Annotated in this window: 22 protein-coding genes (2 of these 22 cut by a window edge); 10 read left to right on the top strand and 12 right to left on the bottom strand. The window is 44.1% G+C overall.

Going from position 1 to position 57671, the window contains the following annotated elements; translation table 11 throughout:
• Positions 1–1461 carry the 3' portion of a beta-N-acetylhexosaminidase gene (locus tag AAC855_RS08605; RefSeq protein WP_340609176.1) on the top strand. It extends 1233 nt beyond the left edge of the window, so the window shows 1461 of its 2694 coding nt (coding positions 1234–2694); its start codon lies off the left edge, out of view; the stop codon is at positions 1459–1461.
• Positions 1462–1566: 105 nt separating this feature from the next.
• On the opposite strand, the gene fur is transcribed toward AAC855_RS08605, so the two are convergent.
• The 6 genes from fur to AAC855_RS08575 form a co-directional block, all read right to left on the bottom strand.
• Positions 1567–2019, bottom strand: a complete 453-nt coding sequence (fur, locus tag AAC855_RS08600; RefSeq protein ID WP_340609175.1) for a ferric iron uptake transcriptional regulator — start codon at positions 2017–2019, stop codon at positions 1567–1569.
• 352 nt (positions 2020–2371) lie between these two features.
• Complete coding sequence (fldA, locus tag AAC855_RS08595; RefSeq protein ID WP_340609174.1) at positions 2372–2905, bottom strand: flavodoxin FldA; 534 nt, start codon at positions 2903–2905, stop codon at positions 2372–2374.
• Between the two features lie 174 nt (positions 2906–3079).
• The gene (ybfE, locus tag AAC855_RS08590; protein ID WP_099111133.1) at positions 3080–3370 is read right to left on the bottom strand and encodes a LexA regulated protein; all 291 of its coding nucleotides are present in this window, start codon (positions 3368–3370) and stop codon (positions 3080–3082) included.
• A gap of 207 nt (positions 3371–3577) precedes the next feature.
• Complete coding sequence (locus tag AAC855_RS08585; RefSeq protein WP_340609173.1) at positions 3578–4168, bottom strand: TetR/AcrR family transcriptional regulator; 591 nt, start codon at positions 4166–4168, stop codon at positions 3578–3580.
• 45 nt (positions 4169–4213) lie between these two features.
• Complete coding sequence (locus AAC855_RS08580; protein WP_340609172.1) at positions 4214–7327, bottom strand: efflux RND transporter permease subunit; 3114 nt, start codon at positions 7325–7327, stop codon at positions 4214–4216.
• Between the two features lies 1 nt (position 7328).
• A complete protein-coding gene (locus AAC855_RS08575; RefSeq protein WP_340609171.1) occupies positions 7329–8435 on the bottom strand; it encodes an efflux RND transporter periplasmic adaptor subunit in 1107 nt (368 codons plus the stop codon).
• A gap of 609 nt (positions 8436–9044) precedes the next feature.
• Between AAC855_RS08575 and AAC855_RS08570 the strand changes: the two genes are divergently transcribed.
• Positions 9045–12761 (top strand): hypothetical protein, encoded by a 3717-nt coding sequence (locus AAC855_RS08570; RefSeq protein WP_340609170.1) that lies wholly within the window; start codon positions 9045–9047, stop codon positions 12759–12761.
• Between the two features lie 160 nt (positions 12762–12921).
• On the opposite strand, the gene AAC855_RS08565 is transcribed toward AAC855_RS08570, so the two are convergent.
• The 4 genes from AAC855_RS08565 to AAC855_RS08550 form a co-directional block, all read right to left on the bottom strand.
• A complete protein-coding gene (locus tag AAC855_RS08565) occupies positions 12922–13899 on the bottom strand; it encodes a GlxA family transcriptional regulator (protein WP_340609169.1) in 978 nt (325 codons plus the stop codon).
• A 110-nt stretch (positions 13900–14009) separates the two neighbouring features.
• Positions 14010–16154, bottom strand: coding sequence for a type I secretion system permease/ATPase (locus AAC855_RS08560; RefSeq protein ID WP_340609168.1), 2145 nt, complete (start codon positions 16152–16154; stop codon positions 14010–14012).
• 2 nt (positions 16155–16156) lie between these two features.
• Positions 16157–17512 (bottom strand): HlyD family type I secretion periplasmic adaptor subunit, encoded by a 1356-nt coding sequence (locus AAC855_RS08555; RefSeq protein WP_340609167.1) that lies wholly within the window; start codon positions 17510–17512, stop codon positions 16157–16159.
• Positions 17505–19631 carry a peptidase domain-containing ABC transporter gene (locus AAC855_RS08550; protein WP_340609166.1) on the bottom strand — a complete coding sequence of 709 codons (2127 nt, stop codon included), beginning with the start codon at positions 19629–19631 and terminating at the stop codon, positions 17505–17507. Before AAC855_RS08550 ends, AAC855_RS08555 begins: the two co-directional genes overlap by 8 nt.
• Before the next feature lie 507 nt (positions 19632–20138).
• On the opposite strand from AAC855_RS08550, the gene rtxH (AAC855_RS08545) reads away from it, so the two are divergent.
• Genes rtxH (AAC855_RS08545) through rtxA (AAC855_RS08535) form a run of 3 tightly spaced genes read left to right on the top strand, consistent with a single transcriptional unit; the run spans position 20139 to position 33868 of the window.
• Positions 20139–20504: a protein RtxH gene (gene rtxH, locus AAC855_RS08545; RefSeq protein WP_340609165.1), complete on the top strand. Its 366-nt coding sequence runs from the start codon at positions 20139–20141 to the stop codon at positions 20502–20504.
• A 24-nt stretch (positions 20505–20528) separates the two neighbouring features.
• Positions 20529–20990 (top strand): RTX toxin-activating lysine-acyltransferase RtxC, encoded by a 462-nt coding sequence (rtxC, locus tag AAC855_RS08540; protein WP_099109068.1) that lies wholly within the window; start codon positions 20529–20531, stop codon positions 20988–20990.
• Positions 20991–21016: 26 nt separating this feature from the next.
• Positions 21017–33868: an MARTX multifunctional-autoprocessing repeats-in-toxin holotoxin RtxA gene (rtxA, locus tag AAC855_RS08535; RefSeq protein ID WP_340609164.1), complete on the top strand. Its 12852-nt coding sequence runs from the start codon at positions 21017–21019 to the stop codon at positions 33866–33868.
• Between the two features lie 414 nt (positions 33869–34282).
• Here the strand turns inward: rtxA (AAC855_RS08535) and AAC855_RS08530 are convergent, their stop codons facing one another.
• Together AAC855_RS08530 and AAC855_RS08525 are read right to left on the bottom strand one after the other, a co-directional pair.
• On the bottom strand, positions 34283–35161 hold the full coding sequence (locus tag AAC855_RS08530) for a hypothetical protein (RefSeq protein ID WP_340609163.1): 879 nt from the start codon (positions 35159–35161) through the stop codon (positions 34283–34285).
• Positions 35162–35435: 274 nt separating this feature from the next.
• On the bottom strand, positions 35436–36875 hold the full coding sequence (locus AAC855_RS08525) for a surface lipoprotein assembly modifier (RefSeq protein ID WP_340609162.1): 1440 nt from the start codon (positions 36873–36875) through the stop codon (positions 35436–35438).
• 697 nt (positions 36876–37572) lie between these two features.
• Between AAC855_RS08525 and AAC855_RS08520 the strand changes: the two genes are divergently transcribed.
• The 5 genes from AAC855_RS08520 to rtxA (AAC855_RS08500) form a co-directional block, all read left to right on the top strand.
• The gene (locus tag AAC855_RS08520) at positions 37573–38595 is read left to right on the top strand and encodes a hypothetical protein (protein ID WP_340609161.1); all 1023 of its coding nucleotides are present in this window, start codon (positions 37573–37575) and stop codon (positions 38593–38595) included.
• Between the two features lie 49 nt (positions 38596–38644).
• The gene (locus AAC855_RS08515; RefSeq protein ID WP_340609160.1) at positions 38645–39670 is read left to right on the top strand and encodes a hypothetical protein; all 1026 of its coding nucleotides are present in this window, start codon (positions 38645–38647) and stop codon (positions 39668–39670) included.
• Between the two features lie 475 nt (positions 39671–40145).
• The gene (gene rtxH, locus AAC855_RS08510; protein WP_340609159.1) at positions 40146–40466 is read left to right on the top strand and encodes a protein RtxH; all 321 of its coding nucleotides are present in this window, start codon (positions 40146–40148) and stop codon (positions 40464–40466) included.
• Positions 40467–40601: 135 nt separating this feature from the next.
• A complete protein-coding gene (gene rtxA / locus AAC855_RS08505) occupies positions 40602–53999 on the top strand; it encodes an MARTX multifunctional-autoprocessing repeats-in-toxin holotoxin RtxA (RefSeq protein ID WP_340609158.1) in 13398 nt (4465 codons plus the stop codon).
• Between the two features lie 627 nt (positions 54000–54626).
• Positions 54627–57671 carry the beginning of an MARTX multifunctional-autoprocessing repeats-in-toxin holotoxin RtxA gene (gene rtxA / locus AAC855_RS08500; protein WP_340609157.1) on the top strand. Its footprint extends 10398 nt past the window's final position, so 3045 of the gene's 13443 nt are visible here — the first part of the coding sequence; its start codon is at positions 54627–54629; its stop codon lies off the right edge, out of view.

Genomic DNA, 57671 nt, shown 5'->3' with positions numbered 1-57671 from the left:
AAATGTTTACTACCACAGTTAGGCTCAGGGCCGGACAGTAATAATATGGGAAGCGGTTACTTCAGCCGTCAGGATTACATTGATATTCTCGAATATGCCAAAGCCCGTCAGATAGAGGTGATCCCCGAAATTGATATTCCGGCTCATGCCCGTGCAGCGGTGGTATCAATGGAGGCCCGCTACAAGAAACTGATGGCACAAGGACAAGAACAAGCAGCTAATGAGTATCGTTTGCTCGATCCGACAGATACCTCAAATACAACATCTGTACAGTTTTATGATCGCCATAGTTATCTGAATCCATGTATGGACTCTTCCAAACGTTTTATTGACAAAGTGCTCAGTGAAATTGTCGCCATGCATAAAGAAGCCGGCTCACCGCTGACAACATGGCACTATGGCGGGGATGAGGCGAAAAATATTCGACTGGGTGCGGGATATCAGGATAAAGATGGCCCGATTGAACCGGGTAAAGGGATCATCAATAAGAAAATTGAAGATAAGCCGTGGGCAAAATCTCAGATTTGCCAAAAAATGGTTGCAAAGGGGATTATCAAAGATGTTGATGAACTGGCCAGTTATTTTGCGGTTGAAGTCAGCAAAATCGTCAATAAGCATGGCATTGATACGATGCAGTCATGGCAGGATGGTCTGAAATATGCGAAATCAGCTAAAGACTTTGCTACACGACATGTTGCGGTGAATTTCTGGGATACGCTTTATTGGGGCGGTGCAGATTCTGTTAATGATTGGGCCAATAAAGGCTATCGGGTCATTATTTCCAATCCTGATTATGTTTATCTGGATATGCCCTATGAGGTTAATCCGAAAGAGCGGGGTTACTATTGGGCTTCCCGTTTTAATGATGAAGCGAAAATATTCAGTTTTGCACCCAATAATATGCCCCAAAATGCTGAAACTTCGGTGGATATCAACGGAGACTATTTTAATGCAAACAGCGGTAAACGCTGGCCGGGGGCATATGGGCTGTCAGGGCAGTCATGGAGTGAGACTGTACGTACTGATGAGCAGATGGAATATATGATTTATCCGCGATTATTACCGTTGGCGGAACGGGCATGGCATCAGGCTGAGTGGGAACAGAATTACCAGCAGGGAAGGGAATATAAAGGCGGGATTACACGGTATGTAGATACCGATAAGCTCAATAACGACTGGCTGCATTTTGCCAATCTGATGGGGCAGCGCGAAATGGCTAAACTGGATGAAGCTCATATTGCGTACCGTCTGCCGATACCCGGTGCAAGAATTGTAGCCGGAACACTAGAAGCGAATATCGCCTTGCCGGGCATGACCATTCAGTATTCATTGGACGATGGAAAAACATGGGAAAGTTATGATGATAGACAGCGGCCGCATGTTAATGGGCATGTAAAAATTCGCTCTGTCAGTACTGATGAAAAGCGTTTCAGTCGGGTGGAAGAGGTACCTTCTGAGTAATCCTAAAATAGGACATTAAAAGCAATCTGCCGATTAGTGTCAGCTAATCGGCAGCAGCTTCTCTGACAGGGTCAGACACGAGAAGTAGCAGTAAATGCTGACTCCTTATCGTGCTTTTACATCATGTAACGAACCGTCTTTGCGACAATCGCCTGTAGTGCAGTGACCATACAGGTATAGACTATGATTTGACAGCTTGATTCCATAACGTGTTGCGATATCTTTCTGACGTTCTTCAATGGATTCATCGCTGAATTCAATCACTTTACCGCAGTCGAGACAAATTAGATGGTCATGGTGATGTTGTTGAGTAAGTTCGAAAACCGATTTACCGCCTTCAAAATTGTGGCGTGTAACAATGCCGGCATCATCGAACTGGTTCAACACGCGATAGACAGTGGCGAGGCCAATCTCTTCACCGATATCAATCAGTTTTTTGTAGAGATCCTCCGCACTGACATGATGGCATTCTGGGTCCTGTAGCACTTCCAGAATTTTCAGGCGAGGAAGTGTTACTTTAAGTCCAGCATTTTTCAATGCTTTATTGTTGTCGGTCATGCGGATTCAGTCCTGTAGCTTGAGTTTAGTGAACTTAACAATACATACCCATCGTTTTTCAAATCGCCTTTTTGTTGGCTATTATACCCCTTCATTTCTGTCACATAGTGAGCTATGTTCCAGAGGATGAGTATCCTTGCCATCGTGATGCGACTCAAAATCCATAAGTTATGGGTGTATCGTGAGAGAATCATGATTTAGTTTCACGTTGTAGATTATAGGCATGGATATTGAAAATGAAAACCATGCCTATCGCGCTATCATGACACATTATTCGGGAATTATCCTGTGCAAAAGACGTTTCTTGTGTCTATCAGACGCCAGAAAGTATCTATAAAACGCCAGAACAATTTTATGCGCCAAGGATTTCTGACAGGCTCATTTCAGCCGTGATCTGTTTTACCCAAGTTTCAACACGTTCATCAGTCAGTTCTGGCTGGCGATCTTCATCAATGGTGAGACCAATGAAGTGCTTATCGTCTGCCATTCCTTTTGATTCTTCATGATGATACCCTTCGATTGGCCAGTGACCAACGATAATTGCACCACGAGGTTCGATGACATCGCGAATGGTGCCCATGGCATCACAGAAATACTCTGCATAATCTTCCTGATCACCGCAGCCGAACAAGGCAACTAATTTTCCATCAAAATTGATTTCTTCCAGTGTCGGGAGAAAGTCATCCCAGTCACATTGAGTTTCGCCGTAATACCAGGTTGGAATGCCTAGCAGCAGGATATCGAAAGCTTCAAGATCTTCTTTGCTGCTTTTGGCAATATCGTGGACTTCCGCAACATCAGCACCGCCCAGTTTTTCTTGGATCATTTTGGCAATGTTCTCTGTGTTGCCAGTGTCGCTGCCGAAGAATATACCTATTATTGCCATAAAGTGGATTAACCTCTTGTTTTATGTGTAGTTAAGTTATACACGTCACGCTGAAATCAGCAGGAGAAAAATATCAGTTTTAATAAACGAAAAAACTTTATTTTGACCAAACATCAATGACAAGTCTGTCAGATTTGTGTGGTAGCGCCGTATCACGCTGTTGAATTAAAGCCGTTAATTGGTAAGGTTATTTTCTGTTGCTAACTGAGCCAGCAACATCTGTTCAATCAATTCACTGCGGCTGATATTACGCTGTTTTGCCAGATGATTCAGTGCATCGACAGCATCTTCATTAAGTTTTAGCTCCACCCGGCGAAGTCCTTTGACTTTATCCCGGCGTAGCTGATTACGTTTATTGATCCTAAGCTGTTCATCTCTGGACAGCGGACTTGTTTTAGGTCGCCCAGGCCTGCGTTCATCTGCGAACAAATCCAGTGTGGTGCGATCAGTTTGTTCTTTTGCCATAAATTCAATTGATAAAGGGCGTGTACCAATAATATAGCCGGCAATGATACCTTAGCTGGGCGCGTGTCGCTACTGGTTGATAGGAGAGATTATCAGGATTGGGTATAACAATAGTGGTTAATAAAGTATCGTGAAACAGATAATGTGGAAAAGGAACCATTCGTACTGATTAAGGTCATTCCCTTAATCAGTACATGGATACGTGCGTTATCGCATAAAAACCTTTCTTATCATATAGGTAAGAGAATCAAGACGTTGCTGCCATGCAAAATCAGGTTCCATGATTTGCCTGCCGATGGAACCATCAACAGTGATCATCAGCCAGGAAGCGGCCTGTTCAGCATTAATCTGCGTATCAATTTCCCCATTTTCAATGCCTGTGCTGATTAGCTGGGTTAAATGTTCGCGGACTTTTTTCTCATTTTCGATAAATATCTTATTAATAGCCGGGTTCCGGCTTGCTTCAGCAATAATTTCGATACTGAGCCGGGCATAACCGGGTTCGTTATAGAGTTCTACCAGCTTTGCTAACAACTTTTCGATAGTCACGATCACTGAATTTTCATCATAACAGGCAGCCAGAATTTCATCGTAGTCATGGCTATCTTCTTCTGCAATAGCCTCAATAATGGCATTTTTGGTCGGGTAATAATGAAACAGGTTTCCGGGACTCATGCCAGCCGCTTTGCAAATTTCTGCTGTTGATGTTGCATGAAATCCTTTTTCGATAAAACAGGAGATAGCTGCATCAATAATATGCTTACGTTTTTCCCGCTGTTTTTCGGTCTGTTTTTTCACCTTATATTCCTCCAAAGGCTGGGTACAGAATCAGAACGATTCATATCAGTGATAATTAAGATCGTCTTTTGTTACCGATGACAATTTCCTGAGACGTGGAATGATATAATTTTTAAAATCATCCATATAGCTATAAATAACGGGCACAAACAGTAAACTGAGTAAAGTTGAGCTGAGTAACCCGCCAATAACGGCGATAGCCATGGGAGCACGGAAATTGGTATCCGCACCACTGGTCAGAACCAAAGGGATCATGCCGGCAATCATGGCAATTGTCGTCATGATGATCGGCCTGACACGTTCTTTCCCTGCCTGAATGATGGCATCATTGCGTGACATGCCAGAGCGGGATTTTTCGAGAATAAACTCAACCAGTAAGATGGAGTTTTTACTGACAATGCCCATCAACATTAAAATACCGATGATAACGGGCATATCAATCGTGGCATTATAAAGAAGCAGAGCGATAATGGCACCACCGATAGCAAACGGCAGAGCAACCAGAATAGTGACAGGCTGTAAGAAATCTTTGAACAGAATAATCAGGATAGCCAAGACCATCAGGATACTGAGCATTATGGTGGTGAAAAAACGGTCGAACATCTCATTCATGTATTCCACATCGCCATACTCAATTCTTTTGACTTGTGGTGGTAATTTGTCCAGCGTGGGTAACTGATTAATCTGTTCTAATGCCGTGCCGATAGCTATGCCGTCAAGATCTGCTTCAATCACGGCTTTACGTTGTCTGGAGATGCGTTCTATGGCATCAGGCCCTGAGCTGAAGGTAATATCTGCAACAGATTTAATCGGAACATTAATTCCTGATGTACTACTGACATACATATTACGTAACACGTCCAGATTATCCCTGTCTTCTTTGGCTAATAAAACGCGGAGCGGCACCTGCCTGTCAGGTAAATTAAATTTAGCGGTATTGGCGCTGATTTCACCAATGGTGGCGGTTTTAATAGCAGCACCAATCGCATCGGTCGTTACTCCTGCTCTGGCGGCTTCCGCAATATTGGGGGTGATAATTATTTCTCGTCTGGGTAAAGGCTGTAGGATCTGAATATTCTTTAAGCCGTTTAATTGCATCATTTCCTGACGTAACTGCTGTATTGTCTGAGAAAGAACCTCCGGGTAGTCGCTGGCTAAAACAATGGAAACATCTCTATTACCGTTACCGCTGCCAAAGTTATATCGAATATCTGGCGTTGCACTCAAAATAGGTGCTAATGATTCTTCAAATTCCTTTTGTGATAATTTCCGATCATTAATCGGCACTAAATTAATAATAATAGTGCTTTTACTTTGACTGATATCCCCGGCGGTTCCTTCAACCCCTGCAATAGAAAAGATATCTACAATTTCTGGCCGGTCTTTAAACTGCTTAATAATCTTCTGTAAAATTTCATCACTTTTGGCTACCTGTGTGCCGGGAGGCGATTCAATATCTACTTTAGCGATACTGATATCCGATTTGGGTAAAAAACCGGAGGGTAGTAGCTCAATCAGGCTTAATGAGCCCAAAAGGAAAACAAGGGCTAAGGCCAAAGCTGTTTTACGAAATCTGAGTGTTTTATCGAGAATAGCCACATATTTGTTGATCCATTCCGGCGTCCTGACTTTATCTGCTTCGCTATGTTTTTCCGATAAGGCTTTTTTAGCCGACGCCTTTTTCGGTAATAACAGGTAAGCAGACATCAGGGGAGTGACCAATCTGGCCACTAACAGAGATGATAAAACAGCGGCTGAAACAGTAACGCCGAAAGGCACAAAATACTGGCCGACAAAACCGCCAACAAAACTGACCGGCAGAAAAACGGCAACAATCGTAATCGTAATCGCGATGATGGCAAACCCGATAGCATTGGAGGCTTTGATCGCGGCAATATAGGGTCTTTCACCTCTTTCGATATATTTTTCTATATTTTCGATTTCGACTATCGCATCATCCACTAAAATTCCGATTACCAGTGTTAATGCTAATAGTGTGATGCTGTTTAATGTGTAGCCAAATAAATGCAGAATAACAAAAGTGGGCAGGATAGATAACGGCAGGGCAATTGCAGCAATTAAGGTTGCCCGCCAGCTTTTAAGGAAGAAAAATACAACAATGACCGTTAATATGGCACCTTCGATCAGTGTTTGCATCGTGGCATTATAACTGGCTACAGTGTATTTCACATTTGATGAAACGAGTTTGATATTAATATCAGGGTACTCTTTTTGAATTTTTTTTAGTGCTTGTGTGACCCCTTTTTCGACGATGGTATCACTTGAACCTTTGATACGGTAGATTGCAAAACCAATAACAGGTTCACCATTCAGACGTGCAATAGTATTTGTTTCTGAATGCGAATCTTTAATTGTGGCAATGTCACCCAGTGTGACCCAGTTATTATTTTCTAATGGAAATTTTAATTTGCGTAAATAATCAATTTGATTTTTGGCACCTAAAATACGGATAGCATGCCCCTGCCCGGCGATAACCATTTTCCCGCCAGGAATATTGACATTACTCTGGAGTAATAAGCGGTTAATATCGGCAACACTGATTTTTAATGCAGCTAATTTTACCGGATCAGGCTCAACTAATATTTCTCTGTTTGTGCCTCCTGAGCGGCTGACTTTTTGTACGCCGGGAACAGTTAATAAATGCTTACTTAATTTATCATCCACAAACCAGGATAATTCAGTCAGGCTTTTATCCTTTGACTGAACAGCATAATTCAGAATAGAACCACCTTCTACATCAATACGGTTTATCAGAGGCTCATCTATAGTTTGTGGTAATTCTGCCCGTATTTGGGTGATTTGTTCCCGAATATCATTAACGGCGACATTGGGATCAACGGTCAGATTAAATTCAATAATAGTAATAGAAACACCATCAGTAATGGTTGAATTAATATGCCGGATCCCGGGTAAACCAGAAACTGCCCGTTCGATAGGCTGGGTTACTGCATTTTCCATTTCGGAAGGAGACGCGCCATTTTGTGCGGCAGTGACCGTGACTATCGGGAAATTAATCACGGGGTTGGCATTAATGGGTAACTCGGAAAAAGAGAATAACCCGGCAATTGTCAGAGCCAGGAAAATAACAATAGTAGGAATTGGCTTTCTGATGGCCCATTCTGATAATTGAAACTTCATTTTATTTTCCCTGTGGCTTAATAGAAACAGTATCCATCTCCTGTAAGAATGGAGATGCAGAAATAACAACTTTATCGTTTGCTGATAACCCCGATTTTATTTCTATCCAATCACCAAAAATACGTCCTATATTAAGCTGTTTCTTTTCGACCACATTTTTTTTACCAACAATAAAGACACTGGCTTTATTACCGTTGGTAATATTAACCGCACTATAAGGGATGGCATTAATATTTTCAGGTTTAAACTGAAAGAAAGCATAACCGAAATCACCGGGTCTGATATCTGCGGAAACATTCTCAAGAGCGATCCTGATAGTTCCTATCTGAGTAACAGGATTAATTTTTGGCGAAATATACCTGACTTTGCCCGTTATTTTTTCACCTTCGGTGAGCGTTATCGTTGTGGGGAAACCGACCCGGATCTTTTTTAATTCAGTTATATAAGCTTCAGCAGAAAATTCGTACTGATTATCAGTGATAAGTTTAAATAGATAATTAGTATCGGTGGTCATACCCACTGTTGCTACTCGTTCGCTGATAACTCCATTATTAGGGGCAAGGATCGTCGTTTTAGCCCGCTGGCTTTTTTCTTCCTGCAATAGAGCCTGTAACTGACGATATTCAGCTTTTGCTGCATTCAGGGCGGCTAGTGCGGAGTTTGCTTCCATTCTATATCTTTCAAATTCACTGGCTGAAATGACGCCTGAACTGATTAGCGGTTTTACACGCTTTAGTTCAGATTGTGCCTGACTGTTTACAGCTTCGTTCTGTTTTATCAGGGACAGGGATTGTTCGAGTTTGGCGCTGGCCTGCCTGACTTTTTCATCCTGAATGGGTGTTTCCAGCATAGCCAGCACATCCCCTTGTTTGACATGATCACCTTCTTCGACCAAAACATGCGTAATGATAAGTTGAGTTAGCGTAGGGCTAATGACAACCTCATTTTTGGCGACAATAGACCCTAATATATTAACGGTAGGAACAAAGGGAACAGACTGGATTGTCGTGGTTGAAACATACATCTGTTCCGTGGATGTCTGGGCGTTTGTATTGAAAATGAGAATAGAAAAACAAAAGCCAAGAAGGGGTAACAAATTTCTTGCCATTTATCGTCCTTACTAATGAGCAGAATGCTTAAATTAGCGCCTATATTTTTAGATAGATTAGTCTATCTAAAAAATGAGTGCAAACATTTTAACCGCATTCTAATCTGAATTGCTTTGTACGAAATTAACTATAATTTGTGTATGGGATTGACATTTTTGTTCTCTTACCAGCGCCAAAAACAGATAAGAGAACAAAAGAGAAGCAGGGTTATTGTAAGGACAGAAGTTCTTCGCGGCTGAGACCAGTACTTTTCATAACCCGTTCAATATTGGCACTGTTTTTTAAGAGGTTTCGGGTAATGTTAACTGAAGCTCTATTGGGTTTTCATTGAATACAGCACATCAGACATGTTTAAACGTCACTGGCGATCAATAAGTGAAGAGTTAGTCAGCTCTAACGTATTAAACTTATAAAGTTTATTAATTTTTTTATTTTTTAATAAAAAATAATTATTAAAACACCAAAGTTATAATTTGACAAAATTAAAGTTAATACCTATGACTTATATATGGGTGGAAATTTTAATCTGGTACTAATCTTGTAATTATTTATTAAAAAATAACAAGTTGGTTTTTTTAAAACAAAAAATTATATGTAAGGTAATTATTATGACTACGAAAAAAAAATCAAAATGCAATTTTACATCCGTCACTAAGTTTATGAAAAACTATGACATGAAAAGTAATAATGAACATAATATAAATAATAATTTTGAAACTATAGAGAATAGGGATGCAGGAATTGAGGTTTTTTATCAGGAAGTTGGAAATAATGTCAATGTCATTAATATGTATCCCAATACTAATGGAAGTGGATACAGTCGTGAAAAGCTCCCTATTGAAATCAGTAATTATTATAATATAAAAAATATATATTTAACTACATTTGATAATGGTAGAATAATCGTATTTTATATAAATGGAAATTACATGAAATATATTTATGAGAATGAGAAAATAGACGGTGAACGCTGGATTTTTAGTAATGAAAAATATGATTTATCAAAATATTGTGATAATGGTGATGTTAAACATACTCTTAATGAAATTAATATAAAAACCATTGTAAAGGGTGGTAAAGAGATGATAGAAATCAGTCCAGTCTATTTGGTTAAAGATAAGCGGTCTGATAATATAGTAGATTCAAATAATAGAAACAATATTATAAATCGGTTAAAAATAAATAAAGTAGAAGATGATTGTAAAAAATCATTAAATTTTACCAATAAAAAAAGAAGTGATCCTGTTATAAAATTTGAGCCAGATTTCATCAATGTACTTGGAGGATCCGAAATAACTAATTCTATACTTATAGGAAATGATTATAAGGAGCTTGTTAGGTTTTATATAATATATAAACCTAATGATCCCTATCATACTTTTCTATGTTATAGTTGTTCAATGAAAAATAAAGCCTATTCATACGCACGTTATTCTAGTAAGGATTCCATATTAGACGGAAAAATAAAAAAAATAGAGAAGTTAAAACAAATTGAATATGTTGATAATGGGGAGAAAAAAAGTAAAATTTACTGTAAGATTTATACGGAATATCTGCATCAGTATATTATTTCATTACGTATTGATGGTGATAGAGTATTAATTGATAAAGTCATCTCTGAAAAAGATTTAAATATAACACCAAAAGGTAGAGATATCTTTGATTTTAAATTATCACTTGACATTAAAAATAGAACGCATTTATTTCTAGATTATAATGAAGATAAAAGCCGTATACATGAATCTATCCTATATCATATGATGGAGGATAATAAATCGCCTACAGGATGGAGTGATCCGACCCGAATTAATACACAGGTAATGTCATATGATAATACAGTATATAACACACTCTCGATCATATCAGGTGGGGTTAATGTCTTTTTTGTTGATAAAAATAACACCTTTATTCGTTCAATGTGGTCACGTGAAAATGATCAATGGATTATTAGTGATATAACACCAGGCATAGGTAGAACCATAAAGGAAATTATTTCTTATAGCACAGAATTATATATGAAAGATAAAGCAGGATTTCCATTAGTTAATGAACCTGTAGAAATATCATCATCTGCGCAAACTAAGCTGATGGTTAATGGTGATACATATTTCCTTGATAAGGATCAGAAAATAGAAATTAGGACGAATGCCCGTGGGAGTTTTACCATTATACAACCCGCTGAACAGTTAGGTGTAGCAGCATTATCATTTACTTTGCCTCAATGTGATCTTTCTCCTGTTGCTATTCGTCAATATGCTGATATCAAAAAACGTCTGTCTACGTTAACGGGTGATGAATTAGTCAATGCTAAGGATAGTGAAGGCAATCCGTTATTACCTAATAAAATTACGAAAAAAGTTGCAGATTCGGTAGCGGATAGTGTGAGGAGGTGTATGGAGCTTGTTGATACAGCCCCTAAATTACGCAGCACATTTAAAAAAGAGCCTCATGTTGGAACATATCTTACTGAAACATTACTTCAGTTAGAGACATTGAATGTACCTGAACAGTACCAACCATGGATGCTTGATTTAAGTACAGGCATACCCATTTACTGTGAATTAAGCGAGAAAGATATTCAAGATAAACTAACTAATCTATCTGGTCTTTCTGAGTGGTTTGGTAGCATAGGAAATTTTATTTTAAATATAAAAAATGAAATTTTTGAGATTTTGGATTTTTCAATTTATAGAGCCGGTGAATTCGTATTCACATTTATTGAAGATGGCGTCAGGAAAGTTTTTAATGGAGTGGTGAAATTTGCTAATGATGCTTTAAATATAGCATCGGAGATTTTTAATTTTATAAAATTAAAAACGGAATTAGTTATTGAATTTATTGGTTTTGTTTTTAATTGGAAGGATATTATGAGAACTAAAAAGGCTATTTCTCATTTATTATCTATGCAAAAAGGAGCGCTGACAGGAATGATTGAAAAAGAGGGGAGGGAATTTAAAAAAATTTTAAAAAAAACCAATGAAATTGACAACAATAATTTAGATAAGGTGATTAAATGCATTGAGGGTAAAAATGTTAGTTATTACAATGCTAAGATGAAAGTGTATGAGGATAAAAATCCTAAGCTTCATAAAGATCTAGACCAAGCTTTTTTTAATAATTTTTTACTGGAAAAATTTCTTAATAATAATTATAACAATCATTTTGGAATATCATCCAATGAAAATCAAGTTGGACTCTTGGTTGATTCTAGTAATAGGGCAATAGATAATTTCATAAAAGAGACCAAAAAGTACAGTGATAAATTTTTACAATCTGAAGAATACGGATCGTTTTCTGATAAATTAATTAAACATCAAAATATAGATTCTATTTTATCAATGTCAATAATAGAGGTATTTAATTCTTTAAAATCATTAATGGATAAAGGAATAAGAGATGCTGTTGGGTTATTTGAATCAATTATGGAAATAATTAAATCTATAGCTGATGATTTTTGTCATTTTATGGACACACCTTTAGACATTCCTTTTGTGTCAAGTTTTTTTAAATTTATTACAAATACTGAAAATAATCCAAGCTTAAATGATTTTTTATCATTGCTTATTGCTATACCAACAACCATTTTGTCAAAATTAGTATTAGGTATTCAATTGTTTCCTAATGAAGAAAGTATCTCAAAGTTTAAAAAAGAAATTAGTTTGAATAAATTCTTGGATATCATAAACCCAAAAGATAATCATTTAATTGTTCTCACTAAATGTATTTCAAAAATACAGAATGAAAAAAATACTAGGGATTCTGAGATTGTAAAAATACTAAAAATTATTAGCACAGCTTTTTCGTTTTTTTCATCATTATTTGGAATGTTACGTGTAGTGGGATTTACTTTTTCAAAAGGTTCCAGTGGCGCTATTCAGAAAGAGATCGTGGCAATGATAAATGTATGTGATGCTTCGCTCTCTATTGTAAATTTATTTATTCTTGCAATCTATTCTTTCAATGATGAATTTTCGATAATTATTTGGTTAGCATCTTTAGTATTAACCTTAACTTATCTAATATGTGGGTTAATAATTATTTTTAATCCAAACTTACCAGATTTAAAAGTAACTAGTGTAAATATTGTAATTTTTACAGTGAATATCTTAATCGGATTAGTTATATTTATTAATTCTATCGTATTTCTTGTTGCAAAAGGCTTATTTTGGATGGATGGTTTGTCAGGTATTTTACTTGGACTAGGAAAGATTTTTAGTTTAGGTGCTCTTCTGGGTACTCAGGCTGCTATCTTTACTTTAGCTTTTCAATGTACTGCAGGAATCATTGGTGCTTGTCTTAAATTAGCACCCTTACTTAATGAATAAACTTTCTAAGAAAGGTGGCCAGTTGTTTATAGTAGGTTTGCTAAAATAACAATGTACGATGGTATATATACAACTGGCCGAAATAAAAAGATATTAGGTTTTTAGTTTGAAAGACGCTGATGTTTCACAACGAGTGATTTTAATATCACCCAATAGGGAATTAATCAGTATAGCGGTGATACTTCTGTCGATACTCTTTGGGTGTCAGACCATTACAGCGTTTAAACAACTCCCTGAAATAACGGGTATCTTCATAACCCACTTCATGGCTGATCTCTTCAATGGTTTTTTGTGACTTTTCCAGCCAGTGTTTGGCCTGTGACAACCGTATTTTCTGAATATACTGGATGGGGGTTTGTCCTGTAGCAATTTTGAATCTGCGTTTCATCTGCCGTTCACAAAGATGAATTTTACTGGCTAAATCAGCGACGGATAAAATCTCAGATGGGAAAGCGTGCATCCAATCCTGTAACTTGTGAATAAGCAGATCAGAATGCTGTCGGTAAGGGACAAAACTGACCGAATCATACGAACTTTGTTTTTCGCTCTCCCCGAACAGAAAGTGTGCGCAATGCTCTCTGGCACATTTACCATAGAACAGTTCGACAATATTCATCATGGCGCTGGCTGTACCATAAGCGCTGGAAATACAAAAACGGTTATTGTCACAAGTGATTTTTTTATCCGTATACAGGGGAATATGGGGAAATAATGACTTAAATTCAGCAGAGAAATGGGGGTGAATGGTTGCACTTGTTTTCAGTAGCCCGGCTTTTGCCAGCATAAACGTGCCAGAACATACTGAAACAATAGGAATATGTTTTTCATCCATCGCTTTAAGCCAGTCTATTATTTCCGGTGAGCAGTGTTGTGGCTGCCATTTTGGAAAACCCAGTGAGCCTATCAGGATGAGATCAGGGTACTCGACCTGATAAAGGTTGCTGTGAGAAACCGGGGTAGATTCAATCAGCAGATCATGGATTTCGTCCATTTTCTGAGCGGAAGGAGAAATAACATGAACGTGCGGAGTGGGGCCGCCAATAGCATTGGCGGCGATGGTCAGTATTTCAATCGGCATAGTCACCGATGTGACTGATGAATGTGAAAAAACCAGAGCCGTAATAGAGATTTGTTTCATAGTCGTATTCTCTTCCTTAAGAACATCTTACAATGCTGTGTTAATTTCGTTATGAAATTAATTTTAAGATGAAACAATCCCCATCTTCAATGAATTTCCTGCCGTAATAATCACTCAGTTTGTTGATGCCAGAGCTGAGCATAAAGCCCATTTTGTTGTAACAGGTCGGCATGTGAGCCGGATTCAATGATTTTTCCCTGATCTAAGACGAATATTTTATCTGCGTGACGAAGCGTATTCAGCCGGTGGGCAATGCTGATAATCGTTCTGTTCTGACGGATTTCATCCATATTACTCATAATGGCGGCTTCGGATTCATAATCCAGTGCAGAGGTTGCCTCATCCAGAATCAGGATTTTGGGCTCATTCAGTAATGCCCTTGCCAGAGCGATACGCTGTCGCTGGCCGCCGGACAGATTACCGCCTTTTTCCCCGACCTGATGGGCGAATTTATGGGGAAACTGATTGATGAAATCGATGGCTCCCGCCAGAGACGCAGCGCGATAAAGTTCTTCATCGGTGGCATTGGGTTTACACAGGCGGATATTGTCAGCAATGCTGCCGGAAAACAGAATACTTTCCTGCAAAACTACGCTCATGTTACGTCGCAGCGATACCGGATCTGCAATAGCTAAATCCATGCCATCCACCAGAACCTGACCATGTTGTGGAATATAGAGGCGCTGTAATAAACGGGTCAGCGTACTTTTTCCTGAGCCGGATGGCCCGGTAATCCCGATAAACTCCCCCGCACGGATTGATAGTGACAGATTCGCCAGTACTTCAGGGGTATCTTCATGATAGCGGAAACGAATATTCTTAAATTCAATCTGTCCGGCCAGTTCAGGGGAGGAAACCAATCCCTGTTTGCTGTTTTCCATTGGTTCATCAAGAATATCGCCGACACGTCTCAGAGCAATCAGGGTATGCTGAAAATCCTGCCATACCTGTGCCAGACGCAGGATCGGCTGAGTAACATGCCCGGCCAGCATATTAAAGGCAATCAGTTCTCCGGGAGAGAGTTCTCCTGCCAGTACACTTTTGACACCCCACCACAATAATAATGCGGCGACAATTTTCTGGATAAGTGCGATCCCTTGCCCAGCGGCAAGCCCGCTTTTCTGGGCGGAAAAACGCTGGATTAACTGCCGGCTGAGTACGGACTGCCATTGATGCAGAAAGCGCTTTTCTGTTGCTGTGGTTTTGATGGTCTCAATACCGGTAACGGCTTCAGTCAGGAAACTGGTTGCCTGAGCATCTGCTTCATATTCTGCTTCCACTTTATGCCGGATAATCGGGCCGACGGTGATCCAGAGCAGAAAATAGAGAACCAGCGAACCGGTAACAATCCACGTCAACAGGCTGGAGTAATGGAACATGACGCCAAGGAACAGCACAATGAAGATCAGGTCGAGCAATAACATCAGAGTAGAACCGGTCAGAAACTGGCGGATCTGAGCCATTTCTCTGACGCGGGCGATAATTTGCCCTGTCTGACGTTGTTTGAAATAGGGCAGTGGCAGCCCTACCAGATGACGGTAAAGCCGACCGGAAAGTTCCGCGTTGATTTGGCTAGCCATATGCCCGAATACGGTATTACGCATAAACCCGTACAGAGGCTCCGCAATAGCGAGCGCCAGCATCGCCAGACCGAGAACATGCAGGCTGGAAAGGCTACGTCCGACTAATACCTTATCAATGATATTTTCAAACAGTAAAGGTGCTGCCAGTGCAAAAAGCTGCAATACAATAGCCAGCAGGAAAATATCCTTTAACTGTTTTTTCTGCCTGAAAATGGAAGGGTAAAACCAGCTCAGGCCAAATTTGACGTGTTTTTTAGTCAGGTTTTTTTCAGCCACCAACAGGATCTTATATTGAGCACACAGACCCTGTACTTTTTGTTCTCCTGTAATGGGATTGAGTACGGTGAAGTGGTCTGCATTAATACTCAACAATACCCACCAGCACTGCTCCAGCTCAATCAATGCAGGCAGTGGCAGAGTAGACGCAGTTTCTGCTGAGAGAGAATCAAACTTACTGTGTAGCCCGATGGCATCCACTGCTTCCCGTAGCTGCCAGTCTGTCAGTTCCAGCGAATCCAGCCCCAGTGCATGATGCAATTGCCCGGCATCGGCAACTTTATGAAATTGTTTTCCCAGCCAGACGGTACACTCAATAGCATGATTATTGACGTGATTTTCCGTATCCGTACCGTCTGTATCTGAAAACTGTTTAGCGGAAAAAATATTGACCATGATTATTTTTCCCTCAGCGCTTCAGATTGATATTCCCGAATCGGGCTGAGCAGGTAATCAATCACGCGTCGTTGGTCGGTTTTGATATCCGCGACAATGGACATCCCTGCCGTGAGTTCAACCGGCTTGCCGTCAACCATGATATTGTTCTGATTGAGACTGATTTGTGCCGGAAACACCAGCCCCAGCCGTTCGTCTACCGTTGAATCGCGGGAAACACTTAATAACCTGCCTTCAATGGTGCCATAGCGGGTATAAGGGAAAGCATCGACTTTGACGGTTACTTGCTGCCCCGGACGGATAAAACCAACGTCTTTATTCAGGATCTGGATTTCTGCCAGTTGGATATGGTCGTCAGGAACAATTATCATCAGATTTTGGGCCGGTTGAAGCACAGCCCCCAGCGTATGGACACTCAACTGCTGGACGGTGCCTGTTACCGGAGAGCGAACGACTGAAAGCTCTTCCCGTTCTTTCATTTTTGACAGCTCCTGTTTGAGTACAGATAGCTGCATATCCGCCTGCTTGATTTTTTCAAACCATTCGCGATCTTTTTGTGTTTTCAGACTCTTCAGCCGTTCTTCCAGACTTTTGTTCTGCGTCATCAGGACGCCAAGCTCCGCCCTTTGTTGCGTCAGCAACCGTTCAGTCTCCAGAAACTCTTTTTCTTGCTCCAGATATTCCACCCGGCTGATCACCTGCTGCTGGCTTAACGTCTTTCTGGCTTGCAAGCGTTGGCTGATATTCTGGCGCAGGTTGCTCAGCGCCTGAATATCATTCTCTTTGGCTTTCTGGGAAGAGAGATTGACATTCATTTCAGCATAAATATTGGTCACAACCGCATCGAATTCCTGCTTTTCATGCTGGTAATGTGTCAGAATTTTTTTCTGGCTGACAGCAGATTGCTGCTGAAAAAGTTCGGAGGATTCAGGGGCGTGATTATCCAACAATGCCTGATAACGGATCTTTTCTTCGGTGAGATATTCACGCTGTTCCAGCATACGTGTAATGTCCTGATTGACACCGAGTGTATTCAGTGTCAGCAGTTCTGCGCCTTTTTCAACGTGCTGCCCATTGGTGACATGAATAATAGCCAGACGGCTCTGCTCATAGGCCTGAATTACCTGCGAACGACCCGAGACGATCAGGCGTCCGGTTGCTGTGGCTTGTACATCCAGTTTTCCCAGATAAGCCCACAACAGAAGCACCAGTACACCGACACTAAGCGCTATTGCGGTATAGCGGGCAAACGGCGAAGGTGGGCGTTGCGACAATGCCAGATGCGTGGGTAAAAAATCGTAATGTTGAGAAGGAGAACGCAGGCGTTTCAGCCCTTTACGCAAAATGGCCTTAAACATGGGAAGAACCCTCCTGTTCCTGTTTTAATTCCTGTTGCAACTGCCAGAGTTTTTGGTAATGCCCGCCATGTTGTAAAAGCTGCTCATGGCTGCCCTGTTCGATGATCTGGCCGTGATGCAGCACAATAATCCGGTCGCATTGACGTACAGTGGAGAGCCGGTGTGCGATAGTGATGACAGTTCTTCCCTGAGCAATACCCGCCATATTGGTCTGAATAATGGCCTGTGATTCATCATCCAGCGCGCTGGTGGCTTCATCGAGGATCAGAATTCGCGGATCGGAGAGCAGGGTTCTGGCAATCGCCAGACGTTGCCGCTGCCCGCCTGACAGTGACTGACCACCTTCTGCGATAACCGTGTCATACCCTAACGGCAGTTTAAGAATAAAATCGTGTGCGCCTGCCAGTTTTGCGGACTCAATAACATCAGACAGCGGCGCATCAGGCCGTGATTGGGCAATATTTTCTTTGACGGTTTTATTGAACAGGAAATTTTCCTGTAACACGATCCCCGCCTGTTGCCTTAATAATTCTGTATCCAGTTGTTGTAACGGAATGCCATCCAGCCTGATTGTTCCATGCTCAGGGGTATACAGGCGCAGTAACAGACGGGCGAGGGTACTTTTCCCGGAGCCGGATGTACCAACAACACCGAGAGTTTCTCCTGCCCTGATATCCAGCGTGAAATGGTTAATGGTCGGAGGAATATCAGGCTGATAACGGAAAACGACATCAGAGAAGGAAATCGCACCGGTCAGTGTCACCTGTTTCTTCTCTGCCTGTTTTTCTACAGACTGCTGTTCTGTCGGTAAATTCAGCATATCGGCCAGCTTATCGACGGCAATCCGGGTACGGATAAATTGCCCCCAGAGCTGAACCAGTTTGGCTAGCGGCTGTTGGGTATGATTAACCATCATATTAAAGGCAATCAATTGCCCGATAGTCATATGCAGGGAGAGGACTTCGGATGCGCCAAGCCAGATAATAACGGCACTGGTAACTTTCTGTAACAGCATGACCAGATGACTGGAACGGTTATCCCATTGCTGAACCTCATAACTGGTACTGACCATATTTTCAGTCTGGCTGTCCCAGCGGCGGGTAAAACGAGGCTCTGCGGCGAGGCTTTTCAGCGTTTCAGCGCCTGCGACAGTCTCTGTCAGAAACGAAGTATTGAGTGCTGCATGAGTGAACTGTTTTTCTACCGATTTTTCGAGTTTCGGCGTCACCCACCATGCCAACAGGGCATAGAAGGGAACGGTAATCAGGAAAATCAGGGTTAACGTACCGGAAAGCAGGCTCATGACGTAAATGAAAACAAACATAAACAGGACATCGATGCATAATGTAAACATCGACCCTGTTAAAAATTCCCGGATGGTTTCCAGTTCCCGCACCCGCGTGACAATCGCGCCTACCTGACGGGTTTTGAAAAACAGCAAAGGCAGGCCAAACAAATGTTGAACCAGCTTCAGCCCCAGTTTGATATCAATCCGGTTAGCAGTATGGGAATACTGATACTCACGCAGCCCTCTCAGGACAACTTCAGTGATTCCGGCAAATATCAGACCGAATACCAGTACATCAAGTGTGGATAGCGCCTGATGTACCAACACCTTATCCATCACAACCTGAACGAATAAGGGAGAAATCAGGGCTAAAATCTGTAAAACGAAAGAAAATAGCAGTATTTCAGTCAGATTTTTCTTCTGCCTGATAAATTCGGGAATGAACCAGTGGATATTAAATTGGCTACTGTTTTGTTTTATTTTCAGCCAATGACCGTTCCATAAGTTAATAAAGTTTTCCTTATCCAATATTTCCGGCTTTTCCTGATGGGGTTTTTGTATTAATACCCGATGTTCATCGCACTTTGCTAAAATAAAAGGATTTCCATTATTATCAAACAGAATTGCCGGTAAAGATAATGTGTTAAGTTTCTTCTTTATCGAGCGCTTGTTTTTAATGGATACATTGTGTTCTTTCTTTAATTGATGTAAAGCGGTAGGGTAATCATCATTATTGTTTATGTTTTTATCAGATATAACCGAGTGCTTGCCATTAGATATCATTATTATTAATTTAATTAATGATAATGTTGTTTTTTCTATTTCATTCATGCATGGAAGTCTATTTGTAACGAAAGTCAAAACTCAAATTAAAGAAACAACCAGAAAAAGAGTGTGGCATTTCTCGATGAAATATTTTTAATAAATCTAATAACAATTATTATCTGCTATCATTGTGGATATTAGTGTGGGTTATTGGGACAAAATGTGGTGCCTAAACAGACATCTTAATATTTATATGTTGATTTTAAAGAGCAAATAGATATATTTTCGATCAAAGTGGCCGGTAATTTATTTTTTTCTCTCTTATTTTGTCTGCCATTACAGATTATGTTGAATTTTTATGTATGTTTTAAATCTTCATTCTGATTATTTAATCATGATGTAATGGTGTTTCTGATACGCTTTAACTCACTGATTTTTTGTAATCAATTTACGGCAAAAACGGAATTTAATAATAAATGAAACTCTGCGGAGTATCGCATTCATTTATCATTTAATTATTTCAATTTAATATACCTTTAACATTAGGTTAATATTTATTTAATGGATAGTGATATGTCTGAGAAATTTGTTCAAACAATTTCAAGCGTTAATTATAATAAGGGCGTGTTTTCTCTTTATTTTGTTGGTCAGGATCCTAAGCGAATGGCAAATGGTGTACTGGCTGAAAACGATCAGGAACTGGAATTAAAACAAGTTATCCATATGCCGGCATCCGGTTTTATGTATATGGTTTCTATGGTGAAAGGTATGCTGGAAGATCCGCGTATGGAAGCCGAAATCAATAAACTGATTGCCGCCGGTTTTTTGCCGATGCCGGAAATGAATGAAAGTACCGCGACGGCTGAAGCTGAAAATACCGCTACAGAAGCCGAACAGCCTGAAAAACGTGCTGCACGGAATGCTAAAAAATCAAAGTAAAATCAGCCGGATAGTTGCTTTATTATGATGATCACACATCAACCGGCAACACTGAATCAGACTGAAATACAGGCCATCATTGGCGGGGTAATGTTACTTTGCCAACATTCCCCCCTGCATCGCCGTTATTTAGTTGCCGAATGGCAACAACGCATCTTACCGTCATTTCAGCTCAATCAGTTTTGCTATTACGAAGATGAACACCAGCGCCCAGTTGCTTTTTGTAATTGGGCTTTTTTGTCTGACAGCAGCCGTGCTGCAATTCTTTCCGGTGAAAGGGAGATATTGCATGAAGACTGGCGCTCTGGTCAGCATATCTTTTTTCCAGAAATGATTGCCCCATTCGGGCATGCACATGATATCGCCCGGGATTTGCGTCGCCGTGTATTTGCGGCTTGGAAAGGCCAGAGAGCCTGCACTGTCCGGGGTATTTTGGATGTTAAAAACGACCGCTGTATCCGCCGGATACAGTGGTTTACTGTTTAATTTTTTGCCCAACATCAGGAATATTTATGGGGAAATCATCTAACCGAAGTACGGAATACTTCTTTACCGGTAGATATGAGGATGATAATGACGGTAACACAATACATGCGATAGGCGTTGGCGGCGTCATTAATGCTTATGGCGGTAATGACTATATTGTCGTCGGGTCAATCGGTGCCACCGTCAATACAACATGGGGGCATGATACGGTTGTCGGTGGTGCCGGTTATCTGAACATCAATGATACCAGTGGCTCCCTGACGGTCAAAGGTGGCTCAGGGTATACCGCCATTAATAAAACCCATAACGGCACGATAGAATTTGCCGGTGCTGCTGGTGGGCTGAACATCAACCACACCGGTGATAACGGTGCTATCAACTATGCGGGGGTTTCCGGTTATAACGGGATCACCCGTAAAGGTGTAAAAGGGGATATCAGCTTTAAAGGCGCCGGTGGTTATAACAGCCTGTACTCTGATGTAGAACAGGGGAATATCCACTTTGCCGGAGCGGGCGCATATAACCGGATTATCCGCAAAGGCGCTGACAGTGACTTGAGCGGTGAAGGCATGGAGTACGCTGATGCCAAAGAGATTATCCTGAAAAGTGCGATCATGAATGGGTCATGGATTGGCAGCGATAATCAGGTGTCAGGCATTAAGTCAACACGGGAGCCGAACACTTACCTGTTTGCCTTTGCTGACAGCACTTACACTAAAATTCATAAAATCCAGCTTCGCAATGATCCCGTCACCGGAAAACTGACCTATCATTCCACCGCTTGGTATAAAGAGGGTCGTCATCTTCAGGGGCTTGAAAAACAGGATATCTCTGCGCAGAACGGTTTTGTGGATGTGGGCATTGACGGTGCCTATACCCTGTCAAATCTGGTTGTAGAGCACCAGCAATCCACTACGATTCAGGCAGTAGAACAAAAGCTGACAGAAAACGAATGGATGACGTATGGCAGTGGTGTGCGTATTAAGGCTGCCGATGTCATTTTATCCGATGCCAAAATGGGCGGCTATGCGGTGTATCAGGATGGCACTAAAGTTGATGTCAACGCTGTTAAATCCCATCGCATGCCAAACACCTATGTGTATGCCAAAAAACTGGGTGTTTACACCAAAATCGTTGTGGTTGAGTTAAGAAACAATCCTGAAACCGGAATACTGCAATACATTGCCCGCCCTTGGTATAAGGAAGGCGACCATACGGTTAATCTGGCAGATAAAATTATCTCAGAAAGCACCGGTTATATCCCGATGGGAACCGGCGGTTATTCACTGAGTGATCTCCATTACAGTGCCAGAATAGTACAGACAACCACAGAGCGTGTTGCCAGCACACACGAATACAGTGATCAGTCACTGTTTCCGGTGACTGAGCGTCGTGAAACTTCAGGTGATGTCCGTTTTGAAGGTGCGGGTGGCGGTAACGTTATCAAATCCAATGTCACGAAGGGTAGCGTCTATTTCAATGGTGCTGGTATTGCCAATGTGATTGAACATACGTCTGCATTCGGTGACACGGAATTTAAGGGTGCCGGTGGGGCAAACGTTATCACCAAAAAAGGCAAAGAGGGCAACCTGAAGTTTAATGGTGCCGGAATTGCCAACGTGCTTCTTCACCAAGGGAAGCGCGGGGATATGGAAGTCAATGCCGGCGGTGCAGCTAACGTGCTGGTTCGTGTCGGTGACGGGCGTTATCTTGCCCATCTTCTGGCTGTCGGTAATATCTCCATCCACAAAGGGAATGGTCACAGCCGCGTCTCAATGGGCGGGGGTTTCAATACTCATACTCAGATTGGTCATGGTGATGCAGTCTGGTCGGGTGTTGGCGGTGCCAACGTTCTGACTCAGGTGGGGCAGGGAAAAGTGTCTGCCATTCTGGCCGGAGGCGCGAATATTCTGACCAAGATTGGGGAAGGCTCTCTTGAATCCGGCATGCTGGGTGGCGCGAATATTATTACCCATATCAGCCATCGCTCAGAGGCGACAAAATCGGATAATACAAAAGTCATTGCACTGGGCGGTGCTAACGTTCTGACCAAAAAAGGCAAGGGCGACCTACTGTCTGTGATGGGCGGGGGGGCTAACGTCCTGACGCATATCGGAGATGGAAACACTGCCGGCGTCCTGTTGGGCGGAGCGAATATCCTGACCAAAGTGGGTAACGGCGATACCACCGGTATCATGCTGGGGCTGGGTAATGTCCTGACTCATGTCGGTGACGGGCAAACTCTGGGCGTGATGGCGGGAGCAGGAAATATCTTCACCAAAGTCGGTGATGGCGAAACCATTGCCGCTATGCTGGCTTTCGGTAATATTTTTACCCATGTCGGTGAGGGCAATGCGTATGCACTGATGGCAGGTGGCGGAAATATCTTCACTAAAGTGGGGAATGGTGATGCGCTGGCACTGATGCTGTCATTCGGCAACGTATTCACCCATATCGGTGATGGTATGAGTGTTGCTCTGATGATCGCCAAAGGTAACATTGCGACTAAAGCCGGTAACGGTGATGCACTTGCTGCCATGATTGGCAAAGGGAATATCTTTACGCAAATCGGTCATGGTTCCACTTTTGCCGCCATGATTGGCGGAGCCAACATTCTGACCAAAGTCGGTAATGATTTGACTGCGGCATTAATGATAGGCAAGGCGAATATTTATACCCATGTCGGAGAAGGCACCAGCATCGGTTTGTTTGCCGGTACGGCTAACATCATGACCAAAGTCGGTGATGGTACAACTCTGGCCGCGATGTTTGGCAAGGCCAATATCATGACTCACGTCGGTGATGGTATGACGGGTGTACTGGCGCTGGGTAAAGCAAATATCGTGACCAAAGTCGGTAATGACTTTATGGGCGTTGTGGCATCCTCAGAGGCCAATGTAATAACCCATATCGGGGAAGGCACAACAGCCGCCCTGCTGAACGGTAAAGGGAATATTCTGACCAAAGTGGGTGACGGAACCGCTGTTGGCCTGTTGGTTTCCAAAATCGGTAACATCATGACTCACATCGGTGATGGTGACACGATCGGGTTTGCCAAAGGCGAAGCCAACATCATCACTAAAGTGGGTGACGGTACAGGCGTGAATGCGGTCTGGGGTAAAGCCAATATCCTGACGCATTATGGTGACGGAGATCGCTACAACTTCGCCAAAGGAGAAGCGAACGTCATCACTAAAGTGGGTGATGGTCAGGAAATTACCGTTGTTCAGGGGCAGGCCAATATTATTACCCATATCGGCAATGGTGATGATTACACCGGTTCGTGGGGCAAAGCGAATGTCATTACTAAAGTCGGTGATGGGCGCAATGTTGTGCTGGCTAAAGGTGATGCCAATATCGTGACTCAGGTCGGTGAAGGGGACAGCTTCAACGCATTATGGAGTCAGGGTAACGTCGTCACCAAAGTAGGAGATGGCATTCAGGCCACGGTCGCTAAAGGTAAAGGTAATATCACCACGACCGTGGGTGATGGTTTGAGTGTCACCGCTGTTCATGGTGATCTGAATGTTAATACCAAAGTGGGTGATGGTGTTTCTGTCAACGTGGCATGGGGTCAATACAACGTTAATACCCGTGTGGGTGACGGTCTGAATATCTCTGTCATGAAAGGCACAGGTAATGCCAATATCCGTGTGGGTGACGGGCTGAACATCAACGCCTCTTACGCGCGGAATAACGTGGCGGTTCAGGTGGGTAATGGTGACTTTTATAGTCTGGCGGTGGCAACCAGTAATACCCAGAGTAACAAACTGGGCGCACTGTTTGATAACGTCAAACAGACATTGCTTGGTTCAGCAGGCAGTCAGGGTATCAGCTATCTGGTTAATGGTGATGAAGCCAACACATCAGGCACCCACAAAGGGCGCGGAGCCATAAATCTGCCGGAAGTATCCTCACTGGCGGGCTTCAGACTGACAGAAGTGGATGAAGTTACTTCTGAGCTGAGTGAGAGCCTGCAAGGTGCGGTGTCGGAGGTGAATACACCGGATACTGAGGCAATGCAGCGTAGTCTCAGCCATGAAAAACGTCAGGCCGGTAATCTGATTGTTAATGGTGATTTTGAGCAAGGCTCTGCGGGCTGGCAGTCCACAAACGGGATTGAGGCTCACACTTCCGCTGCATCTTATGGATTAAGCAAAGAGGGGCATGGCGAGCGGGTCAGTGAACTTGATGTGGATATCAACACCCGTATTTATCAGGATATCGACGGATTGGCTGAGGGAGAGCCTATCAACGTCAGCTTTGATTACGCAATGCGTGCCGGTCTTTCTGACGATAATGGCATAGATGTACTCTGGAACGGGGAACTTGTTTTTTCTATTTGGGCAGATGATACCGGTAAAGCGGAATGGAAAAATAAAACGTTAACCCTGACGGCACAGGCGGGTAGTAACCGACTTGAATTTGCCGGTACTGGTGTCAGTGATGGCTTAGGCTTTGTGTTGGATAATGTCGTTGCCCGTTCTGAGTGGTCAGACAAAGATATTGCTGATTATGTGGAGCAGGATCAGGCAGCTACAAATGCCTTGCAGGACAAGGAGAAAGCAGAAGCTGATCGCCAGCGGCTGGCACAGGAAAAAGAGAAACAACTGGCCGCCATTTCCGGCACTCAGGCTCAACTGGAAAATACCGATCTGACGGCGTTGAATGCCAACGGTCAGTCGCAGCGTGAAGCCATCAAGGATGAAGCCCAGTCGATCACACAAGAATTGATAGCAAAAACCAAAGGGCTGGAAGCGCTGAATGATTACTCTACGCACCATGGGCAATCCGGTCATCAGTGGCGTGAACAGTATGCTGACGGTTTATTAGGCACCATACAGACTCAGCTCGACAGTGCAAAAGAGACGGCACAACAGCAACTGGAACATTCTCAGCAGGCCTCTGCGGAGCGTCTGGGAGAAGTGAAAGACGCCGTTGCCAAATCTGAATCAGGGGCTGATAAAGGTGAGCAGGATCGTCAGCACTCCATGCAGAAGATTGACGATGCCCGTGCTGATATTGAATTCAGAGAGCAGGAAGCGATTGCTCAGCAGCAGCAGGCTGAGAAGGCAGGCCGTGACGGGAAATCCGCTGCCGAGAAGGCGGAACAACGTGGTCAGCATGCCGTATCTGCCGCAGAGATAAAAACAGCGCAGGTGCAGTCAGATGCCAAAGCGGCAAAACTTGATAGCAACAAACTACCGAACCGTGAAAAAGTGACGGGAAGCGGGTTGTCAGGGCAGATCCCTACTGATGCCGATACTAAAAAACAGGCTGGAAATCAGGCCGGCAAAACGCACTCCTTTATTGATGCTGAATCTGCTGTTCAGACAGAAAATGAATTTGCGCCAGAACTGCAATATCTGGAAGAAGATCTGGGCGAGCTGGATAATGCAAAAGCAGCATTGGAGCGCTTGCAGATTAATGCAGGCATACGAGCCAGAAAGCAGCATATAACCCCGAATTCCGATAATACAGAAACAGCGCAGCCGTCTGTCGGCAAGCCATCATCCCCTGTCAGTACGGATGAAACACCCGCCGCGCCTGTCAGAAGAGAATTATCCATTTCCGGTCTGGATCTCAGTGGGCTGAATGCACTGGGCGCAGGAAAAAGCCAGCCGGAACATACTGATACGCAAGAAAATTCCGGTGCGGCACTCAGAGCACAGAAAGTCGCTAATATTTATCAGTGGCTGGATAGCGATAATAACCTCGCCACCGAAAATTATATCCCGGTGCCGGGTTTTGAGCGTGTGGATGCGGATATTCCCGATGTTCTCAGGCAAAAAATGGTGACTTTTGTTGAAGGCTACCTGAATGGCACGGAGAACAGCATCCCGAAAGACCAGAGAACCTCACTGGCAAAACTGTTCGTTGATGCCACCATTGATTATAACTGGGATAAACGGGTCGAATTCGTCTCAAGGCTGGAACATTATGGTTACAGTTTTGAGCCTGTGCATGGCGATAAAAGCATTGTCTCGTTCTGGTCGGGCAGAAATTTCAAACAGTATCGTAATATTCTTGATGCTGCTCAGACGGATGGCAAAAAAGTTATTTACGATATTGACGTAAAAGGCAACGCATTTGCCATCGAACTCAACAAAACCCTGATGCGCTGGGGAGGCATCTTCCTTGACCCGGATGTTGCCGAACAAAACGCGCTGAAATCAGTGATTAACGCCTCGGCACGGAGTAATACCGGTTTCTGGAGTTCCCTGTACGCGACCGGCTCACGTGATGATGTCTACGTCATTGCAGAAGGTGGCCTGCGTCTGGGTAACTATTTCTGGAATGTTGAACTGCCGGTATTGCGCCAGTTGCAGCGTGAAGGGCTGGTTGGGGAAATTCGTCTGCTGGACAAAGCCGCCAAAGAATATCAGGGCGTATTACCGGAAAATATCGGGCGCAGGCTGACGGATGCCGGTGTTTCTGTCAAAGCACGTTTTGATTCGCTCAGCGTTGACGAACAGGAAAGGCTGCTGGCACAGAATCCTACCGGCTATAAGCCGGATACCCTGATTGATCTGGATATCAAAACCAGTGCCATCGATACACTGCTGAATCAGGCATTGCCATTCTACGGGTTGCGTACTGAGCGTAATCTGCTGGTGCGTGAATCGGATGATTACGATGGTTTTGAAATCCGCCCGTGGCCGGGCAGGAACAGCGATGGCTCTGAAGTGACCGGTTTCAAAAGCATTATTGTGGAAGACACGGATAATACCGAGCAGGTCAAAGCGATTGAACGTTTTATCCTCGCCAATTATGACAACTACCAACAACTGCCTGATACGCTGTATCTGGTAGAAGACCGTGTTGTTTCCCATGATAACGGTCGCACCCGTATTCTGGCTGAAAAATCGGGCGGTAGCTGGCACTATAAGCCGAAAACTGAGCTGATGTCTGCTGATGAATTACAGGCCGCGGCATACGTTAAAGGTAAAATCCGTGGTGACAGCTATCAGCGCGTACTGGATGCACTCGCAGGTTATGAAAGCGAACTGAAAAACAGCAGGGACTATGATCTGGAAGCGATTGAAAAGCTTTCTGGTCTGCGTCAGCAGGTGGAAGGTTATCTTCTGGGGCATCCTGATTCAGAACGGGCTCCGGCACTGAAAAATCTGTTATCACAAATTCAGGTGCGCCTGAACGAAACACTGACGATTGCTGAATCCGCTGTAGAAAGCACCGCGAAAGGCAGTTTCAGTGATCTGTACAATAAACTGAGCAATGCCAGCCTGAAAGAATCCAAACATCTTTATATTGATGAACAGGGGAATTTCGTTACCCGTGGAAAATCCAATATTCAGACGGTGGTGAAAACGGAATGGGCGGAAAAAGCGCTTGAGCAGGTTAAAACCTCGGTTGCTAAAGAGTATGGTCAGTCAGTCGCGGAAACGGTTTTCACCAATCTGCATCCCCGTGATTTGGCGAAAGACGGTAAAGGGCTTGATATTTCCGGCCTGAAAAAAATTCACAAGGCAATTGAACAGCAACTGTCTCCGGTCAGTGCCACACTGTTTATCTGGAAACCCAGCGATCACAGCCGATTAGGGCATGCAGCCCTGCAAATCGGGCACGGTCGTATGGAAATTACGGCTGAAAATGCCACCGATTTCAATGAAAAACACTATGTCAGCTGGTGGCCGAAAGGCGGAAAATCAACCAGTGTCCGCCGTATTTTTGATGTTTCCACCGCAGAACATCCTGATGTAAAACTGCGCTGGCGTGATCTCAGCCAACCGGCAGGACAAAATGACGCGCTGGAGCTGGATGTTGCTTCCGAGGAGAAAGATAACTTCGGCCTGCACGATGGCTCACGTAAGCTGGAGCGGTTTATTGAAAAATTACAGGCCGCAAAAGGCGTTGATGCAAGATTTGAAGAGATCAGTGAAGGTTTTGCGATGGCAGCCCTTGCTAATCCTAACCTGCTGAAATCTGCCGGTATACCGGAAGATATCTCCCGCCCGTTCATGAAGCAATGGGAAGACGGCAGCATAGATATGCTGGAAGTGGGTAAAAACTTTGCTGAGGCATTGCGGACAGCGGCAAAACAGCAGACTCCAGAACTGATTGAAGAACGCGTGGCTAATGTGATCCACCAGTTTGCCGAACGTGAACTGAGCAATATTCAGGATTTCAAGGCCAGCGAACCGGAGCAGGGGCGTGTTTTCCGCATTAATCTGGCGGGGCTGGATGTGGCAGCGATGCAGGCTGAATGGCATAAAATCAGCCAGAACCCAGACGCCCGTTACCAACTGTTGACCGGTAACTGCTCAAGCATTGTTGCTAAAGTGCTTAAAGCGGGCGGTGCGGATCAGGTTATCGGGCATAAATGGCAACCTCATTTTGGCGTCTGGACACCAACCGAGCTGTTTAATTATGCGCAGTCCTTACAAGAAGCACAGGCAGAAAATACTGTCAGGAAGCAAAACCGTCATATTGGCGGGGATCTGACAGATCAGGCCGAAGGTAACGACAAGAACCAGATACCGGAAATCGTGGAAGCGAAAAGCGTGGAAAAGGTGGCTATTGAGAATGATGGTACACCACCACAGGATCAGGAACCTTTTAACCCGGTGAAACGCTTCCTGAATCATGAGCTTTTCGGGGCCAAAGAGGCCCGACGCAATATCAATGAAGATACGCAAATCCTGCTGGATTATGCAGTAGAAAGCGGCACAGCGGAAAAAGTCACGCTACGTGGAAATGCCGGGCGCCTGACAGGTTATTACCACGTATCTGATCAAGGGCTGGCTGAGCAAGGGAATGATCCCGCCACTAACCAGAATCCATCCAGAAAAGTGGTGCTTTTCATTCATGGTTCCGGTTCATCAGCGGAAGAGCAGTCAGGTGCTATTCAGAATCATTACCAGAAACAAGGTATTGATCTGCTGGCAGTGAACATGCGTGGCTACGGCTCCAGCGATGGCAGCCCGAATGAAAAAGGGTTGTATCAGGATGCCCGCACGATGTTCCATTATCTGGTTAATGATCGTGGTATCAAACCAGAAAATATCATCATACATGGCTACTCAATGGGGGGCGCGGTTGCGGCTGATCTTACCCGTTATGCAGAACATCATGGCCAGTCGGTATCCGGTTTATTGCTGGATCGCCCAATGCCAAGCATGACCAAAGCGATAACCGCTCATGAAGTACCAAACCCGGCGGGTATCACTGGTGTGCTGGCAAAAGCGGTGAACGGTCAGTTCTCAGTTGAGAAAAACCTACAGGGAATCTCGAAACAGACGCCAATCATGTTGCTGACGGATAACGAAGGGCTGGGTGACGCGGGTGAAAAACTCCGCACTAAACTGGTTGCAGAAGGTTATCAGGTATCCGGTGAACAGACGATCTATGACCATACAGCCAGCAACCGATTAATGAACCAGTATGCTGAACAGATTGTGTCAGGTCTGCTTCCGGCAAAAGAACATCACGATCCGGTTATCCACGATCCGGCTATCAATGAGGTGAAAAAACCGCTTAAAGATAATACGCCAGAAGTTGTTGAACGTGTGGTTAACAATCAGGATGTTGAAACATGGGAAAAAGTTGCGGTTAAACCTCATGCTGAAGGCGGAGAAAGCCGCTTTAACGGTCAGATTATTATTCAGACCGAAAATGATCCTGTTGCTTCGCAAGCCGCTGCGAGTCTGGCAGGGAAACACCCTGATACCAGTGTCATTGTACAGCTTGATGCTAACGGTCAGTATCGTGTGGTTTATGGCGATCCTGCTCAATTGTCCGGTAAATTACGTTGGCAGATAGTCGGGCACGGGCGTGATGAATCCACCCGTAACCTGACCCGCATGGGAGGATACAGTGCGGATGAGCTGGCGCTTAAACTGAAACAGTTCAGGGCAGACTTCAGGCAGGCAGGGACGCCTGAACATATCAGTCTTGTTGGCTGTTCATTGATTGGTGATGATAAACGTGATGGTTTTGCCCGTCGTTTTGTTTCCGCGCTTGACGAGCAGGGACTGCGTACCACGGTATCAGCCCGCAGCAGCGAAGTTGCGGTAGACAGTACCGGTCGCAAACATACACGGGATGCACAGGATCAGTGGGTTCACAAGCTGGTGGATAACAAAATTGTGTTGGGCTGGAATGACAAGGGTGAGCTGGAGTCATATTCCGAACATATTCGCCGTGGTATCTCTGAAAATGATATTGCTTTGTCGCTCGTGGGTCACACCGGGACTGAAACCGAAGCGAAAGGAGCAATAGCCGAAAATACCGAGACATTCCATGCACCCGAGCCGCGTGAAAAAGAGAATGACAGTGCCCCGAATAGCAATGCTCCGAATAATACGGCTTCTGACCGTCATCTGAGTTATTCCGGCAATATTCAGGTACAGGTAGGTGAAGGTGAATTTACCGCTATTAACTGGGGAACCACGAATGTGGGGATCAAGGTGGGAACAGGTGGTTTCAAATCGCTGGCTTTCGGTGATAACAATGTGATGGTTCACATCGGGGACGGAGACAGTAAGCACAGTGTTGATATCGCCGGTTATCAGGCACTTGAAGGCGCACAACTGTTTGTCGGGAACCGTAACATCAGTTTCAATCTGGGGCGCAGCAATGATCTGATTGTGATGCTGGAAAAATCCATTCCGACCCCGCCACTCATTAATCCATTTGATGGCGCAGCACGTATTTCCGGGGTATTGCAAAATATTTCGTCACAGAACATTTCGTCACAAAACTCGCTCGGTCTGTTTGGTTCAGCAGACTGGCTGACGGCGCAGGATCAACAGTGGACACTGGAGGGGGCGAAGAAATACGTCAGTGATTTATCCGGTCTTGATCTAACCAGTAGTGTCAAATATGAAACTCTGACGGAACTTAACACAGAGAATGTGCGCAGCAGCCGTGGGCTGAAAAATGATCTCGAAAACACGCTGAATAAGAAATACAACCAATGGCTGGGAGGAGCAGGTAATAAACCTGAACTGAGCCAACTGAGTCGGGCGGATAAATTCCGTCAGGCGAATGAGAAACTGGCCTTTAACTTTGCCGTTGGCGGGCAGGGGGCGGATATTCAGGTGACAACAGGTAACTGGAATTTCATGTTCGGTGACAACATTCAGTCGATACTGGATACCAATCTGGGTTCAGTGTTTGGCTTGATGACGCAGGAATACACTGCTACAGGCATGGCAAAAACCACGTTTACATTCAGTCCGGCAGATTTGCCGCGTCAGATTAAAAATAAACTGCTGGGCAATCTGGCGGGTGTCAGTGCGGATACTACGCTGGCGGATATTTTTGGCGTTGATTATACAGCGGACGGACGTATTGTTTCCCGCAGCGGCCAGCCTGTGGATGGTGTTGCCATTATGCGGGAACTGCTGGAAATCATTGGCGAATTCAGCGGTGATCAGCTGAAATCATTTACTGATCCGCAAAAGTTACTCGACGGCCTGAAAGCGGGGTTGAACACCGGTACTGATGGCATTAACTCCTTTGCTGAAAGTCACGGGCTGAAAGCAAAAGCTCCTGATGAAACTTCAGAAGATAAAATAGCGCTGATTGAAAGTGATAAACCCACAGAGCAAACTGAAAGTGAGCAGCCGGAACGCGCATTCGGATTTAATGCCCTGAACCTGCCAAACCTGTTTGCGACGCTGTTCAGTCAGGATAAACAGACAGAAATGCAATCATTGGTGAGTAATCTGAAAGAAAACCTGACGGCAGACCTGCTGAACATGCAGGATAAAACGTTTGATTTTCTGCGTAACAGCGGGCATCTGCAAGGTGATGGTGATATTCATGTCTCCCTCGGTAACTACAATTTTAACTGGGGAGGTGATGGTAAAGATCTGGGCGCGTATCTGGGAGATAACAATAACTTCTGGGGGGGCCGTGGTGATGATGTCTTTTACTCAGTAGGAACCTCCAATATTTTTGCTGGCGGCGAAGGTAATGATTTCGGTGTTCTGATGGGGCGTGAAAATATGATGTTTGGTGGCGCAGGTAATGATGTTGCTGTGCTGGCCGGCCGCATTAATTACGCCTATATGGGCGATGGCGATGATCAGGTTTTTGTCTTTGGTGAAGGTGGGGTGATTGAAGGCGGTAAAGGACGCGACTATATCGTGGCTTCCGGTAATTTCAACCATATTGATGCGGGTGAAGATCAGGATTATGTTGTCGCCATCGGTAATAATAATCAGGTGGATTTGGGAGCAGGTGATGATTTTGCAACCGTATTCGGTAACTACAACCGGATAGAGGGTAATGCAGGCAATAACACCATTAAGCTGATGGGCTATCACGCTGTGATCAACGGTGGGGCAGGTGATGATCACTTGATTGCAGATGTGGTTTCCAAATTCAGCCGGATTAACGGTGGTGAAGGTAATAATCTGTTGGTGTTGGGGGGCTATCAGAACCATTTTAAAGGCGGTTCTGGCGCCAATAGTTTTGTCGTCAGTGGTGATGTGATTGATAACGTTGTTGAAGATATCAAACTGGGTGACAGGATTATTTTCAACAATATCCACTGGCAGAACCTGTGGCTCCAGCGCAGCGGCTATGATCTGGTATTGCTGACCAATCGCAATATTCGGGAGACATCGGGACAAGGGCAGTTTGAGGCGGTGGGATCTGTGACATTCACTGATTACTTTAATGGCAACCGTGCGGATATCATCACCCGGATGGGGAATAAAGATACACAGGGTGAATGCGAATATACCGTCCTCTCAGCCCATGCGGTAGATACATTAGTACAGGCTATGAGTGGGTTCGCTCCTGATATCGGTGACAGTGGTTTTATTGATTTGTTGGATAGCCAGACAAAATCAACCATTATCACTGCTTGGGCAGACACAACAAACGGGAAATCTAAGTTGACCTGATGGCGGGCAGGATTTTATTGTTGAGGTGTTTTGCTCATCCACCTGTTAACAGTGGCAATTAATAACGCTTTACTAGCCAGAAAAATAAAGTCCTAAACGAAATATACACAATGGATTTCAAGATGCGTCGTGGCAGAAAGGGAATTCATCCCCGGGAGTATAGATAACCGTATGTTTATAAGATGATCGGGTTTAGTCAACGTAGCCAGCAAAAAAGAGGTAACTTGAACGAAGAAGTGTATAGGGCTGATGTAAACGAGTACTCAGGTCAATATATCTTTATTAAAATGGCTCACATTGGTGAGCCATTTTATTTTTAGATTTAAAGCGATAGAAGTGGCAGAGACTTGTTTTTAGGGATTTTAGTACACCCCCCTGAGATGAAATCAAAGTCATCTTCTATAATGGTGGATTTTAATTTTCGTCGACATAGAAAACCCCTTTATCACCTGCTTCATTATTATATACTCCCCACAAACCAGTGAGACCAGCATCAGTAAATCCCATATTCAGCGCACTACTGTTCAGACCTTCGAATTGCCCCGTAGCGCCACTAAAATATATTTGCGGTTTTGTAAAAGCCTGGCCTATGCCGTTTAATACAGTGGATTTAAGTACGTTTCCTTGCAGCGCAGCTACTTGATTGTCTTGAAGATAAAATCCACTGTTTTTAGTAAGCGTACCTATGTAATCTCCATGGGGTGTGAAGTCAATACCTATCTTGGCTTGTAAATTAATCGGGTCTTTTCCCGCATTGGTGTGTATAACTTGTCCGCTATATGTTGGTGTCCCGCTGCGTGTTGAATGCACCGGGTTGACGACTCTGGTAGCTATGAATATTTCATTACCTATAGCACCTATGGCTGAGTTACCATGTTTGCTGGTATATAACAGTTGTTCGGGTAATTTAGTATCTTCTGTTATACCGGCGAACTTATTGCTGCCCTTACCCAATTCAATATACTTATACATTGCCATGTCTTGTGTGTTTTGATCCCACTTGTTTTTGTCGTCTTTCATTTGGCTTGTAAAGGTTCCGGCAGGGGCATTAAAAGCAACATATGTGTTATCTGCCGAACCTACCCCCCACGAAGAACCCTCCGAATTTCTCTTCAGCCATTCTGTTTCGCTTCCCTTATAAGACATTAAGGTGTTGTCGGATGTCGGATTGGGAAGTTCGGGGATGAGGCCGGGGGTTTTGGGGATACTCGAATGGGAGCCCCCTCCTTTAGAACAGGCTGTAACAGAAAGAACTAGAGCGAGAGCTAAAAATATTTTAGACTTTACGTTCATATAATGACTCCAATCTGTTTTTAGAAAAGCTAAGGAGATACTGTTAACCTTAAGTTTAAGTTAAATGTTTTTTTTTTCAAATTTTGTAAGTATTTATTTTTTTATTTAAAACAATTAGATACCCGTGAGTTAAACTTTGCTCCAAATTTATCGTTGGTTTTTTTCCTTATTTACACGATGATAACTCATGATTGTGATGTAAATGGATTACAACGGTTGGTTATTTGATTAAACCGCCGCGTATCTGCCTAAGTACCTGTGTTCAGTTAAAGCATTAAAAGTTACTCTTGAATTCCAGAAAAATATCTTTTTCATTGTAAGAATAAAAAGGATGGTTACTTTTGTTTTTTATATAAGAAAAAGTGAGTTTCGGGTAAATGCCAAATAAATTAATATTCTCATTTGAGAGTGAAAGGGTGATGGAATCAGTAATATCTTCTCTTTTTATTTTACGACTGTCTAAAAACTTATATCCAGGAATAGGAATGCCTATTATTCTATGGAAATAGGTATTGCCTTGATAATCAGTTTTCATCTTTTGATAGCGTAACTCTACTAAATAGTCATCTAATAACCGGCTGCTGATTAGAAAACTCCCCCCTATGTCATGGTGACTATCTGCTTTAGATTTTCTGTCTGTGATATTATAACTCCCGGATAAGGACATATATAAATCTTTAAAAGGGACAAAAATTAATGAACTACTAACGAAGTTAACATCGCCGTTAAGCTCTTTTCTCTTATTATAATATTCATTCCTATTTTCATAGAAAACAGTATATTTGAAATTTTCATTTAAACTCGATAATTTAAACAGGTTAAATCCGATTGCATCATAATAAGGTTTTAAACTTGCATTTTTATGTGATGAACTAGAGCCGCCACCATAAAAGGCCTTGGCATAAAAAGGGTTGAAGTATAAATAATTTGAATAATCTTCAAACCCGAATTTATTGCCTATTCTGGTGTTCAGGTAATCAAATCTTTTTTCTTTCTGGTAGTTAATCCCATAAGCATCAATCTCAAATTCAGAAAATAAGCCAGAGTCAAAAAAATATTTTTTGCTGATACTTGGCCGGTAGGAAAATCCGGTATCTTTTACCTTGTCATTTCTAAGTGCACCATTTATATTTATCCCATTGACTTTGGTGATATTTGAATCTCTCTTGAATGAAAAATCCATATTAAATTTAATTTCTTTTCCCTTTTCAATATGTTTTATATAGTTATTTATAATTTTCTTTTCCTGCTCATTCTGGGTGAAAATTAATAACTCATTGAAAATATTTTCGGATTGATTGTATTGTTTATTGAGTAAGTACAATATGGCCAAATCAAATTTAGCGGTTGGGTTATCATACCTATTGGTAAATTTCTCTAACTTATTGATAGCCTCTTGGTATTCTTCTTTTTTCATGAGGACTTTCGCCTCAGCCCAAAGAATCAGGTAGGGATCTTGACTGTGTGATTTTTTATAGAGGTTAAGTATTGCCTCCAGATTATCATTTTGTTCATAAATGAAAGAGATAATTGCATTTTCAAGTAATCTGGGTTGCCTCAATATCTCTTCTTCCGTATAGACATTTGGAGGATTTGGGATTATTTCTTTAGATTTTATTTCTGGAGCTTTTGCTTCTTCGGCTATTACGACGGGACTTATAGGAATAAGTAGGGTGGTAACAGCAGTTATAAGGATGGATTTGATTTTTTTCATAGAGTTTTAACTGATAATGATAGAGTGTTAAGGAGAAAAAATGACCTTTGCCTTAATTGTAGTGAGGTACAGCATCTACAACACCGCTAATTACTGTCATTTACCGAATAATCTAGAAAAAGGGGTTTCCCATCAGAGAAATAACCACCTGATTGCGTGAACCATTCAGGTGATGTTGCTGTACCACTGTGAACTCCACCCAGATAAGATGACTTTAGGTTTCATATAATGATCCTAGCCTGCTTAATTAATATTAATGGGATATTTTTAAGCTTAATTTAAAATTATTTTTTTTCAAACAAAGCGTAAATCTGAATAAAAGCATACGGATGTTTTCAAGAAGGGCTGGATATAATTAGGCCGTGATAACTCACAGCAGTAATATGCATGGTTCACTATGGTGAGCCATTTTATTGATAGTTGTCACTCATAAAAATAATTAATATATAAAAATATTTAATAATGTGATGGTTTTTATTTGAAATATTTCCATTGTGTACTATATTTAAAAAAACACCTATTACCAGACGGATATTCAATAATAGAAACTCTGAGGCATGGTTGTTTTTTATTTTTTAAAACTTTTGTTTTTTTAAAATAACGTAATAAAATCAACAAGCTCATTTTATGTTATTGGTGTTTGATCTGTTTTCCTGTTTTTTCCGAATTTGGTGAAATTGATATATTGGAGTTTAATATGATTACGGTAACATTATTATGTTTCTCGGGGCGAGATAACTATGTATGGCATTATAATAATATTTCTCAAATTAAGAAGTTGATGCATATATTCTATGCGAATATTGAAGGTGTTAACGTTAAACAAAGTGAAGGAGAGCTGGGTTTTGACGGGTTTCTTGTTGAACTGACGGGTCCTGAACAGGAAGTAGCACAGGAATATAATCTGGAAAGTACTTTTTATGTCTGTGATGGGTTTGCCCCAAGTCTGGAGAAAAGTAAAGCCATCGGGTTAAATTTATTAAGAGGATTTAAAGAAAATGCTGAGCTTAGGGAGATAATTATACAAACCATAAAAGAGATGAAACCAAAACAGGCTCACATTTCTGAGAGTAATGTTCCCGATGAGGAATTAGATGATGAGCCAGATGCGCTATTTTATTCAGTACAAGAAGACAATAAATTACACGATACAAAATTTGAGGATTTAGTTTCTATTGATTATAGAAGCCCAATTGACGGGTTACCATATCCGGTACAAGTTGCCTTATTTAATAAATCTTTCTGGAATAATAATTCCAGAAGATTAGTCTATGATAACTGTTATTCTTATGCATGTAATTATGCCATTGGTGCCATAAATAAAAAACGTCCTCGTCCGGGGCGATATGCCGGTAAGACATTAAAGTGTAATCAGAGTTCTGTTATCGAAGCCGCGCTGGCGGATGGGCTGGTTGAACTGGATAAATATGACTATAAACATGAAGCGGCTCATAAACCGAATTATATTGTTGCCCTGCTCACTACTCCTGATAGCCCATCTGGTAAATGTGAAGGGTTTTGGGATTACCACTGGTATAGATTAATTGTCGGTTCGAGTAAAAGACACCCTAGAATCTGGGGGCATAAAATAGGCAGGCAGACGGCAAGAAAAAGAGATCAAAGTGGTAAAATTATACGTGATATTTGTCTGGCAGATCATTTCAGATATAACCAATTCGGTGGGTATTTTGTTGTAAATGGCGATGTGAAAATAAAATAACATATCGATATGAAATTCCCTTTAATATATATTCTATAAGGTGATTAAAATGATTAAGGTAACATTATTATATTTTTCTGGGCGGGAGAATTTTTCATGGGATTATTATTTTCAAAATTATACCAAGAAATTAATATCCTTGTTTGTAGAGAATAAAAATGGCATTAATCTCAGTAAGCATGATGAAAAACTCGGTTTTTCAGGGTTTCTTGTTGAATTTTCATATCCTGAGTCACAATGGGTTGCAGAATATAATCTGCCAGACAAGTTTTATATATGTGATGGTTCTGCGCCAAATTTAGAAGAAAGTAAACATATCGCTCTTGAATTAATTAAAGGTTTTACTGAATCGCCAGAACTTCGGGAGAGAGTAATACAGGATATCAATCAGATGACATCGCAATCAGAACAGTTTGATGCTGATGATGGGCATCTTCCTGATGAAAAAAATCCTGATGAAAAAAATAAAGAAAGCCCGTATTTACAAGCAGCAGAAAAAACAAGTCACGATACTGATGATAAACATATTGTCACGACAGACTTCCTCAGCAGGAAAAAAGGGAGGGTACACCCTGTACAGGCCGGCCCGTATAACCCGGCGTTTTGGAATGATACTTCGGTAATGCTTCGTAATAATTGTTACGCTTATGCGTGTAATCTTGCTACTGGTAGTTTTCCTCAACCCGGAAGGAAGGCGGGCGTATATTATAGTTGCAGGCAGAGTTCGGTCATGGATGCGGCCCGTGCTGATGGGCTAATTGATCTGGATCGTTATCCTTTTAAAGAAGCAAATCTTCACAAGCCAAACTACGTTGTTGCACTTGTCACTACGCCGGATGCTCCGGACGGAAACTGTCTGCTTAGTTTATGGGACTATCATTGGTATCGGTTAGTTCTGGGTGACAGTAAAGATGGCAGAACCCCCCAACTTTGGGCACATAAACCCGGTCATAATGATGTCAGGAATAAAGATAACGAAGGGCACACTATCTATGACCTGTGTCGCGCCAAGCATGGCATTTATACAAAATTCGCTGGTTATTTTATAGTAAACAATCAGGTCAGCATAAGATAAGAGTTTAATATTAAATTAGTATACTCATTAATCCGTTTTATACACTTCGTCTTTCAAGTTGCCTCTTTGTTGACTGCGTTCGTTCATCCCGGTCACCGTTTTTATAAACATACGGTTATCTATGCTCCCGGGAGTTCACTCCCTTGCCGCCGTGATGCATCTTGAAATCGATTGTGTATAGCTATTTGAAAAATCTATTAAAAAAATAGAATGTTTTTTATTCTTATCGGGTGAGGTTATTCGGACTCACTATAGTGGTTAAACGGACTTTGTTTCTGCTATCTGTTGATTTTAAATATTAATTTAAGATATTTTAATTTTAAGTGATAAGTTCACCATTCTTTATTCTGGTTGTTATCAATGATTGAATCAGAGCTTATCCTGTCAGGCTCTGTGTAAATTGATACAACTAAATGTGGTTAATTATTAACTGATATTTAAACGTTTTAAAACCTATTTAACGGTATTTAGTTGTATGTCTGAAAAATTTGTTCAAACCATTTCCAGCGTCAATTATAACAAAGGCGTATTCTCGCTCTACTTTGTCGGGCAAGAACCGAATAAAATGGCAAATGGTGTATTAGCTGGAAACGATCAGGAGCTGGAATTAAAACAGGTTATTCATATGCCTGCTTCTGGTTTTATGTATATGGTTTCTATGGTGAAGAATATGTTGGAAGACCCTCGCATGGAAGCTGAAATCAATAAATTAATCACTGCTGGGTTTCTCGCTGTTCCTTCTGAGACTGTCGGGCTTTCTGATACAACGATTCCTTCCAATATCGAAGCCAAATAAATGGCTGTCGAGTATTTTTTCATCTTTTTAATTTAACCTGTTTTATTAACACTGAGATAAACATCAACGCCCAGTTGCTTTTTGTGATTGGGCGTTTTTGTCTTTAATTCTGGCATTTAATTTAGAGATTGAGCTATGGGAAAACCGTTCTGGCGAAGTGTTGAATACTTTTTTACAGGAAACTACACCGCTGATAATGGTGATAATAATATTGTTGCCATCGGATTTGGCGGTCAAATTCACGCGTATGGTGGTAATGATCATATCGCATTAGGTTCAATTGCTGCATCGGTTTATACCGGTTCAGGTAATGATACGGTAGTTGGTGGTTCAGCCTACCTGAAAATCAGTGATACCAGCGGGAACCTGAATGTAACAGGGGCATCCGGGTATGCGGAAATAGAAAAAGAAGGTGAAGGTAATATTGTTTTTTCCGGGGCAGCAGGTGGTGCGGTTATCCAGCATAATGGGCGTTCCGGTCATCTGAATTATTCTGGCGCGGGCGCTTACAATAGTCTTAACCGCCATGGCGAAAATGGCAATATCACATTTACCGGAGCTGGCGGTTATAACCATTTCTATTCCGATGTTACTCACGGCAATATCCATTTTATGGGTGCGGGTGGCTATAACCAGATCACGCGGAAAGGCTCGGATGATAATTTCGGTGGGGAAGGTATGGCCTATGCAAAAGCGGAAGATATCGTTCTGATGTCGGCAACGCTGGCGGGTAACTGGGTCCAGAACCATCAGAAAGTCACCGCTGTTAAATCAGCGCGGGAAACCAATACCCACCTCTTTGCACTTGTTGATGGAAACTTTACCAAAATAAACAAGATCCATCTGAGCAATGACCCGGAAACCGGCAGGCTGAAATATTTCACGACGTCTTGGTACAAGGAAGGTAATCACCTTAATAATTTGGTATCACATGATATCTCTGAGCGTAACGGTTTCCAGATTATCAACCTTGATAACGCCTATACCTTGTCTGGTCTGAAGGCTGAATATCATCAGGCATTTACGATACATGCAATAGAGAAAGAACTGCCGGAAAATGAGTGGGTCACTTATGCTGATGGTGTTCAGATCGCGGCAGAAAATATTACGCTGTCAGATGCCCGAATGGGGGGATATGCCATCTCAACCGATGGCTCAACGGTCGATGTAAAAGCGGTGAAATCCAACCGGATGGAGAATACTTATCTGTATGCCAAGGTGTTGGGGGAATACACCAAGGTTGTGGTCGTTCAACTGAAAAACGACCCTGAAACAGGGAAGTTGCAATACATCGCCACACCGTGGTACCAAGCCGGTGATCAAACGGCAGTGATGGCGGATCAATTTATCGGCCCTAATTACGGTTATTCCTCTTTGGGCAAAGGCAGTTATACGCTGAGTCATGTCCATTACAGCGTGAATACCGTCAGAGTAACATCCGGAACTATTGCCGATGTGAGCAGTGTCCGTGAACAGGCATTATTCACGTCTGACACAACAAAGAATGACAGCAGTGGTGATGTCCGGTTCGAAGGCGCGGGGGGCGGCAATGTTATTAAATCCAATGTCGCCCGTGGCAATGTTTACTTTAAGGGAGCGGGTCTTGCGAATGTCATTCTGCACAACTCAGAAATTGGCGATACTGAATTCAGAGGGGCTGGTGCGGCAAATGTTATTTTCAAGAAAGGCAAAAAAGGCCATCTGAATTTCAACGGCGGCGGTATCGCCAATGTTATTACCCATATCAGCACATCTCATCTTACATCTGATTCATCCCCGCCTGATGTATCGCCAACTAATGACAGTCATAGCCGGGTTATCGCATTGGGGGGCGCTAATGTGCTGACCCGCAAAGGTAATGGACGGGTCTTTGCCGTGATGGGCGGCGGGGCAAATGTGCTGACTCATCTCGGGAATGGCGAAACGACAAGTGTCATGATGGGCGGTGCCAATGTCCTGACCAAAGTGGGTGACGGAGAAACCACCGGCTTAATGTTTGGTCTGGGCAATGTTCTGACCCATGTGGGTAACGGCAGGACACTGGGTACGATGGCAGCTGTCGGTAACATCTTTACCAAAGTGGGTGACGGGGAAACTATTGCCGCCATGCTCGCCGCCGGTAATATTTTCACTCATATCGGTGATGGTGAAGTCTGCGCCATGATGGCGGGTGGCGGTAATGTCTTTACCAAAGTGGGTAACGGTGATGCGCTGGCACTGATGGTGGCACTGGGCAATGTGTTCACCCATGTGGGGGATGGCCTGAGTGTTGCCCTGATGGTGGCGAAAGGCAACCTTGCCACCAAGGTAGGGAATGGTGACAGCCTCGCTGCCATGATTGGGGTGGGTAATGTGATGACCCATATCGGCCACGGTAATACCTTTGCCGCCATGGTGGGGGAAGCCAATATTTTCACCAAAGCGGGTGATGAACTGACCGCGGCGGTGATGATTGGCAAAGCTAATATTTATACCCATGTGGGTCAGGGCACCAGTATCGGGTTGTTTGCCGGTAATGCCAATATCATGACCAAAGTCGGCGATGGCACAACACTGGCTGCAATGTTTGGTCAGGCTAATGTGATGACCCATGCTGGCAGCGGGCTGACGGGCGTACTGGCATTGGGTGAAGCCAATGTGGTGACAAAAGTCGGTCACGATTTTATGGGGGTTGTAGCCGCGGCTAAAGCTAACGTGACAACGCATGTTGGTCATGGTGTGACTGCCGGTGTCTTGCTGGGTAAGGGGAATATGCTGACGAAAGTTGGTAACGGGACAACGGTCGGTCTGCTTGTTTCCAAATTCGGCAATATCATGACTCATGTCGGGGATGGGAACACCGTGGGTTTTGCCAAAGGCAATCTGAATCTGATGACTAAAATTGGCGAGGGTCTGGCGGTCAATGCCGCTTGGGGTGATGCCAATATCATGACCCACGTGGGAACCGGGGATCACTATAACTTTGCCAAAGGGAAAGCCAATCTGGTGATCAAGATCGGCGATGGACGTACGGTGAGTGTTGTACAAGGCTCGGCTAACCTTTTGACTCATTTGGGTCATGGTGATGATTACACCGGCGCGTGGGGTAAGGCAAATGTGATCACCAAAGTGGGTAATGGTCGTCAGGTCACACTGGCTAAAGGTGATGCGAATATTGTCACGCACATAGGTCAGGGTGACAGCCTGAATGCGCTGTGGAGCCAAAGCAATGTTGTCACCAAAGTGGGTGATGGGATGCAGATTACCGCTGCGAAGGGTAAAAGTAATATCACCACCAGCGTGGGGAATGGCCTGAGCGTGGTGGCTGCCCACGGTGATTTGAACGTGAATACCAAAGTGGGGGATGGTATCTCGGTCAATGTGGCGTGGGGTAAGCTCAATGTCAGCACCAAAGTGGGTGACGGTCTGAATGTTTCGGTCATGAAAGGCACCGGCAATGCCAATGTTCATGTCGGTGACGGGATGAACATTCATGCCTCCTATGCCCGCAATAACGTCGCCATCCAAATCGGAAACGGGGATTTTTACAATCTGGCGCTGGCCTCCAGCAATACGGAAAGCCATAAACTGGCAACCCTGTTCGGTAATATCAAACAGACGTTACTGGGAGCTATGGGCAGTCAGGGGATTAACTTTCTGGTTCATGGTGATGAGGCCAATACATCGGGTAGTTACCGAGGGCGGGGAGCTATCAATTTACCGGAAATTAACCGTCTGAAAGGCTTTGAACTGACGGAAATCAGTGAAGTCAGCTCCACGCTTTCCACGGATCTGCATGCCTCGGTGAGCCAGCTGAAAACACCGGATGTCGGCAGGCTGGAAACCATCATGAATGGGGAAGAACAACCCACGAAAAATCAGAAACCTAATCTGATTGTCAACGGGGATTTCGAGGCTGGTACACAAGGCTGGCAAGCGACCAACGGCATTGAAGCCCAGCATCCGGCGGCGTCTTATGGGCTGGATAACGCAGGTCACGGCAGCTATGTGACTGAGTTAGATGCTAATGCCAACACCACTATTTATCAGGATCTCCGCCAGCTTAAAGCGGGAGAGGTCATTACCCTTGACTTTGACTTTGCACCGCGTGCAGGCAGCACCGATGATAACGGTATAGAAGTGCTCTGGAACGATCAGGTTGTTTTCTCATCTTCGGACGATAGGATCGCCTGGCAGCATAAACAGCTCGTATTGATTGCACAGGCTGGCAGTAACCGGCTGGCATTCAAAGGCACCGGCAGAAGCGATGGCAGAGGTTACATTCTGGATAACATTGTTGCATGCTCAAATCGTTCTCAAAGTGTAAAAGTGAAGCAGACACCACAAAACTCAGTGGCTGGTGACGTACTGGATGATAAGGCGAATGCCGAAGCTGACAGTGAACGTCTGATGCAGGAAAAAGAGCAACAACTGGCGGCGATTGCCGATACTCAGAACCAGTTAGCCGCAACCGATCTTGATGCCCTGAATGCGAACGGGCTGGCACAGCGTGATGTCATCAGGCAAGAAGAACAGGCTATCACGGATGATCTACTGGCGAAGGCAAAGGCACTTGAAAGTCTCGATAATCAGACAAACGAGCGTCATCAGGGGGATTCCGGTGCTCAATGGCGTCATGATTATGCGGGCCGGTTGTTGGATGATCTTCAGTCACAACTGGATAAAGCCAAAAACATTGCCGGGCAGCAACTGGAATCTTCGGATTCATCTATTCTGCAACACCGGAAGCAAATCGATACGGCTCTGGAAAAATCAGAAGCGGGTATTATCAGAAGCGAACAGAATCAACGGAATGCGCAGCAGGATATTACCGATGCCCGCAGCCGGGCAGAATTCCGGTCGCAAGAAGCACAGTCACAGCAGAAACGGGCTGCACAGGCTGCCTCTGATGGATATAACGCGGCTCAGCAGGCAGAGCAGGATGCTGCCATTGAAGCGAAAAACAGCAGCCAGAAACCCGTTCGCCGAGAAAATAAGGGAAGTGGCTTATCCGGCCCGGCTTACGAGCCAAGTGGCGCAGATCATACAGGCAGCCATATTGCTCAGGATATAGCAGCGCAGGGTAATGGGCGTTTCCGGCTGGAACGCCCGGAGTCAGACGATAATCTGGCGCCCTTGGCTGAGGCAAAACAGGCACTCGACCGTTTACAAATTAAAGCCGGGATTATTTCCAGAAAGACAAACATTATGCCCACCGGACAGCAGCCGAATGAGCAGCCCCGTAATATAGCGTTTCCTGATGAAGTTAATCACGGCATTGATGCGTCTGAAACACTGAGCAGGGCATTACCTGATCTTTCAGTTGCGGTGACAGATCAACTGGAAGCATTGGGAAATGAGCGTTTAGCTGCGGATTATGGTTTACCGCAAAACAGACTGATACCGTCAAACTCTGTTGCATTATCCACGATTGCGGCAAGAGCACAAAAAGTCGCGGATATCTATCGTTGGCTGGACAGTGACACTGAACGACTGATGGATTTTTCAGCTGATGATTATATTCCCGTACCGGGAATTGCCCGTATTGATACCGAGTTTTATGAGAGTAACCGCCAAAAGATGATCGATTATATCGAAGGTTATCTCAACAGCATTAAACACACTATTCCCAATGCTCAGGTGTCTTCACTGGCAAAACTATTTGTAGAATCCACCATTGATTATGACTGGGATAAACGTGTCCGTTTCATGACCGAACTGGAGCATTACGGCTACCGTTTTGATCCGGCTGACGGTGAACAGAGCGTGGTGACATTGCGTTCGGGGAATAATTCCCAGCCATACCGTGAATTGCTGAATGCCGCCCAGACTCATGGCAAGAAAGTGGTTTATGACACGGATTTACCGGGGCATGCGTTTAGTCACACATTAAGTGAACGATTGTTGGATTGGGCCTCACACTCGCTTGATGCCCATGATCCTCGTCAAAAAGAGCAGCAATCAGCGATAGAGGCTTTTGTGCGGAGCAATAGGGGGCTTTGGAGTTCGGTGTATGCAACTAAAGCCCGCGGGGATGTTTATGTGATCGCAGAAGGTGGCTTACTGTTGGGCAGTACTTTCTGGAACCTCGAATTACCGGTACTCCGCCAATTACAGCGTGAAGGCATGGTCGGCGAGATCCGGTTACTGGATAAACCCGCTTCCGAATATAAACATCTGCCATTGAAACAGATTGGCAGCCGACTGGCAGATAAAAATATTGGCATGAAAGTACGTTTCGATGCCCTGAATCCGGTTGAACAACAAAAATATCTGGAGATAAATGCTAACGATTATCAGCCGGATACATTGGTTGATTTGAATGTCAGGCTGGGTGCTATTGATAATATGCTGAATAAAGCCCTGCCATTTTATCGTCTGCGTTCAGAGCTGAATATTCTGATTCGCGAAGGGGCAGATCAGACTTTTGAAGTACATTCATGGCCGGAAAACCGCCATTCTCCGATTAAGATGATTAAGCTGGAAAACCCGAAAGATCCGGCACAGCTTAAAGTCATTGAACAATTCATTCTGGCTAACTATGAGAGCTATGATCAGTTCCCTAAAGAATTACATCTTATCGAAAATAACATTGTTTCTTATGATCAACAGCGTACGCGGATTCTGGCTGAAAAAATTAACGGTCGCTGGAGTTACCGCCCATCGACGGAATTGATGTCAGCCGATGAATTGCAGCAAAAGGCTTACATCAAAGGTAAGCCAATGGGTGAAAGTTACCGTAATGTCATTGATGCGCTGCAACGTTATGAGCAGGCACTGATGGAAGACAGGGATTATTCACTGGATGCTATCGAAAAACTAACCTACCTCTGTCAGCAGGTCGAAGGCTATGTGCTTGGGCATGCAGATTCAAAACGGACTCCGGCGATGCAACAGCTGTTATCCCAGATTTATGGACGCCTCTCCGAATCCATGACTCTGGCGGAACCGACACTGAGAAGTTCAGGTGAAGGCAGTTTCAGTGAACTGTACAACAAACTGTCCAACTCCAAACTCAGCGATTCCAAACATCTCTATATTGATATGCAGGGTGACTTCGTTACTCAGGGCAGATTCAGTGTGAAGATAGCCAAAGACACGGCGGGCAAGGGTGTCAGACTGGTTATGGAGGCCGTTACCCGAGAATATGGGCAGGACGTAACTAATGCCATTTTCTCCAAACTGAAAGCCAGTGATCTGGCAAAAGATGGTATCGGGATTGATATTTCTGGCCTTAAAAAAGTTCACCGGGAAATTGAGCGTCATGTATCGCCGGTCAGTGCCACCCTCTATATCTGGAAACCGAGTGATCACAGTAGTGTCGGGCATGCCGCCCTGCAAATTGGTCAGGGCCGCGTGAAAGTCAGCCCTGAAGAAGTCAGAGACTTCAATGATATGAACTATGTGAGCTGGTGGCCTGCCGGCAGTAAATCCCTCAATTTGCAGGAACTGCTTGAGACAAATAATAGTCAGTCTGATTTTAGGATCCGCTGGCGTGACCTGAGTATGCCCGCTCATCAGAATCCGGCGTTGAGATATGACGTTGCCTCTGAAGAAGATGATGATTTTGGCTTGGTGGATGGTTCAGATGAACTGAAAGAATTCGTTGAGAAACTGAGAGCCGTAAAAGGCGTGGATGCGAAATTCAGGGATGTCAGTGAAAGTTTCGCGATGGCGGCACTGGCTAATCCGGAGATGCTTAAATCGGCTGAGATCCCGCCTCATATTTATCAGCCATTCCTTGCCCAGTGGCGGGATGACAATATGGATATGCAGGAAGTGGCTCAGCGCTTTGCCGAAGTGCTGCGGATGGCCGCAGAATTGCAGAATTCTAAACGCATGGAGCATCTGATTGGCAATGTTGCGCGTCAGTTTGCTGAGCGTGAATTGGCAGACATTAATGCCTTTAAAGATGGTAAAGCCGATCAAGGCCGGGTATTCCGCATCAATCTGGAAGGCCTTGATGTGGCGGCAATGCAGGCTGAGTGGGAAAAAATCAGCACGGATCCGGATGCGCGCTATCAACTTTTTGCCAAAAACTGCTCAACGGTTGTGGCCCGTGTACTGAAAGCCGGAGGTGCAGAAAAAATCCTCGGCTATGCATGGCGTCCCGGTCTGGGGGTCTGGAAACCGAATGATCTCTTTAACTATGGTCAGGCCTTGCAGAAGGCAACGCAGGCTGAGCGGGTCAAAAATAAATATCGTCGTTTGAACAGTGATGGTGTGGGACGCATCCTGAACCAGCCGGATGATTTTTATGAAGAGATACTGGAAAAAGTCGCGATTGAAAATGATGGCTCACCATTACGTGACAGTGAGCCACGTAACCCGCTGGCACGTTTTATGAATAATGAGCTGTACGGGATGAAAGATGATCGCCGGCGTATCAGTAAAGCGGTGCAGATAGGACTTAGCCGGGCAATTGAACGCAAGATGGCAGAAAAAGTCACGTTGCGAGGTGAGGCGGGGCGTCTGGAAGGTTATTACCACCTGAGTGCTGCGGAGCCGTCAGACAAAGTCGTGCTGTTTATTCACGGCTCAGATTCTTCTGCGGAAGAACAGGCCAGTAAAATCCAGACTTATTATCAGCAGCAGGGTGTCGATATGCTCGCTGTCAGTATGCGCGGTTACGGCACCAGTGATGGTCGCCCCAGTGAAAACGGCCTGTATCAGGATGCACGTACCATGTTCCGTTATCTGGTCAATAATCGTGGTATTAAACCAGAAAATATTGTTATTCACGGCTATTCAATGGGGGCACCGATTGCGGCGGATCTGGCCCGTTATGTTGGGCGAAGAGGGCAACCTGTTGCCGGCTTACTGTTTGACAGACCAATGCCCAGTATGACCAAAGCCATTACGGCTCATAATATCCTGAATCCGACAGGCGTCGTTTCTGTACTGGCAAAATCGGTTAACGGAAAATTCTCAGTTGAGAAAAACCTACAGGGTATTAGCAAAAAGACCCCTATCATGGTGCTTACTGGCCGGGACGGGCTGGGAACCGAAGGCGAAAAACTACGCACTAAACTCATTAGCGCCGGTTATAACATCTCTGGTGAACATACTTATCTGGGGCATGATTCCAGTCGCCGGATGATGGAGCTGTACGCTAACAAGATCGTGACTAACTTGTTTGAAAGCAACTTGTCTGAAACCAACGTGCGAAAACAAGAAAGTCTTGTTATCAAAGGCATCAAGAACGATTTGAAGCGTTATATGCAGTTTCTACAATCCCATACGGATAAGACCGGCAGGGTGTACGATCTGCGGGCAACAAAAAAATTCCTGTCAGGCTACGGGCATAATCAGGCTGAGCGTATGGTTGAGGGTTTCCATGCCGATATGGGGATCAAGCAGTTGGTGGATCTGCTGTTGAAAGGCAACTGGACAGCGGAACAGAAAGGCGCGTTATCCTGGGAAATTGAAAACCGGGCGCTGAAACTCAGCTTACGGCCAAGAATAGAAAAACACAGCCGTCTGTTCCGGGATGTTGCTTCCACGGGAATTGAAGACTCACAGGCAAATGAACATCTGGCGCCTCAGCTGATGTTGTTGAACCTGTCCAATGATGGTTTCGGCGGGCGCTGTATGCCGCTGTCAGAGCTGGTTCTGCTGGCAAAATATCTTGAGAATGAAGGGCAGGAGAATGTCAGCAATGATTTTCTGAAAAAACTCTACTCAGCGGCTTCCGTCCTCAGTCATCCGGAGTTGTACGCCGAATCCGAACAAGCGAACGCCAGTAAATTGCTCGGCGCACTCTCTGCACTCTATATCCGGGCACCGATGTATGACAACACGTTCAGGGCATGGAAGAAAAAACTGTTTGGTAATCAGGCATTAACAGTGAAGGATGTCATTGACGAAATTACAGTACCCAATGCGGATGGTCAGTCGATTTTACTTGAGCTGAATACCTCGGATCATGCTATGGCTGCATGGTCAAAAGACAACAGCGGAACACGGATGTATGGGTTCTATGATCCTAATGTCGGCATTGTGGAATTTTCCTCAGTAGAGAAATTCAGCGCTTATGTTAAGCGTTTCTTCAGCCGTTCTGGCATGAATATGGCGCAATACTACGGTATGCCTAAAAATGAGCATCAGGAAAGTTTTTTCAATCAGGTCATTGTCGTGAATGGCCGGGCGCTGGCTTCTTATCGTCCGGTCATTGATGACAAAATGAACCTGAAAGATATTCTGGCAATGGAAATCTTTGATGACTCACCCATGAAAAATGCTTTAGGTACAGAACGCCCACTGCATAACCAAAATGTCGCTTCGTGGGATGAAATGACAGTCACACCACAACCGGAAAGCGGAACCAGCCGTTTTGACAGCCAGATCATTATCCAGACTGAGAATGATCCGGTTGTTGCCAGAGCTGCGGCCAATCTGGCAGGGAAACACCCTGATTCCAGTATCGTTGTTCAGTTTGATTCTGCTGGTCAATATCGGGTGGTATACGGTGATCCAGCCAGACTGACAGGTAAACTACGCTGGCAGATTATCGGTCACGGGCGTGAAATGACTGAATTAAATCATACCCGCATGGGCGGCTATAACGCGGCTGAATTAGCGATCAATTTAAAACAATTCAGCCGTGAATTCCGGCATGGCGGAACACCGGAGCATATCAGTCTGGTGGGATGTTCTCTGATCAGTGATGACAAGCGCGATGGCTTTGCCCGCCATTTTATCACTGAGCTTAAACAGCAGGATATCCATGCTTCTGTATCTGCGCGCAGTAGTAATATTGCCGTGGATAATACGGGCCGTAAATATGCCAGAAGAGATGCGCAGGAACAGTGGGTACATAAGCTGCATGACAATAAAATGGTGCTGAACTGGAATGCTGACGGTGAACTGGAAACCCGTTCAGAGCGGGTACGTCACGGTATCGCTGAAAGTGATATCGTGCTGGCGCGTATAGGCAGCCGGAATACCAATGCAGCCGCTACCGGCGCGATTGCTGATAACAACGAAACCTTTCACTCACCACGTAAGCGTCTTGTTCAGAATAGCGATGACGCGAGCAGGCCATCAAAAAACAATCAGTTAAGTTATTCCGGTAATGTGCAGCTGCAAATCGGTGATGGAGAATTTACCTCCATTAACTGGGGAACCACGAATGTCGGCCTTAAATTAGGAACGGGAGGCTTTAAGTCTCTGGCGTTTGGCGATAATAACGTCATGGTTCATCTGGGAGACGGTGACAGCAAACACAGCGTGAATATTGCCGGTTATCAGGCACTGGAAGGCGCACAGTTGTTCATCGGCAACCGGAACATCAGCTTTAATCAGGGGCGCAGTAACGATCTGATTGTCATGATGGATAAATCTATTCCGACACCGCCAATGCTTAACCCGTTTGACGGCGTATCCCGTATGTCAGGCGTTTTGCAGGATATCTCCGGTTCGTTCTCTTCTCCGGGCTGGCTGGCCGCTCAGGAAGAGCAATGGACAATCGCCAGTGTGAAAAAATACCTACAGGATATGTCAGGGCTGGATCTGACCAGCAGCGTGGATTACCGCTCACTGACTGAGATGGATTCTCAGGAATTACGCAGTGGCCGTGGCCTGAAGAGCGATATCGAAAGCGCACTGAACAAAAAATACAACCAGTGGCTGGGAGGCGAGGCGCAAAAAGTCAGTCACCTCAGCCGGGCAGACAGATTCCGGCAGGCCAATGAAAAACTCGCCTTTAACTTTGCTGTTGGCGGGCGCGGTGCTGATATTCAGGTGACAACCGGTAGCTGGAATTTTATGTTCGGTGACAATATTCAGTCGCTGCTGGATATTAATCTGGGATCGCTGTTTGGCCTGATGACTCAGCAGTACACAACAACCGGGCTGGCGAGAACGACATTCACTTATAGTGTTCTGGATTTACCGCGCCAGTTAAAAAACAAACTGTTGCGGAGCCTTGCCCGTGTTGATGCAGATACCACTCTGGGAGACATTTTTAATGTGGATTACACGGCGGAAGGCCGCATTATTTCCCGAAACGGTCAGCCTGTGGATGGCGTTGCGGTTATACAGGAAATGCTGGAGATCATCAGCGGCTTTAGCAGTGATCAGTTAAAGGCGCTGATTGATCCGCAAACCCTGAAAGATTACATCAAAGAGCACTCGGCGGCAGATACTGACGCCCTGAATTCTTTCCTTGAAAATCATGGCCTGAAAACCAAAGCCTCTGTTGATGCTCAACAAAAGCAAGCTGAAGAACAATTAAGAGATGAACAGCCCGGAGATAATGTACAGCCAGAACGCACCGCCGGTTTTAACGCATTTAACCTGCCAAACCTGTTTGCAACGCTGTTCAGCCAGAAAAAACAGCAGGACATGCAGGATCTGGTCACCAGCCTGAAACAGAACCTGACCGCAGATTTACTGAATATGCAGGATAAGACATTTGATTTCCTGCGTAACAGTGGTCATCTGCAAGGTGACGGTGATATTCATGTTTCTCTGGGTAACTATAACTTTAACTGGGGCGGTGACGGCAAAGATATGGGCGCTTATCTTGGCGATAACAACAATTTCTGGGGAGGTCGTGGTGATGATGCATTCTACTCGCTGGGCACTTCCAATATTTTCACCGGCGGTGAAGGTAATGACATGGGCGTTCTGATGGGACGGGAAAACATGATGTTCGGCGGAGCCGGTGATGATGTTGCCGTGTTGGCGGGTCGTATTAACTATGCCTATATGGGCAAGGGTAACGATCAGGTCTTTGCCTTTGGTGAAGGTGGCGTCATTGAAGGGGGGGAAGGGCGTGACTATATCGTGGCCTCCGGTAACTTCAACCAAATTGATAGCGGGGAAGGGCAGGATTACGTCGTTGCCATTGGTAACAACAATCAGGTGGAACTCGCGCAAGGCAACGATTTTGCCACCGTATTCGGCAACCATAACCGGATTGAAGGTAATGAAGGCAATGATTCCATCAAACTGATGGGCTATCACGCCCTGATCAATGGTGGAGAAGGAAACGATCACCTGATCGCCGATGTGGTTTCCAAATTCAGTCAACTGAATGGTGGTGACGGTGATGACTTGTTGGTACTGGGGGGATACCAGAACCGCTTTACGGGTGGTTCAGGTGTGAATAGTTTTGTCGTCAGCGGTGATGTGATTGATAACCTCGTTGAGGATATTAAATCCAGCGACAAAATTATCTTCAATAACCTGAACTGGCAGAACCTGTGGTTCCAGCGCAGTGGTTATGATCTGGTACTGTTGACAGCCCGTCATGTCACCGATACCTCTGCTCAGGGCCAGTTCGAAGCCACAGGCTCGGTCATCTTCAATGATTACTTCAATGGCAATCAGGCGGATATTATCACCCGGATAGGAGATAAAGATGCGAGAGGAGAACGCGAATTTACCGCGCTGTCAACTCACGCGGTAGATTCACTGGTGCAGGCCATGAGTGGATTTGCTCCGACAGTCGGAGACAGTGGTTTTATGGATTCCCTTGATAATCAGACGAAATCCGCGATTGTCACGGCTTGGTCAGATACCACAATCGGAAAAGACCGACTGATTTGATTTTTTCCGTGAGTAAAACGTAATTCGCAATAATGGCTCATATTGAGTGAGCCATTATTTTTATCAATAATAAATTTCTATAAAAATACATATTATATTTTTTAGATTTTATTTTATTTATATTAATTGATTTTGTTTTGTTGGATTTTTAATGGGGAAATGGCGATATTAAACTAGAGTTTAATGTGGTTTTGAATAAAAGTATTAATCCAAAAGAGTTAGTTTAAAAAATTCATCATTTCTTGTTGGTTATGATAACTGTATGGTTAAAATCCCTGCGCTGGGATTTTCATCTGTATAAATTAGGCCCGCTTACTTTGTATTTGAATGAGGGGATTGGGACTAAATATAGTGGTTAAACAGACTTTGTTCTTTTACTATATTGATTTTGGAAATAAAAACAGGATACTTTTCAATAGACAATTTCTATCTGCCTTCTGAATTTATTTTTCTATGCCTCAATTCAATAAATTGACCCGATTAAATATCACAAATTTCAATTTATTCTTGGGTGCTGTTTTTTTATCTATTCAAATACAATGTTTCAAATACATGTTGATGCCCGGTTATTTCCTTTAACTGGGCTTTTTTGATCTTCAATTTTTAAATTTATTCCGGGATTTATTTATGGGAAAACCATTTTGGAGAAGTGTTGAATACTTCTTTACAGGTAATTATTCCGCTGATGATGGTGATAATAATATCGTGGCGATTGGATTTGGTGGGCAAATCCATGCTTATGGTGGTGATGATTACATCACACTGGGTTCGATTGGCGCTTCTGTTTACACTGGCGCGGGCAACGATACGGTAGTCGGTGGCTCAGCTTACCTGAAAATCAGTGATACCCGCGGTAACTTAAACGTAAAAGGTGCTGTCGGATACGCCGAAATTAATAAAGAAGAAGAAGGTTCTATTTCTTTCGCGGGTGCGGCGGGTGGTGCTGTTATTCAGCATGATGGCCGTTCCGGTAATATACATTATTCAGGCGTCGCGGCTTATAACAATTTATATCGTCGCGGGCACAGTGGTGATATCACATTTAAGGGCGCGGGGGGATATAACCATCTCTATTCAGATGTGGTCAACGGTAATATTCATTTTATAGGTGCTGGCGGTTATAACGAAATCACCCGTAAAGGTTTAAATGATAACTTTAATGGTGAAGGTATTACTTATGCGAAAGCGGAAGAGATTGTACTGACGACGGCAACACTGGGCGGCAGCTGGATTAAAAAAACACAGCAGGTTGTTGGTATTAAATCCACGCGCGAGATAAATACTTTTTTATTTGCTTCTGTCGATGATAAATACACCAAAATCAATAAAGTTCGTATTCATAATGACCCTCAAACTGGCAGACTGAAATATTATACGACCTCTTGGCATAAAGCAGGTAATCATCTCAAAAATCTGGCATCTCAGGATATTTCTGATATTGGCGGTTACCAGTTGGTTGAAGTTGATGGTGTATATAAATTATCAGATCTGACAGTTGAGCATCATCAGTCATTTACGATACATGCATTGGAAAGTGAATTACCTGAAGATGAATGGGTGACTTATGCTGGCGGTGTTCAGATTGCAGCAGAAAATATTACGCTGTCTGATGCCCGGATGGGTGGACATGCTGTTTCGATGGATGGCAGTACTTTTGATGTAAAACCCGTGAAATCCAACCACATGGCGAATACTTATTTATACGCCAAATTCGTGGGGGGAATTACCAAAGTTGTGGTCGTTCAACTGGCCAATGATCCTGCAACGGGTGAACTGAAATATATTGCGACACCGTGGTACAAAGCCGGTGACCAAACGGCGGTTATGGCAGATCAATCTATTGGTACACGTTCTGGCTATAAAGTTATCGGTAAGGGCAGCTATACGCTGAGTCATGTGAATTACAGTGTGAATACTGTCCGTGTGACATCTGAACGAATTGGCTGTATGCATGAGTTCAGTGAGCGGGAGCTGTTAGACCAAAAACAGGATGACAGCACGGGTGATGTCCGGTTTGAAGGTGCAGGGGGCGGTAATGTTATTAAATCCAATGTCGCCCGTGGCAATGTTTACTTTAAGGGAGCGGGTCTTGCGAATGTCATTCTGCACAACTCGGAAATCGGTGATACCGAATTTAGCGGTGCGGGTGCGGCAAATGTTATTTTCAAGAAGAACAGAAAGGGAAACCTGATTTTTAATGGCGGGGGTATTGCTAATGTGATTACTCATATCAACAGCACTCATCCGGCACTTGATTCATCTGGGGAAACCGACAATGGTGATACCCGAGTTATCGCACAGGGAGGCGCTAATGTGCTGACCCGCAGAGGTAATGGCCGGGTCTTTGCCGTGATGGGCGGCGGGGCAAATGTGCTGACGCATAGCGGAAATGGCAGAACCACCGGTGTCATGATGGGGGGAGCCAATGTCCTGACCAAAGTGGGTGACGGAGAAACCACCGGCTTAATGTTTGGTCTGGGCAATGTTCTGACCCATGTGGGTAACGGCAGGACACTGGGCGCGATGGGGGCTGTTGGTAACGTCTTTACCAAAGTGGGTGACGGGGAAACCATTGCCGCTATGCTCGCTGTCGGTAATATTTTCACCCATACCGGGCAGGGAAATGCATACGCCATGATGGCGGGCGGCGGTAATGTCTTTACCAAAGTGGGGAACGGTGATGCGCTGGCACTGATGGTGGCACTGGGTAATGTGTTTACCCATGTGGGGGATGGCCTGAGTGTTGCCCTGATGGTGGCGAAAGGCAATCTTGCCACCAAGGTAGGGAATGGCGACAGCCTCGCTGCCATGATTGGGGTGGGCAATGTGATGACCCATATTGGCCACGGCAATACCTTTGCCGCCATGGTGGGGGAAGCCAATATTTTCACTAAAGCGGGTGATGAACTGACAGCGGCGGTGATGATAGGCAAAGCTAACATTTATACCCATGTGGGTCAGGGCACCAGCCTCGGGTTGTTTGCCGGTAATGCCAATATCATGACCAAAGTCGGGGATGGCACGACACTGGCAGCGATGTTTGGTCAGGCTAATGTGATGACCCATGCTGGCAGAGGGCTGACGGGCGTACTGGCGTTAGGTGAAGCTAATGTGGTGACGAAAGTCGGCCACGAGTTTATGGGGGTTGTAGCCGCGGCGAAAGCTAATGTTATCACGCATGTTGGTCATGGTGTGACTGCCGGTGTCTTGCTGGGTAAGGGGAATATGCTGACGAAAGTCGGTAACGGGACAACGGTCGGTCTGCTTGTTTCCAAATTCGGCAATATCATGACTCATGTCGGGGATGGGAACACCGTCGGTTTTGCCAAAGGCAATCTGAATCTGATGACTAAAATTGGTGAGGGTCTGGCGGTCAATGCCGCTTGGGGTGATGCCAATATCATGACCCATGTGGGAACCGGGGATCACTATAACTTTGCCAAAGGGAAAGCCAATCTGGTGACTAAGATCGGCGATGGTCAGGTTGTCAGTGTCATGCAGGGAATGGCAAATATCATGACTCATGTAGGCCGTGGTGATGATTACACCGGCGCGTGGGGTAAAGCGAATGTGATCACCAAAGTGGGTAATGGCCGTCAGGTCACACTGGCTAAAGGCGATGCGAATATTGTCACGCATGTGGGTCAGGGCGACAGCCTGAATGCGCTGTGG

Source organism: Xenorhabdus bharatensis (genome assembly GCF_037996705.1).
GTDB classification, from domain to species: Bacteria; Pseudomonadota; Gammaproteobacteria; order Enterobacterales; family Enterobacteriaceae; genus Xenorhabdus; species Xenorhabdus bharatensis.
Note: the sequence above shows the minus strand (reverse complement) of the source record. Positions and strands in the feature narration are given on the sequence as shown.

Excerpts from the sequence above, each read along its gene's own strand:
- AAC855_RS08520 (WP_340609161.1), top strand. The coding sequence starts at position 37,573 with ATGATTACGGTAACATTATTATGTTTCTCGGGGCGAGATAACTATGTA.
- fldA (WP_340609174.1), bottom strand. The coding sequence starts at position 2,905 with ATGGCAATAATAGGTATATTCTTCGGCAGCGACACTGGCAACACAGAG.
- ybfE (WP_099111133.1), bottom strand. The coding sequence starts at position 3,370 with ATGGCAAAAGAACAAACTGATCGCACCACACTGGATTTGTTCGCAGAT.
- rtxH (WP_340609165.1), top strand. The coding sequence starts at position 20,139 with ATGTCTGAGAAATTTGTTCAAACAATTTCAAGCGTTAATTATAATAAG.
- AAC855_RS08555 (WP_340609167.1), bottom strand. The coding sequence starts at position 17,512 with ATGTTTAAGGCCATTTTGCGTAAAGGGCTGAAACGCCTGCGTTCTCCT.
- AAC855_RS08550 (WP_340609166.1), bottom strand. The coding sequence starts at position 19,631 with ATGAATGAAATAGAAAAAACAACATTATCATTAATTAAATTAATAATA.
- rtxH (WP_340609159.1), top strand. The coding sequence starts at position 40,146 with ATGTCTGAAAAATTTGTTCAAACCATTTCCAGCGTCAATTATAACAAA.
- fur (WP_340609175.1), bottom strand. The coding sequence starts at position 2,019 with ATGACCGACAACAATAAAGCATTGAAAAATGCTGGACTTAAAGTAACA.
- rtxA (WP_340609164.1), top strand. The coding sequence starts at position 21,017 with ATGGGGAAATCATCTAACCGAAGTACGGAATACTTCTTTACCGGTAGA.
- rtxA (WP_340609158.1), top strand. The coding sequence starts at position 40,602 with ATGGGAAAACCGTTCTGGCGAAGTGTTGAATACTTTTTTACAGGAAAC.
- AAC855_RS08565 (WP_340609169.1), bottom strand. The coding sequence starts at position 13,899 with ATGAAACAAATCTCTATTACGGCTCTGGTTTTTTCACATTCATCAGTC.
- AAC855_RS08580 (WP_340609172.1), bottom strand. The coding sequence starts at position 7,327 with ATGAAGTTTCAATTATCAGAATGGGCCATCAGAAAGCCAATTCCTACT.
- AAC855_RS08560 (WP_340609168.1), bottom strand. The coding sequence starts at position 16,154 with ATGGTCAATATTTTTTCCGCTAAACAGTTTTCAGATACAGACGGTACG.
- AAC855_RS08525 (WP_340609162.1), bottom strand. The coding sequence starts at position 36,875 with ATGAAAAAAATCAAATCCATCCTTATAACTGCTGTTACCACCCTACTT.
- AAC855_RS08570 (WP_340609170.1), top strand. The coding sequence starts at position 9,045 with ATGACTACGAAAAAAAAATCAAAATGCAATTTTACATCCGTCACTAAG.
- rtxC (WP_099109068.1), top strand. The coding sequence starts at position 20,529 with ATGATGATCACACATCAACCGGCAACACTGAATCAGACTGAAATACAG.
- AAC855_RS08515 (WP_340609160.1), top strand. The coding sequence starts at position 38,645 with ATGATTAAGGTAACATTATTATATTTTTCTGGGCGGGAGAATTTTTCA.
- AAC855_RS08530 (WP_340609163.1), bottom strand. The coding sequence starts at position 35,161 with ATGAACGTAAAGTCTAAAATATTTTTAGCTCTCGCTCTAGTTCTTTCT.
- AAC855_RS08575 (WP_340609171.1), bottom strand. The coding sequence starts at position 8,435 with ATGGCAAGAAATTTGTTACCCCTTCTTGGCTTTTGTTTTTCTATTCTC.